Source organism: Streptomyces sp. NPDC048636, assembly GCF_040650655.1.
In the GTDB taxonomy this organism is placed as follows: domain Bacteria; phylum Actinomycetota; class Actinomycetes; order Streptomycetales; family Streptomycetaceae; genus Streptomyces.
The window spans coordinates 255,601-313,271 of the sequence record NZ_JBEZHR010000008.1 but is presented as its reverse complement, the minus strand read 5'-3'; the positions used below and the strand labels follow the sequence as shown (position 1 = coordinate 313,271).

The 57,671-nt window shown below is 71.1% G+C and carries 44 protein-coding genes, 1 tRNA gene, 2 pseudogenes and 2 riboswitches (1 of these 49 running past the window's edge); of the genes and pseudogenes, 28 read left to right on the top strand and 19 right to left on the bottom strand.

The genetic code is table 11. The annotated features are described in order from the left end of the window. The 4 genes from AB0C66_RS23525 to AB0C66_RS23510 all read left to right on the top strand — a co-directional run. Window positions 1–1,515 carry the 3' end of an SDR family NAD(P)-dependent oxidoreductase gene (locus tag AB0C66_RS23525; RefSeq protein ID WP_362441819.1) on the top strand. It extends 10,488 nt beyond the left edge of the window, so 1,515 of the gene's 12,003 nt are visible here — the last part of the coding sequence; the start codon falls outside the window, past its left edge; its stop codon occupies window positions 1,513–1,515. A gap of 54 nt (window positions 1,516–1,569) precedes the next feature. Continuing rightward, window positions 1,570–5,631 carry a beta-ketoacyl synthase N-terminal-like domain-containing protein gene (locus tag AB0C66_RS23520; RefSeq protein ID WP_362441816.1) on the top strand — a complete coding sequence of 1,354 codons (4,062 nt, stop codon included), beginning with the start codon at window positions 1,570–1,572 and terminating at the stop codon, window positions 5,629–5,631. A 106-nt stretch (window positions 5,632–5,737) separates the two neighbouring features. After that, complete coding sequence (locus tag AB0C66_RS23515) at window positions 5,738–6,568, top strand: methyltransferase domain-containing protein (protein ID WP_362441813.1); 831 nt, start codon at window positions 5,738–5,740, stop codon at window positions 6,566–6,568. A 30-nt stretch (window positions 6,569–6,598) separates the two neighbouring features. Next, window positions 6,599–7,153: an HNH endonuclease family protein gene (locus AB0C66_RS23510; RefSeq protein ID WP_362441810.1), complete on the top strand. Its 555-nt coding sequence runs from the start codon at window positions 6,599–6,601 to the stop codon at window positions 7,151–7,153. Window positions 7,154–7,230: 77 nt separating this feature from the next. Here AB0C66_RS23510 and ribD read toward each other — a convergent pair whose 3' ends face one another. Both ribD and AB0C66_RS23500 read right to left on the bottom strand, forming a co-directional pair. Then, window positions 7,231–7,947 carry a bifunctional diaminohydroxyphosphoribosylaminopyrimidine deaminase/5-amino-6-(5-phosphoribosylamino)uracil reductase RibD gene (gene ribD, locus AB0C66_RS23505; protein WP_362441807.1) on the bottom strand — a complete coding sequence of 239 codons (717 nt, stop codon included), beginning with the start codon at window positions 7,945–7,947 and terminating at the stop codon, window positions 7,231–7,233. 38 nt (window positions 7,948–7,985) lie between these two features. Beyond that, window positions 7,986–9,200: a helix-turn-helix domain-containing protein gene (locus AB0C66_RS23500; RefSeq protein ID WP_362441804.1), complete on the bottom strand. Its 1,215-nt coding sequence runs from the start codon at window positions 9,198–9,200 to the stop codon at window positions 7,986–7,988. Between the two features lie 179 nt (window positions 9,201–9,379). On the opposite strand from AB0C66_RS23500, the gene AB0C66_RS23495 reads away from it, so the two are divergent. From AB0C66_RS23495 to AB0C66_RS23480, 4 genes are all read left to right on the top strand, one after another. Then, entirely contained in the window at window positions 9,380–9,982 is a 603-nt protein-coding gene (locus AB0C66_RS23495; protein WP_362441801.1) for a hypothetical protein, read from the top strand. Then, complete coding sequence (locus tag AB0C66_RS23490; protein WP_362441798.1) at window positions 9,979–10,155, top strand: hypothetical protein; 177 nt, start codon at window positions 9,979–9,981, stop codon at window positions 10,153–10,155. The genes AB0C66_RS23495 and AB0C66_RS23490 overlap by 4 nt, the downstream gene beginning before the upstream one ends. Next, window positions 10,152–10,298, top strand: coding sequence for a hypothetical protein (locus AB0C66_RS23485; RefSeq protein ID WP_362441795.1), 147 nt, complete (start codon window positions 10,152–10,154; stop codon window positions 10,296–10,298). Before AB0C66_RS23490 ends, AB0C66_RS23485 begins: the two co-directional genes overlap by 4 nt. 268 nt (window positions 10,299–10,566) lie before the next feature. Further along, window positions 10,567–11,412 carry a phosphotransferase gene (locus AB0C66_RS23480; RefSeq protein ID WP_362441792.1) on the top strand — a complete coding sequence of 282 codons (846 nt, stop codon included), beginning with the start codon at window positions 10,567–10,569 and terminating at the stop codon, window positions 11,410–11,412. On the opposite strand, the pseudogene AB0C66_RS23475 reads toward AB0C66_RS23480, so the two are convergent. From AB0C66_RS23475 to AB0C66_RS23450, 6 genes and pseudogenes are all read right to left on the bottom strand, one after another. Beyond that, window positions 11,412–12,371: pseudogene (locus AB0C66_RS23475) on the bottom strand (IS481 family transposase); the annotation flags it as partial. The gene AB0C66_RS23480 and the pseudogene AB0C66_RS23475 overlap by 1 nt on opposite strands. Window positions 12,372–13,003: 632 nt before the next feature. Further along, window positions 13,004–13,837, bottom strand: coding sequence for an ECF transporter S component (locus AB0C66_RS23470; RefSeq protein WP_362441789.1), 834 nt, complete (start codon window positions 13,835–13,837; stop codon window positions 13,004–13,006). Next, complete coding sequence (locus AB0C66_RS23465; RefSeq protein ID WP_362441786.1) at window positions 13,834–15,507, bottom strand: ATP-binding cassette domain-containing protein; 1,674 nt, start codon at window positions 15,505–15,507, stop codon at window positions 13,834–13,836. The genes AB0C66_RS23470 and AB0C66_RS23465 overlap by 4 nt, the downstream gene beginning before the upstream one ends. Beyond that, a complete protein-coding gene (locus AB0C66_RS23460) occupies window positions 15,504–16,694 on the bottom strand; it encodes an energy-coupling factor transporter transmembrane component T (protein WP_362441783.1) in 1,191 nt (396 codons plus the stop codon). Before AB0C66_RS23460 ends, AB0C66_RS23465 begins: the two co-directional genes overlap by 4 nt. Next, window positions 16,691–17,623, bottom strand: coding sequence for a hypothetical protein (locus AB0C66_RS23455; protein ID WP_362441780.1), 933 nt, complete (start codon window positions 17,621–17,623; stop codon window positions 16,691–16,693). Before AB0C66_RS23455 ends, AB0C66_RS23460 begins: the two co-directional genes overlap by 4 nt. Beyond that, entirely contained in the window at window positions 17,620–20,352 is a 2,733-nt protein-coding gene (locus AB0C66_RS23450) for a prenyltransferase/squalene oxidase repeat-containing protein (RefSeq protein ID WP_362441777.1), read from the bottom strand. Before AB0C66_RS23450 ends, AB0C66_RS23455 begins: the two co-directional genes overlap by 4 nt. 186 nt (window positions 20,353–20,538) lie before the next feature. Then, window positions 20,539–20,679: riboswitch (cobalamin riboswitch) on the bottom strand. 91 nt (window positions 20,680–20,770) lie between these two features. Beyond that, a riboswitch (cobalamin riboswitch) is annotated at window positions 20,771–20,845 on the top strand. 129 nt (window positions 20,846–20,974) lie between these two features. On the opposite strand from AB0C66_RS23450, the gene AB0C66_RS23445 reads away from it, so the two are divergent. Then, window positions 20,975–22,387, top strand: coding sequence for a prenyltransferase/squalene oxidase repeat-containing protein (locus tag AB0C66_RS23445; RefSeq protein WP_362441774.1), 1,413 nt, complete (start codon window positions 20,975–20,977; stop codon window positions 22,385–22,387). A gap of 147 nt (window positions 22,388–22,534) precedes the next feature. Here the strand turns inward: AB0C66_RS23445 and AB0C66_RS23440 are convergent, their stop codons facing one another. Both AB0C66_RS23440 and AB0C66_RS23435 read right to left on the bottom strand, forming a co-directional pair. Next, window positions 22,535–23,005, bottom strand: coding sequence for a GNAT family N-acetyltransferase (locus AB0C66_RS23440; RefSeq protein WP_362441880.1), 471 nt, complete (start codon window positions 23,003–23,005; stop codon window positions 22,535–22,537). Window positions 23,006–23,209: 204 nt separating this feature from the next. Next, the gene (locus AB0C66_RS23435) at window positions 23,210–24,721 is read right to left on the bottom strand and encodes an alpha/beta hydrolase (protein ID WP_362441771.1); all 1,512 of its coding nucleotides are present in this window, start codon (window positions 24,719–24,721) and stop codon (window positions 23,210–23,212) included. Between the two features lie 100 nt (window positions 24,722–24,821). On the opposite strand from AB0C66_RS23435, the gene AB0C66_RS23430 reads away from it, so the two are divergent. The 11 genes from AB0C66_RS23430 to AB0C66_RS23380 all read left to right on the top strand — a co-directional run bounded on the left by AB0C66_RS23430 (window position 24,822) and on the right by AB0C66_RS23380 (window position 37,311). Beyond that, window positions 24,822–26,078, top strand: a complete 1,257-nt coding sequence (locus AB0C66_RS23430) for an ATP-grasp domain-containing protein (RefSeq protein WP_362441768.1) — start codon at window positions 24,822–24,824, stop codon at window positions 26,076–26,078. Further along, the gene (locus AB0C66_RS23425; protein WP_362441765.1) at window positions 26,075–26,965 is read left to right on the top strand and encodes a DUF364 domain-containing protein; all 891 of its coding nucleotides are present in this window, start codon (window positions 26,075–26,077) and stop codon (window positions 26,963–26,965) included. Before AB0C66_RS23430 ends, AB0C66_RS23425 begins: the two co-directional genes overlap by 4 nt. Further along, window positions 26,962–28,089, top strand: coding sequence for a PLP-dependent cysteine synthase family protein (locus tag AB0C66_RS23420; protein WP_362441762.1), 1,128 nt, complete (start codon window positions 26,962–26,964; stop codon window positions 28,087–28,089). The genes AB0C66_RS23425 and AB0C66_RS23420 overlap by 4 nt, the downstream gene beginning before the upstream one ends. Beyond that, window positions 28,086–29,147 (top strand): dipeptide epimerase, encoded by a 1,062-nt coding sequence (locus tag AB0C66_RS23415; RefSeq protein ID WP_362441759.1) that lies wholly within the window; start codon window positions 28,086–28,088, stop codon window positions 29,145–29,147. Before AB0C66_RS23420 ends, AB0C66_RS23415 begins: the two co-directional genes overlap by 4 nt. Continuing rightward, a complete protein-coding gene (locus tag AB0C66_RS23410; protein ID WP_362441756.1) occupies window positions 29,131–30,441 on the top strand; it encodes an MFS transporter in 1,311 nt (436 codons plus the stop codon). The genes AB0C66_RS23415 and AB0C66_RS23410 overlap by 17 nt, the downstream gene beginning before the upstream one ends. After that, window positions 30,438–31,262, top strand: coding sequence for a class I SAM-dependent methyltransferase (locus AB0C66_RS23405; RefSeq protein WP_362441753.1), 825 nt, complete (start codon window positions 30,438–30,440; stop codon window positions 31,260–31,262). Before AB0C66_RS23410 ends, AB0C66_RS23405 begins: the two co-directional genes overlap by 4 nt. 49 nt (window positions 31,263–31,311) lie before the next feature. Further along, entirely contained in the window at window positions 31,312–32,925 is a 1,614-nt protein-coding gene (locus AB0C66_RS23400) for an ABC transporter substrate-binding protein (RefSeq protein ID WP_362441750.1), read from the top strand. After that, entirely contained in the window at window positions 32,922–33,875 is a 954-nt protein-coding gene (locus AB0C66_RS23395; protein ID WP_362441747.1) for an ABC transporter permease, read from the top strand. Before AB0C66_RS23400 ends, AB0C66_RS23395 begins: the two co-directional genes overlap by 4 nt. 65 nt (window positions 33,876–33,940) lie before the next feature. Next, window positions 33,941–34,816, top strand: a complete 876-nt coding sequence (locus tag AB0C66_RS23390; RefSeq protein ID WP_362441744.1) for an ABC transporter permease subunit — start codon at window positions 33,941–33,943, stop codon at window positions 34,814–34,816. Window positions 34,817–34,872: 56 nt separating this feature from the next. Beyond that, window positions 34,873–36,444, top strand: coding sequence for an ATP-binding cassette domain-containing protein (locus tag AB0C66_RS23385; RefSeq protein ID WP_362441877.1), 1,572 nt, complete (start codon window positions 34,873–34,875; stop codon window positions 36,442–36,444). Window positions 36,445–37,050: 606 nt separating this feature from the next. Then, the gene (locus AB0C66_RS23380) at window positions 37,051–37,311 is read left to right on the top strand and encodes a hypothetical protein (RefSeq protein ID WP_362441741.1); all 261 of its coding nucleotides are present in this window, start codon (window positions 37,051–37,053) and stop codon (window positions 37,309–37,311) included. A gap of 439 nt (window positions 37,312–37,750) precedes the next feature. Here the strand turns inward: AB0C66_RS23380 and AB0C66_RS23375 are convergent. The 3 genes and pseudogenes from AB0C66_RS23375 to soxR all read right to left on the bottom strand — a co-directional run bounded on the left by AB0C66_RS23375 (window position 37,751) and on the right by soxR (window position 39,512). Next, window positions 37,751–38,250, bottom strand: a pseudogene (locus AB0C66_RS23375) (aminoglycoside phosphotransferase family protein). A 553-nt stretch (window positions 38,251–38,803) separates the two neighbouring features. Then, window positions 38,804–38,880, bottom strand: a tRNA-Pro gene (locus AB0C66_RS23370). 158 nt (window positions 38,881–39,038) lie between these two features. Then, window positions 39,039–39,512, bottom strand: coding sequence for a redox-sensitive transcriptional activator SoxR (gene soxR, locus AB0C66_RS23365; RefSeq protein ID WP_362441738.1), 474 nt, complete (start codon window positions 39,510–39,512; stop codon window positions 39,039–39,041). Between the two features lie 222 nt (window positions 39,513–39,734). On the opposite strand from soxR, the gene AB0C66_RS23360 reads away from it, so the two are divergent. After that, window positions 39,735–40,436, top strand: a complete 702-nt coding sequence (locus AB0C66_RS23360; protein ID WP_362441735.1) for a transketolase — start codon at window positions 39,735–39,737, stop codon at window positions 40,434–40,436. A gap of 42 nt (window positions 40,437–40,478) precedes the next feature. Continuing rightward, entirely contained in the window at window positions 40,479–41,381 is a 903-nt protein-coding gene (locus tag AB0C66_RS23355) for a transketolase (RefSeq protein WP_362441732.1), read from the top strand. Window positions 41,382–41,408: 27 nt separating this feature from the next. Here the strand turns inward: AB0C66_RS23355 and AB0C66_RS23350 are convergent, their stop codons facing one another. Further along, entirely contained in the window at window positions 41,409–42,350 is a 942-nt protein-coding gene (locus AB0C66_RS23350; RefSeq protein WP_362441729.1) for an alpha/beta hydrolase, read from the bottom strand. A 428-nt stretch (window positions 42,351–42,778) separates the two neighbouring features. Here AB0C66_RS23350 and AB0C66_RS23345 point away from each other — a divergent pair, with 428 nt between their 5' ends. After that, window positions 42,779–45,988: an amidohydrolase family protein gene (locus AB0C66_RS23345; protein ID WP_362441874.1), complete on the top strand. Its 3,210-nt coding sequence runs from the start codon at window positions 42,779–42,781 to the stop codon at window positions 45,986–45,988. A 73-nt stretch (window positions 45,989–46,061) separates the two neighbouring features. Here AB0C66_RS23345 and AB0C66_RS23340 read toward each other — a convergent pair whose 3' ends face one another. Both AB0C66_RS23340 and AB0C66_RS23335 read right to left on the bottom strand, forming a co-directional pair. Further along, on the bottom strand, window positions 46,062–46,487 hold the full coding sequence (locus AB0C66_RS23340; RefSeq protein ID WP_362441726.1) for a VOC family protein: 426 nt from the start codon (window positions 46,485–46,487) through the stop codon (window positions 46,062–46,064). A gap of 43 nt (window positions 46,488–46,530) precedes the next feature. Then, the gene (locus AB0C66_RS23335) at window positions 46,531–47,547 is read right to left on the bottom strand and encodes a LysR family transcriptional regulator (RefSeq protein ID WP_362441723.1); all 1,017 of its coding nucleotides are present in this window, start codon (window positions 47,545–47,547) and stop codon (window positions 46,531–46,533) included. Window positions 47,548–47,617: 70 nt separating this feature from the next. On the opposite strand from AB0C66_RS23335, the gene AB0C66_RS23330 reads away from it, so the two are divergent. After that, entirely contained in the window at window positions 47,618–48,760 is a 1,143-nt protein-coding gene (locus AB0C66_RS23330; RefSeq protein WP_362441720.1) for a TDT family transporter, read from the top strand. A 68-nt stretch (window positions 48,761–48,828) separates the two neighbouring features. Here AB0C66_RS23330 and AB0C66_RS23325 read toward each other — a convergent pair whose 3' ends face one another. From AB0C66_RS23325 to AB0C66_RS23315, 3 genes are all read right to left on the bottom strand, one after another. Then, window positions 48,829–49,566, bottom strand: coding sequence for a helical backbone metal receptor (locus tag AB0C66_RS23325; RefSeq protein ID WP_362441717.1), 738 nt, complete (start codon window positions 49,564–49,566; stop codon window positions 48,829–48,831). A 172-nt stretch (window positions 49,567–49,738) separates the two neighbouring features. After that, a complete protein-coding gene (locus tag AB0C66_RS23320) occupies window positions 49,739–52,360 on the bottom strand; it encodes an ABC transporter permease/substrate binding protein (RefSeq protein WP_362441714.1) in 2,622 nt (873 codons plus the stop codon). Continuing rightward, complete coding sequence (locus tag AB0C66_RS23315) at window positions 52,353–53,501, bottom strand: glycine betaine/L-proline ABC transporter ATP-binding protein (RefSeq protein ID WP_362441711.1); 1,149 nt, start codon at window positions 53,499–53,501, stop codon at window positions 52,353–52,355. The genes AB0C66_RS23320 and AB0C66_RS23315 overlap by 8 nt, the downstream gene beginning before the upstream one ends. A gap of 210 nt (window positions 53,502–53,711) precedes the next feature. Between AB0C66_RS23315 and AB0C66_RS23310 the strand changes: the two genes are divergently transcribed. The 4 genes from AB0C66_RS23310 to AB0C66_RS23295 all read left to right on the top strand — a co-directional run. Next, on the top strand, window positions 53,712–54,647 hold the full coding sequence (locus AB0C66_RS23310; RefSeq protein WP_362441708.1) for a 5'-3' exonuclease: 936 nt from the start codon (window positions 53,712–53,714) through the stop codon (window positions 54,645–54,647). A gap of 47 nt (window positions 54,648–54,694) precedes the next feature. Next, window positions 54,695–55,576, top strand: coding sequence for a siderophore-interacting protein (locus AB0C66_RS23305; protein WP_362441705.1), 882 nt, complete (start codon window positions 54,695–54,697; stop codon window positions 55,574–55,576). A gap of 536 nt (window positions 55,577–56,112) precedes the next feature. Beyond that, window positions 56,113–56,910: an IPT/TIG domain-containing protein gene (locus AB0C66_RS23300; RefSeq protein WP_362441702.1), complete on the top strand. Its 798-nt coding sequence runs from the start codon at window positions 56,113–56,115 to the stop codon at window positions 56,908–56,910. 158 nt (window positions 56,911–57,068) lie between these two features. Beyond that, the coding region (locus AB0C66_RS23295) for an IPT/TIG domain-containing protein (RefSeq protein WP_362441699.1) at window positions 57,069–57,671 on the top strand (603 nt) is incomplete at its 3' end.

Below are 57,671 nucleotides of genomic sequence, written 5' to 3'. Positions count from 1 at the left end.
GAACACCCGCGGCTCTGGGGCGGCCTGATCGATCTGCCGGAGACGGTGGACGACCACGCGGTAGCCGAACTGGCCGGTGTGCTCGCGGGCAACGGCGAGAACGAGGTCGCCGTACGATCCCAGGCCGTCCTGGCCCGCCGTCTGGTCAGGGCGACAGTGCCCGAGCAGGAGCCGCCCGAGTGGCGGCCGCGCGGTACCGTGCTCGTGACGGGTGGCACGGGTGGCCTTGGTGCCGAAGTGGCCCGCTGGCTGGCCGACCGCGGTGCCGAACATCTGGTGCTCGCCAGCCGCAGCGGCGCCGATGCTGCCGGGGCCCAGCGCCTGGTCGAGGAACTGGCCGCCAAGGGCGTCTCGGTCTCGGTGAGGGCCTGCGATGTCGCAGACCGGGCCGCCGTGATCGAATTGCTGGCCTCCGTTCCCGCCGAGCGCCCGCTGACCGCGGTCGTGCATGCCGCGGGCAGCCTCGATGGCGGGCCGATCGCCGACACGACGTTGACCGAGTTCGGCGACATCTTGGCGGCCAAGGTGCTCGGTGCGGCGCACCTCGACGAGCTGCTCGACCACGACAGCATCCGGACGGTGCTGCTGTTCGGCTCCATCTCGGCGACCTGGGGCGTCAGCAACCAGTCCGCGTATTCGGCTGCCAACGCGTACCTCGATGCCCTGGCTCGGGAGCGGCACGACCGCGGCGGCCACACCATTTCGGTGGCGTGGGGCCCGTGGGAGGCCGGAATGCTGACCGAGGACGAGGAGATGGCCGACTCGCTGCGCCGCGGAGGTCTGCCCCTGCTGCCGGTGGACTCCGGACTGGCGACCCTGGACCGAATCGTCACCGAGGACGAACCGTGCCCGGTCGTCGCACGAGTCGAATGGGCCCGGTTCCATTCCCGCTTCACCTCGCTGCGGCCCAGCCCGCTGCTGGCCGACCTGCCGGATGTTCGCCAGCTGCCGACGGCGGAGTCCCAGACCTCGGTCGAACGCGGCGCGGCCCTGATCGAGAAGCTCACCGCGCTGCCCGAGGAGGATCGGGAACCGGCCGTGCTCGACCTGGTCTGCTCGCACGTCGCGGCCGTGCTCGGCCACGACTCTCCGGAGGAGGTCGATCGCAAGCGGGCTTTCAAGGACGTCGGCTTCGACTCGATGATCGCTGTCCAGCTGCGCAACCGGCTCAATGCGGCAACCGGGTTGCGGCTGCCGGTGACGCTGGTCTTCGACTACCCGAATCCGACGAGCCTGGCCTCGTTCCTGCGCTCCGAGGTGGCCGCGAGTGTGCCGTCGCCGACGGACGTGGCACTGGCCGAGTTCGACCGGCTGGAGGCGTCGCTCTCCGCGCTGCCGACCGAGGAGACGGAAGTGCGCGACGTCCTCGTCAGCCGGGCGCGAGAACTGCTCGGCCGGCTCTCGGGCCCGACGCGGGCCGCGAGCGCCGAGGGCGACGTGGCGTCGCTGACGGCGGCCTCCGACGACGAACTGTTCAGCTTCATCAACACGCAGCTCAGCCGCCAGGACGAGTAGTCCGTGTACACACGTGGGACTTGCCGCGGCGTCGGATGAGAGGTTGAGGAGCAGATGGACGACAACGAGCACAAACTGCGGCGCTACCTGACTCTGGTCACGGCAGACCTCGTGCGGGCCCGCGAGCGGTCGGAGGAGCTTGAGCGGCGGGTCGGCGAGCCGATCGCGATCGTCGGCATGGCCTGCCGCTATCCGGGCGGCGTGCGCTCACCGGAAGATCTGTGGGAGCTGGCGATCACCGGGCGGGACGCGATCACCCCGTTTCCCCGCGATCGGGGCTGGGACCTCGACTCGCTCTACGACCCCGACCAGAATCGCCCGGGCACCAGCTACACCCAGCAGGGCGGCTTCCTGACCGACGTCGCGGACTTCGACGCGCAGTTCTGGGGCATCTCGCCCCGTGAGGCCACCGCGATGGATCCACAGCAGCGACTGCTGTTGGAGACATCGTGGCAGGCCCTCGAAAGGGCTCGGATCGATCCGCACTCGCTGCACGGCAGCGAGACCGGGGTGTTCGTGGGCCCGAGTGTGACCGACTACGCGGCCCTGTTGGCGCGCTACCCGACCGGTTTCGAAGGGCTCCTGCTCGGCGGCCTGGCGGGAGCCATCATCTCAGGCAGAATCTCCTACCTTCTGGGGCTGGAGGGTCCGGCAGTGACCCTCGACACCGGCTGTTCCTCGTCACTCACCGCCTTGCACCTCGCGGCGGGAGCGCTGCGCGCCGGAGACTGCTCACTCGCCCTGGTCGGTGGCGTTTCCGTGTTGGCCACGCCGGGCTCTTTCGTCGAGTTCAGCACCCAACGCGGGCTCGCTCCTGACGGCCGGTGCAAGTCCTTCGGCGATGCCGCGGACGGTACGTCCTGGGCCGAGGGCGTCGGCATGGTCGTGGTCGAGCGGCTTTCCGACGCCCGCCGCCACCGGCACCCGGTCCTGGCGGTGCTGCGCGGCTCGGCCATCAACCAGGACGGGGCGTCGAACGGGCTGACCGCACCGAGTGGCCCGTCCCAGCAGCGGGTGATCCGGCGTGCGCTGGCTGCGGCCGGGCTCAAGTCCTCCGACATCGACGCCGTCGAGGCACACGGCACCGGCACGACACTGGGCGACCCGATCGAGGCCCAGGCGCTGCTGGCCACGTACGGGCGTGACAGGCAGCCCGGTCGTCCGCTGTTCCTGGGGTCGCTCAAGTCCAACCTGGGCCACAGCCAGTCCGCCGCTGGAGTGGGCGGTCTGATCAAGACGGTGATGTCGCTTCGGCACGGCGTGTTGGCACCGACGCTGCACGCCGACCCACCGTCCAGCGAGGTCGACTGGACGGCCGGCGACGTCGAACTCCTCCAGGAGTCGCGGTCGTGGCCGGAGACGGAGGACCGGCCACGGCGTGCGGCGGTTTCCGCCTTCGGCATCGGCGGCACCAACGCGCACGTCATTCTCGAGGCGGTGCCCGAAGAGGACGCCGGACGGGAGGGCGGCGTCGTCGCGCACCGCACGCTCGCGGCCGTTCCCTGGTTGGTCTCCGGCCGCACCGTGGCCGCGATGCGCGCCCAGGCCGCGCGGCTGGCCACCTTCCTGACGCATCGGGCTGCGTCGGCCGACCTCACCGACGTCGGATACTCACTGGCCACCACGCGCGCCGCCCTGAACAACCGCGGCGTCGTCGTGGCCGCCGATCGAGACGACCTGCTCGCCGGGCTCAGCGCACTCGCCGGGGGCACACCGCATGCCGCGGTCACGACGGGCAGCACAGCGCGCGGACGGCTGGCCTTCCTGTTCACCGGCCAGGGGGCGCAGAAGCTGGGCATGGGCCGCGAGTTGTACGCGGAGCACCCCGTCTTCGCCGAGGCGTTCGATGCTGTCTGCGCGCACCTGGACGGTCCGCTCGGCCGTTCGCTGCGTGACCTGACCTTCGCCGAGGACGACCCGCAGGGCCTGCTCGACCGCACCGGATTCGCCCAGCCGGCCCTCTTCGCCGTCGAGACCGCTCTGTTCCGGCTCGTCGAGTCGTGGGGTGTACGCCCGGACTTCGTCGCGGGGCATTCCATCGGCGAGGTCACCGCCGCGCACGTGGCCGGGATACTGTCACTCGAGGACGCTTGCGCGTTGGTCGCCGCCCGGGCGCGCCTCATGCAGAGCATGGCACCCGGCGGCGCGATGGTCGCTGTCCGTGCGGCCGAAGAAGACATCCTGCCGATGCTGGATCAGCTGACCGGCCTCGTGTCCGTCGCCGCCGTGAACGGCCCCACCTCGGTGGTGCTCTCCGGCGATGAGAAGACGCTCACCACTCTGATGGCGACACTCACCGACAAGGGCCTCCACCCGCGCGAACTGCGGGTGAGCCACGCTTTCCACTCACCGCGGATCGAACCGATCCTGGCCGACTTCCGATCGGCGATCGAGAGCATCTCGTACGCCGCGCCGCGCATCCCGATCGTGCCGCTCGCTCCGGGCGAAGCGGACCGGGGCGAGCGGATGCGTTCGGCGGACTACTGGGTCGCCCAGGCCCGTGCAGCGGTGCGGTTCCACGACGGTGTCGTGCGCCTGAGCGAGGCCGGTGTCACCACCTACCTGGAGCTCGGGCCGGGCGGGGTCCTCGCCGCACTCGGCCAGGACTGCCTGCCGCCGGCCGGTCCGGGCGTACCGGAGCGGGCCTTCGTGCCGACACTGCGTCAGGGCCGGGCCGAGCCGGCCGCGCTGCTGGACGCGATGGCCGCCCTCTTCGTCCGCGGTGTGCCGGTCGACTGGCGCGCGGTCTACGCGGGCACCGGCGCCGCCCAGCTCGACCTGCCCACATACGCCTTCCAGCGCCGCCGCTACTGGCTGGTCGATCACCTGCCGGCGGGGGCGAGCCTGCTGCCCGACCAGGGCGTCGGCGGCGGGACGGGCGCCACGCTGCCGGACGCGGTGACGGCCGAGACGGTCACCGGGATTCCCTCCGTACGCGGCAAGATGGCCGATCGCCCGCGCCAGGAGTGGGCGGGGATCCTGCTCGCCGAAGTGCGTGAACAAGTGGCGCGGCTGATGGGCTACGACGCGCTCGAAGACGTGAACCCCCAACGGGGCTTCGCCGAGCTGGGCTTCGACTCGCTGACCGCAGCCTGGCTGTTCGAGCGCCTGAGGGCCGCCACCGGTCTGGAGCTGTCCCGCACACTGGTCATCGACCGGCCGACGCCGCACGCCGTCGCCACACATCTGGCCGACCGCTTCGCCGCGCTCGAGGACCTCGAAGCACCACCGGCCGCCCCCGCCGCCGCACCGGCGCGTCCGACGCCGGCGGGCGCGGACCGGGCGACGCCACCGACGACCGATCCGCTGCCGGTCCTCTTCGCCCAGGCCTGCGCGCAGAACCAGGTGAAGGACGGGTTGGAGCTGTTGGCCGTCGCCGCCCGGATGCGGGTGGGTACCGGCTCGCCGAAGATGCGGGAACCAGTCGGTTTCTCCCAGGGGTTCGCGGGCCCGACCCTGGTCTGCATCCCGTCCGTGATGGCTCCCTCCAATGTCTACCAATACGCTCGGATGGCCGACACGCTGCGCACGACGCACAACATGGCAGTACTGCCGTTGACGGGCTACGCCGACCACGAGTCCCTTCCCCCGACCCGAACCGATCTGGTGGCCGCGGTCGCTGAGACGGTGCTCAACAACGTGACCGGCCCCTACGTCCTCGTCGGGTACTCCTCCGGCGGCTGGATCGCACACGCGGCAGCCGCCCGGCTCAAGGATCTCGACACCGCACCGGAGTCACTCGTGCTGCTGGACAGCCACCTGCCCGGCAGTACGGGTTTGGCCGAGATCCAGATCGACCTGCTCGGCGACGCGTACGCCGAATGGACCGCGACGCAGCCGCTGCGCGGCGCCGAACTGACCGCGATGGCACACCACCTACAGATGTTCGACGACTGGGCACCGACCGACATCGGCGGCGTATCGACACTGCTCCTGCGCGCCACCGAACGGATGGGCGGTCAGCCCCGCACAGGTGAGCACTGGCAGGCCCACTGGGGTCCCGACCACGACGCCATCGACGTGCCCGGCACCCACCTGAGCATGATCGACGAACACGCCGCGAGCACCGCCTCAGCAATCAGCGGCTGGCTGGCTCGACGGCCCGCCCATCCCTGACACACCGACTCGATCACGCAAGAAACCCCGTGATCGAAGCACGCCAGTTGAACCGCCCCCCGTCCGTGTCGACTGATCACGCCATAGAGAAGTAGAGAAGAAGGACATGACTGACAAAATGGACACCCAGCCAGGGTTAGTATCGGACTTCTACGACGTGTTCACCCATATGTTCCTGCGTTTCTGGGGTGAGAATTTCCACTACGGATACTGGCTTTCCGACGAGGACGACAGTTCCGTGGACGTCGCTACAGATCGGCTCACCGACCTGCTCATCGAGCATCTGGGGCTGCGGCCCGGCCAGCGGATGCTCGATGTCGGCTGCGGTATCGGCACGCCCGCGCTCCGCCTGGCCGGTACGGTCGAGGCGGACATCACCGGCGTCACGATCAACTCGGGACAGGCACAGGGGGCCAATGCCCGCGCCGCGGTGGCGGGCCTGTCCCATCGCGTCCGGTTCGATCATGCCGACGCGATGGCGCTGCCCTATCCGGACGCCTCGTTCGACGTGGCCTGGGCGTTCGAATCGCTCCTGCACATGGAGCGTTCCCGCGCGCTGGCGGAGATGCGGCGTGTGCTGCGCCCCGGCGGCCGCCTGGTGATCGCGGACACGTGCCAACGTGAACCGATCAGGCCGGAGTACCAGGACATGCTCGACGACGCGAAGGCGAAGTTCGCCATCGTCGAACTTCCCGGCATCGACGACTACCGGGCCCTGATCACCGGCGCGGGCCTGGAGTTGGACGGGCTGCTGGACGTCAGTGAGCACACCAGACGAACGCTGCGGATCATGGCCGATGGCGCGAGCGAGCACCGTAGCTCCCTGGAGGAGCAGTTCGGTGACGCGGCCCGACAGTTGATCGAGGTCCTGGTACATCCGATGTCCACGCTGCCGGAGTTCGGCTACCTGGTGGCCACGGCGCGCAAGATGCCGTAAGCGCGTTGCTGGCCGGCGCCGCGACCACCGATGACGCCGGCGTCCGACACTGCTCGTGGTCGGCGCCGCTGCTGCGGCCCTCGCCCTTCCGGCCGCGCCCGCGACGGCCGCGCCCGGCGACCAGGTGACCACCACGCTCACGTAGGCGATCGCGGACCTACCCGTGGCAGCGCCGACAGTGGGTGCACGGTGCGCCATCAGTGGTGGCCGGTGGCACAGCTACTACGACGACGCGGACCAGATGGCGGCCCGCGCGCTGGACATCGACCATATGGTCCCCTGGCGGGGAGCTGGGATTCGGGCGCTTCGGCCTGGTCTCCGGCAGAGCGGCAGGCGTACGCCAACGACCTCGGCGACCAGAGGACCTTGGCAGCGGTGACCGCGCGGGAGAACCGCAGCAAGGCCGACCAGGACCCGGCGGAGTGGCTGCCGTCCGATGCCGGGGCGGTGTGCAGGTACGTGACCGAGTGGACCGCGGTGAAGGCCCGTTGGGGGCTGTCGGCGGACCGGGCGGAGGTCGATGCGCTGGAGCAGCTGGCCGACGGCTGCCCGGATACGGAGATCACCGTCGTGCTCGCTCGCTGATGCCCCGACGTCTCGCCCCCTCGTCTGGCCTCCGGGCCGGGCGAGGGGGCTTTCGCCATGTCCTCGGTAGCTGCCGATCACCTTCGCGGGCGTGCAACCAACCTGACATCTGGGCCGGACCGCGCTACGTCCAACAACTCACATCGAAGGATGTCGCCCATCGTCTCGATGGTGCCGCCCTCAAGTCCGCTCTTACCTCGGCCAAGGAGCGCGGGGGCGACGTAGGCGACGATGCGGTCCACCAGGCCAGCCGATACGAACGACGCGGCGAGAGTAGGGCCGCCCTCGAGGAACATCCCACGCACGCCGCGCTGGTGCAGTTCACGGAGGAGTGCCTCCACGTCCACGCCCACCTGTGCTCGGGGCAGCCGTACGACGGTGGCCATGTCGTCCAGGTGGGATGCGTCAGCATCATCTGCGACGGCGATCATGGTGGGTGCGGCATCATCGAGGACTCGGGCATCTGCCGGGGTCCGGGCGTTGGTGTCGACGATCACGCGCCATGGCTGCTCATCAACCGGGACGGCCACCTTCAGCTTGGGGTCGTCCTTCATCGAACGCACCGCGAGGTGGGGGTTATCGGCCTGCTGGGTGCCGGAACCGACGACCGTTGCTTGGCAGGCTGCGCGTAGCGCGTGGACTTCTGCACGGGACTCTGCGCTAGTGATCCACTGGCTGGTGCTGTCCGCCGCGGCGATCCGGCCGTCCAGTGTGGCCGCGTATTTGTAGACGACGAACGGCCGTCCATCGGCTGTGTGCCACTCGTCCGTGCCGACCAGCTCGCTGATGTGCATGGGCTCCTCCAGACAGATCTTGATTCCGGGCAGCCTAGTCACACTGCTGCGACTGCCTCGGACAGTTCCCGCACCATCGCGACACGGCGCCACGGCGCCAGGCCGGTGACGACTCGGCGAAGCTCTGCCGTGGTGCGGCGAGACTCCGTCTCCCGGCTGATCTCCAGCGCTTCCATGGCGGTGGCGCAGGCTGCGTCCGGGGCACGGTCGGCGGCATGCGCGGTAGCGAGCCGGGCCAGATGAAGGCCCCGCTCGCGCCGGTAAGTGGCTGGCCAGTGGTCGATGGCTTGCCGGTATGTGGTCACAGCGTCCGTCGGCTTGCCGAGCCTGAGGTAGCACGTTGCCCGCTGAGCGTGGACGTAAGCGTGGTTGCAGTACCCGCCAAGCTGATCGTTTACCGTCTCGTCTCCTTCTACAAGGGTCTGGGCAGCGTCGAGCGCTCGTAGGGCTGGCAGTTCGCCTCCAATGAGGGCATGGCCATGTGCTGCCTGGAGGTGGGCAGAAGCACGGATACGTGCGGGCACATCGCCGCGTACTCTCAGGGCGGCCGACGCCAGGCCGACTGCCCGCTGCTGCTGTCCGAGCCCGACGGACTGCTGTGCCTTGCGCATCAGAATGAAGGCTTGCCGTACGGGGTCGTCGGCTTCCTGCACCCATTCCATCGCCCGGTCAGACCACCATAGGGCCTGCTCGGAGCGTCCGAGATCCTCGTAAAGCCAACCGGTGAACTCGGCCCACTCCGCGCCGGTTTGGAGGATCTCCCGGCGGAGGGGACCACGTGCCGCAGGAAGCAGCTGCTGCTCGATGACCGCGAGGTGGTCGTGGACAGCGCTGATCGCGGCGTGTGGTCCGTAAAGCCCGTCTGATTGGACCAGCGTGGCGCGGAGCTGCTTAAGGTGGCCGACAACGGCTGGATTGACCGGGCGACGGGCCGCGGCACTGGCCGGGGTGGGGAGGATGGTAAGGCTGGCTGCTGCTGCGGTTGTTGTGCCCAGGAAGTCGCGACGATTCACGTCAGCATTGTGTGGTGCGTCCCCGGCCAGTCCGACTTCGGAGGCGGCCATACCGAGCCGGTCGGCGACGAGCGCGAGAACATCGACGTCGCGTGCTGACTGGCGACCGCGTTCCAGACGACTGATGGTGCTTTGGCTGTACCCGCATATATCGGCCAACTGCTGCTGAGTCCACCCACGTGCGCGGCGAGCGGCCGAGATGGCTTCACCTGCGCTGTAGTGCTGTGCTAACTGCCCCATACACGGTCCCGGTCTGCGGTGGCGTGGCTCAATAAGGAGATACCCACAGTAGCGGTCCAGTCGCATGCGTATGCAGGTTCTGCATAGGCGCAGCGTGTGATGCATGCGGTGGGGACGGCAGCGTGGTGCGCGCGTTTGTCTGGATGCAAGAGGCGAGACGCACTGTCGGAGGCATCCCTATGAAGGCCGCGGATCTGCTGTGGACACCCCCGTCCTCCGGGGACGTCGAGGCGTTACCCGTAGGGAAGTGGTGGGACGCCGTACGCGTCTCGCCCCCCGTCGGGGAACGCGCCTTGGGCCTGCTCGGCGACGACACCGGGGCCGTCATCCAGGACAGCTGCGGCACCCTCTACTGGCTCGTCGCCATCGGCTCCGCCGCCAGCTGGCACCTCCGCGGAACCCGTGTCTTGTGCGAACTGGCCGACGAGGCCACGTACCTCGGTGTGCCCCCGGCCGACTGGACCGAGCCCACGCGCAGGAGCCGCGTCCACTGGCGCGTGCCGCTCGGCCCCGACCGGTACCTGACCGACACCCGGCTCCTGCGGGAGGCCCTGGCCGCCGCCGACCACGCCGAGTTCGGCCCGCGCGTCGACGGCCGACGGCTCTGCCACAGCTGCCAACTGCCCACCGAAGAACCGGTCCTCGTGGGCGAGGAGCACGGTGGCAGCCTCGGCGGCGGCATCATCTACGCCTGTCCCCGGCACGCCCCGGAGTACCAGCGGACCGACGCGGTGGCGCTGATGGTCGCGCTGCGCCACGGCCGCAAGGGGGCCGGGGCATGACGGCCACCCAGCCCATCGCACTCTGCGCCGAGGAGGCGTGGTGCGCGGCCATGCTTCACGCCGCGGGCTGCCTCACCTGCCGGACCTCTGGCGCCGTGTGCGAGCGGGGTGAGGCCCTTCTCGCCGCATACGCCGAGGCCGTGCGGCAGGCCCGGTCAGGAGATGACTGGTGAGGCACCGCCGCCATACGACTGCCGTGCGCGCCGGGCTGTACGCAGTCCGGGTCGCCCGCGCAGGTCTGATCCTCGGCGCGATGCTCGGCGTCCTGGCCGCCGCCGTCGCCCTGTGCATCGCCGGAGACCCAGCCACCCCATAGACCGGGTGGGCCGCTGATGGTCCGGGCCCCGTACCGGACAGACGGCCCCAGCGGTCCACCCTCCAGACCCCCGCCCGGCCGGGCGGCCGGGCGGGGCGCACGTACAGGAACCGACCTGAGGAGGACCAATGATCCTGAGCAACTGCGACCACGAATGGACACAGTGGAGCGGCAAGCAGCGCTGTCGCAAGTGCGGCGCCACCCAGTAGGAAGACCGGAAGGGGTGCCGGGCAACCGGCACCCCGACCCCGCACCCAAGGGAGAAAGCGTGATCGAGCGCGTCGAGTGGGACGACCTTCCGGTGGAGTTCCGCACCGCGGTGGAGGCCCGCACCGGGCCGGTGGTCGCAGCGGAATCGGTGGCGGAAGGCCTGAACTGCTCTGCTGCCCTGATCCTCACAACTGAACGCAGCGGCACCCACTTCCTCAAGGGCGTTCGCCACACTGACGGGCCCGGCATCGAGGCGCTCCGGTGCGAGGAGCGGATCAACGAGACGGTCGGCGGCATCAGCCCCACCATCCGACACCGGGTCGACGCCGGAGGCTGGCTGGCGCTGGCATTCGTCTATGTCCCCGGAAGCCACGCCGACCTCGGCCCCGGGTCCAAGGACTTGGACGCGGTCGCGGCCGCGCTTGAGCGCATGCAGCACCTGCGGCCTCCTGTCGATGTTCCGGTCCCGCCGCTCGTGGACAGATTCAAAGGGTTCCTTGAGCCCGGCGAGGCCGAGCGCCTGGCAGGGGACTGCCTGCTGCACACCGATACGAACCCGCACAACCTCCTGATCGACCATGGGGGTGAGGCGTACGTGGTGGACTGGGCCATGCCCGCGATCGGCCCTGCCTGGGTGGACGCGGCCTACACCGCGGTGCGGCTCATGGAGTGCGAGCAGTCGCCGACCGATGCGCTGGCATGGCTGGACGGGATCACGAGCTGGCGCCAGGCGGACGAACGGGCGGTGGAGGCATTCGTGACGGCTACCTGCCGGCACTGGGCGGCGGCAGTCGGGGAGAAGGATGCGGAGCCGAGCAATCGTCGGGTCCGGTACCTGCTGAAGTACGACTGGCCTACCGCGGCCCGGCAGCCCGGTCGACGGAGGGTGCGGCAGGCTCTGTAGATGTATTGACCCGCAGCATTGTTGATTCGACTGATGGGCGGGTGGCCGCCGAGTGCAGTGTGGTAGCGGTGATGGTTGTAGGTGTGGAGGAACTCCACGAGAGCTGCGGTGCGCTCGGCGTTGCTGGAGTACGGGCGCACGTACGCCCATTCGTCGAGCAGCGTGCGGTTCAGGCGTTCGACCTTGCCGTTCGTCTGCGGGCGGTACGGTCGGGTGCGTTTGTGGACGATGCCAGCGACGCTCAAGGTCTGGCCGAACAGCTTGGATCGGCAACAGGAGCCGTTGTCGGTTGGGACGCGTTCGACGGTGATGCCGTGTTCGGAGAAGAAGGCGTTCGCGCGTCGCCAGAACGCGGCTGCGGTCTCCTTGCGCTCGTTGGCCAGGACCTCGCTGTAGGCGAGCCGGGAGTGGTCGTCGATGGCTGTGTGGACGAAGCTGTATCCGATGACGGGGCTGCCGCCCTTGCGCGCGTCGGTCGTCGCCTGTCTGTTGGCACCGGCCTGCTGCCGGGGCATGATGCGGTGCCCGCCGCCGTCGGGGATGTTGCCGAGCTTCTTGATATCGACGTGGATCAGCTCGCCGGGGCGTGCGCGTTCGTACTGGCGAATTACCTGGCCGGTGGGCCGGTCCATCCAGCGCAGTCGGTTCAGTCCGTGGCGGGTGAGCGCGCGATGGACTGTGGAGGGGGGTATGCCCAGGATCGGACCGATCCGTGCGGGGCCGAGCTTTCGCTCGCGCCGCGGCGCGCAGACCTGTTTCTCGACGTCTGAGGCAGTGCGGTGCGGGGTAGTCCGGGGCCGACTCGTGCGGTCGAACAGGCCGGTGTCGCCCTCGGTGTGCCAGCGACGTACCCACTTGTAGGCCGTGGCGCGGGAGATGCCCATTTCGTCGGCCACGTGCGCGATGGGGCGACGGGCTCGGACCCGGTCGATCGGAAGTCGTCTGCCGTAGACGGTCAGTCAACAACGCTCGTGGGCAATACATGTAGATCAGACCGGCGTCTCTGCGTGCTGGTGCGCGGCCACGACGCCCTGGGCTCGCGTGCGCGTCGCCCTGGTGGGGTGTGGGCGGGGCCGAGCCGGTGGCGCTGATCGCGTACACGTTGCCAGCCGCCGAGCCGTGCCGCGAGTAACGCGGCGGCCTACTGAAGCGCTGATCAGTACGGACCTCATGGAACAGCGCAACGATCTCAACGCGGAGCGAGCGGGCGATCAACGCGAGGTGGTCGCCCGCTCGTCCCGTACTGGCCCAACTCCGCGCGGTAGATCGTGTGACGGCTGCCCGGTCATCTCGGCCAACTGCTCCTGACTCAGCCCCCGCTCCTCTCGGTGCGCCCGAACACGATGCCTCTGCCTCAAATTTGCAGCAATACGAAGAGCCCCCGGCCGGAGCGTCCGGCGCAGGAAGACATGCCGCCTGAACAGCCAGAGCGCCGGGTGGCCCTTGAGAGCGGCGCCAGCGCGGTGCAGAGCACCTCGTCGGAGGTCGCTCGAACCCGTGCCCTCGCCTGGTTGTGGATCGTCGCGGGATGATGGTCGACGGTGTTGCTGCGACTGGGCTACCTGGCTTCCTGCGACGGTATACGGGAGTGTCAGCCCTGCTCTGGGCCACTTCGACGTAGTCGTTCGGGCGTGGCGAAGCGTACCGGCGCGCGGAAGCGGGCTCGGCGGGCGGCGCGGCGGAAGGTGGTGAGTACCGCGGGGCCGGCCAGCAGGATGCAGATGAAGTTGGTGACCGCGCGGCCGGTGTCCCAGCCCAGGGAGGTGGCGATGTCGAAGGCGATGTATCGCTGCCACTGTTCGGTGAAAGGCAGTCCGGGCAGGTAGGCGATGGAGCTGTTCGGGTCCAGGGCGAAGGGCCAGAAGGAGAGGTTGAGCAGGAAGCCGAAGAGATAGCCGGAGAGCGATCCGTAGACGGCCAGCAGCAGCACTTCGCGCCGTCCCGTGGCATGGGGGAGGAAACCGGCGAGCATCCCGACGAACGCGCAGCCGAACATCTGGTACGGCATCCACGGGCCGACTCCCCCGGTGATGAGCGCGGAGGCGAACAGCGAGGTGCAGCCGAGGGTGAAGCCGAAGCCCGGGCCGTAGACCCGTCCCGCCAGGACCAGGACGAAGAAGACGGTCTCGATGCCCGCTGTTCCGGCGCCGAGGGGGCGCAGGGCGGCGTTGACGGCAGACAGGACACCCAGCATGGCGAGGGCCTTCGAGTCGATACCGCCTTCGGCGATCTCGGAGAGCACCACGCACAGGACGAGGATCAGCAGCACCCCGAAGATCAGCGGGGGCGCGTAGTGGGAGCCGAACTTCCCTGGGGCGACGACGAACGGCCAGAAGAACGCCACCACTCCGAGGAAGGCCGCGAGCACCATGACCACGCCGACCCGCGGGGTCAGCCGGATGGCGGTGGTGGTCCGTGCGGTCATCGGTGCCGCCCTTCCTCGACCTCGGCGGCGAGCGCCGCGGTCACCTGGCTGACCGTGAGGAAGGGCAGCGGGGCGAGGATCTTCGCCGTCTGCGGCGCGAACACCGGTGACGAGACGATGACCTCTGTTGTGGGACCGCTGGCGACGATGTCGCCTTCCGCCATGACGACCACGCGGTCGGCAGCGAGGGCGGCGAACTCGACGTCGTGAGTGGAGATGACGACCGCGTGGCCCTCGGTCGCGAGGGAGTCGACGATGCCGATCAGTGCCGCCTTGGCGCGGTAGTCCAGACCGCGGGTCGGTTCGTCCAGGAGGATGACCGGAGGTGCCGCGGAGAGCTGGATGGCGAGGACCAAGGCGAGCTTCTGCCCCTCCGACAGGTCGCGCGGATGGGTGGTGTCGTCGATGCCGGGGGCAAGCCGGTCCAGGACGGCGCGGGCCCGGAGCGCGGTGCCCGAGTCGGTGTCTGCCTGGTCGAGTTCCTGTTTGACGCTCTCCAGATAGAGCAGATCGGCCGGGGTCTGCGGGACCAGGCCGACGAGCCGCCGGGCCTGCGCCGCGGGCAGGGAGTGCGGGTCCGCGCCGCGAGTTGCGGAGGGCGCCGAGCCCGTTCCGTCTCTGCCGCCGGTCACCTTCACGGTCCCGGCGCGGCGCGGGCCAGAGCCCTGGAGGGCCCACAGCAGGGAGGACTTGCCCGAGCCGTTGCGGCCCATCAGCGCCGTGACCTCGCCCGCGCGGAGGTCAAGGTCGGCTTCCCGGACGGCGGGTGTGTCCTGGTAACTGACGGTTACGCCGCGGGCTGTCAGCAGCCGTTGCCGGTCGCGATCCGGCGCCGACCGGACGGGGGCGGGCGGATGTGCGGCGAGGCGGGAGCGCAGGGTGAGGGCGGCGCGGCGGGCGTCGCGGATGGACAGCGGCAGCGGGGACCAGCCCGCGGCGCGCCCCAGTTCGACGATCGGCGGCGCGATCACCGAGGTGCGGAGGATGTCGGCGGGTGGGCCGATGCGGGCGCGGCCGTCGCCAGGGAGGTGGATGACGCGGTCGGCGTACTGGACGACGCGTTCCAGGCGGTGCTCGGCCATGAGGACGGTGACGCCGAGGTCGTGGACGAGCCGGGTGACGGCGGCAAGTACCTCTTCGGCCGCGGTCGGATCGAGGGCAGAGGTGGGTTCGTCGAGGACCAGTACCCGGGGGTGGGCGGCGAGGACGGAGCCGATGGCGACGCGCTGCTGCTGGCCGCCGGAGAGCTCGTACAGGGCGCGGTGGCGCAGGTCGGCCAGGCTGAGCAGATCGAGGGTCTCCTCCACCCGTTTGCGCATGGTCGCCGCCGGGATGGCCAACTGTTCCATGGCGTAGGCGAGTTCCTCCTCGACGGTGTCCGTGACGAAGCCGTCGATCGGGTCCTGGCCGACCACACCGACGACATCGGCGAGTTCGCGGGGCGGATGGTGGGCGGTGTCGCGGCCGTCGACGGTGACGCGGCCGTAGAGGGTGCCGCCGGTGAAGTGGGGAACGTGGCCGTTCACGGTGCCGAGCAGGGTGGACTTGCCGACACCTGTGTGGCCGATGACGAGGCAGAGCTCGCCCTCCTCCACCGTGAAGTCGACATCGCGCAGGGCGGGTTCGGCCGTGTCGTCGTAGTCGACGGTGACCTGGTCGAAGGTGATCACGAGACGTCGGCCTTCTCCGTGCGCTGAGGTAGCGGATGCCGGCGCGGGGCCGGGCGGGGTGCGAGGATTCCTGCCGTTCCGGCGAGCAGGATGGCGGCCGTCGGCACCGGGGGCAGCGTCGGCCAGGTCAGGGGGTAGAACGATGGGTTGAGTTCGGCGGGGTTGTAGCCGAGGTTGCTGAACAGCAGGACGGCGGAGAGCAGACCGCTCCCGGCCACGGCCCACTCCGGCAGGCGCCAGGGGTCGGGCCGGTAGGTGGTACGGGTGACGCGCCGCCCGCCCAGGCGCAGGCCCGCCAGGCACAGGACGGATCCGGCGGCCATCGCGGGCAGGCCGAGGAAGGTGGGGGCGGTGGCGTCGAGGAGTCCGTAGGCCCCGGCGCATAGTCCGCACATGCCCAGCAGCATCAGGGCGCCCGTCACGCGCCGGGACCGGCGGGTGGCCGAGCCCGCACGGCCGTAGCCGCGTGAGTCCATGGCGGCGGCCAGGCGCAGGGAGCGTTCGAGCGCGTCCTCCAGGACGGGGACCACGATGCCGCGCAGCGCCGTGAACCCCTTGGTGCGTCCGGCCCGCAGTTTGCGGGCTCGCGCCACGCGCTGCACGCTCTGGACGAGTTGCGGCGCCACGCTGATCGCGACGGTGACGGCGACTCCGAGTTCGTACAGGGCGCCGGGCAATACACGCAGGGCGCGTTTGGGGTTGGCCAGGGTGTTGGCGGCGCCGATGCAGCACAGCATGCATGCCAGCCGCAGTCCGTCGGTCGCTGAGGAGAGCACGGCTTCCAGGGAGACCGGGCCGCCGATCTGGATCCCCGCGTACCAGTCGGGGGTGGGGATGTGCGGCAGGGAGAAGAGGAAGTGGTCGCGGGGGGTGATACCGGTGGCGAACACGGCACGGAAGACGACGCGGATCGCCACCACGGTGAGCGCGAGACAGAGGTAGTACCCGAAGCCGCGGGCCCAGGGCGCCTCGGTGCGCCGCGCGGTGACGACGTAGCCCAGGACCGCGAGGACGAGGAACAGCAGAAGCGGGTTGTTGGTACGGCTCACGGCGGTGGCCAGGGCGAGCGCCCACACCCACCAGGCCACGGGGTGCAGCGTACGGGGCAGCCTGCGGCCGCCCCGGTCCGGCGCGGGGCCGGACCGAGGCGGGGCAGCCTCGGCGGTGGTGCGGGACACAGCGGTCACTCGGTGCGGCGGCGCCGCCGTGCCGCGAACACCGCCGCCCCGGCGACGAGGATGACCAGGGAGACGCCGGTGACCACCGGCACGATGGAGCCCGGGTCGTGCCCGGCGTCGGCTGCGGGCGCGGCGTCGACCACCTTGGCGCTGGGGCTCGGCGCCGCGGCGACCCTTCCGCTCTCGCCGGCGCTCGCCGACGGGCCGGCGCTCGGGGACGCCGAGGGGGACTTCGTCGGCTTGGGCTTCTTGGACTTCTCGGGCTTGGCTGGGGCGGACTCACGGCGTTCGGTCTTCGGCCGCTCGGGTACGGGACCGGTGTCGACGCCCGGAGGCATTGTGGGCGCGTGCGCGGTGGACGCGGGCCTGCCCGCGTCGCCCCGCGGCCGTGTGTTGTGGGCGCGCAGCTGGTCGGGGGTAACGGTGGGCCGGCCCTCGGTGCCCTCGATGTTCGTACCGCCGAAGATCCATAGGTCGACGCTGCCGGGCTTGGGCTTGTAGAGCATCGCGCCGAGCTGGCTGTACTGCCAGGTGTCGGACCCCGGGTTGGCGTGCCAGTACGACCAGTACGCGGTGGCCGGAGGGGTGAGGATGCAGTCGTCCTCCCGGGCGGTTGGGTACTGCTTGCCGTTCTTGTAACCGCTGTAGCCGATGCGGCAGACGAACGCCGGTCCGTCGTGTCCGGTGCCGGTGGTCCGCCAGCCGCCCTGGTTCAGCAGTTCGTACCCGGTGGTGGGGGTGGTGCCGCAGGAGCGGAAGACGGGGCCGCCCCAGCGGCTGAAGTCCACCGCGAGCACTGCCCCGGAGTTGGTGGTACAGCGCCCCATGGGCTGGGGGGCCGCGGTGGCGGGCGTGGCGGTGGCGCCGAGCGTCGCGGCGGCCAGGCCGAACGCGGCCACCGCGTGGACGGCCACCCGTGTGAGGCGGGCGAGGATCATCGCTCGCCTCCGGTGTCCGCGCGGCGACGGGTGACGGTCACGGCGCGCCAGCCGACGAGCACGAGGAGGGCAGCGACGGCCGCGAGCGCGCCGATCCGCACACCGGTGGAGGCGAGGGCGCCACCGTCACCGTCGGTTCCGGTGGCGGAACTCCCGCCACCCCCGGCCGTATCACCGTTGCCGCCCGTCTCTCCGGGGGTGACGATGTCGGGCTCACCGGTCGGGCCGGGGGCGGGCCGCTGCGGCGCGGTGCCAGTCAGGCTGCGCTTCAGCGCACCGAACGACACGCCCGTGGCACCGCCGACCGCCTGAGTGGACGCGCGCAGATCGGAGCCGCGCTGACCGCCCTTGGACACGTTGAATCCACCGTCGCCGTTCTGCTGCGAGGCGAGGAACTTCCGTGCCTTGGCGATCTCGGCCCGGTAGGTGCCGCTGTCCAGCGACAGGCCCTGGACCGCCAGGGCGGCCGAGTTGACGGAGTTGCCCGCGGCGCCGGGGAATCCGCCGTCGGAGAGCTGCCGTGAAGCGATCCAGGCGAGCGCCTTGTCCACGGCCTTCTCGGCCCTGTCGCCACCTGCCAGGTCCAGGGCCATGGCGGCGATGGCGGTGGAGTCGACATCGGAGTCGCCTGCGGACGGGATCAGACTCGGCCACGCGCCGCTGCCGTGTTGCAGACTCTCCAGGTAGGCGAGCGGCCGCTCGGCCGCGGTCTTCTGGTCGGCGCGCAACTGCGCCATGATCGCCAGGGACTGGCCGAAGACAGAGGGGGCGTAGCTGTAGGCGCCCTTGGCCGCGCAGGACCGGTCCGGTGCGGGGCTCGGCTTGGCACAGACAGCCTTACCCAGGGCGGCGATCAGGTCCTTGCCGCCGAAGTCGCGCGGGTCTCGGCCCACGGCCTCGGCGAGGAGGGCCGTCTTCCCCAGGGAGCCACCGGCGGCGTAACGGGTCCCGGCACCGGTCCAGTCGTGGACGGTACGGCCTTCGCCGTCCTTGCCCCCGTGGTCGAGGAAGTCGACGACGCCCCGGAGCCTGGCGTTGTTCAGGCCGGTGGCGGCCAGCGCGTAGGCGCCGTCGATGGTCAGGCCGAAGTCGGCGCGGGAGGATCCGGGTCCGGCCGGGTAGTACTGGCCCTGTTTGAGGTTGGCGGCGCGGGTGAGGAAGGCGACGCCCTTCTTCAAGTCCGGGCCGTCTCCCACTCCCGGTGTGCCGGGGTCGTCGGTCGGGGGTTCGGTGGTGGGCGGCTGGGTCGGCTCCGTCTTCTTGGTGGAGAGTGTGCCGAGGCTGGTCCTGGCACCGGCGAGGACGGCTGCCGGAGTCGCATAGAGGGTGGGCTCGGTGGCGTCCGCCTCGAATCCGAAGCCTCCGCTGTCGAGTTGCTGCCGGGCGAGCCAGCCGACCGCGGAATCGGCGCGCTCGGTGTCGCCGAGGGCGCGCAGGGCCTGGGCGGCGTAGGCGGTGGCGATGACGCTGCCGTCGGTGGCGCCGGTGTAGCCGGGGAACGAACCGTCCTCGCGCTGCGCCTTCTTCAGGTAAGTACGCGCCTGCTGTACGGCCTTGTCCTGCCCGTCCGCCATGTGCAGGACCAGGGCGACCAATGCGGTGCTGGCGGCGTCCCCGTCGCAGTTCTCGCCGGGGCGGATCAGTACGCTGGTGACACCGCCGTCCTTGCACTGGACCTGTGTCAGCCGGGCGATGGCCTCCGCCGGAGGCGCCACCTTCGCGCGCAGCAGGGCGAGCGCGGACAGGGCCTGGCCGTCGGTGTGGGTGGCATGCTGGAAGTCGCCCTTGGCGGTGCAGCCGGGCAGGGCATCTCCGGACTCCGGTCCCGAGGTGCACACGTTCTTCTTCAGGTCACCGATCAGGTCGTGGCCACCGACCCGGCGGGGGTCGGCGTCGGTGATCTCGGCGAGGAGGGCCAGACGGGCGGCGGCGGTGGCGTCGGGTGCCTTGTCCTTGCGGTCGGGGTAGGCATAGTCGTCGGTGTGTGCCGTCAGGAAGGCGACGATCTTGTCGAGGGTCGCGCTGTTCCCGCCGGCCGCGGCCAGTGCGTAGGCCGTCTCGGTGGTCAGCGGGTACTGAGGTGTGTCGGCGCCGTCGTCGACGATGCGTTCGCCGTCTGTCAGCCTGCCGGTGAGCCACTTCGCGGCGGCGGGCAGATCGACCGCCCCGGCCCCGCCGGTAGGGGTACCGCCGGGATCGGGGGTGGTCCCGCCGCCACCCGCGCGGACCTCCTCCGGACTGAACGAGGGCTTGCCCGTGCTGCCCCCGACGTCGGTACCGCCGTACACCCAGGCGTCGACGTCGCCGTTGTTCGGCTTGCGGTCCATGGCGCCGTACTGGCTGTAGGTCCACTCGTCCTGTCCGCGCGATGCGGTCCAGTACGACCAGTAGGCGGTGGCGGGCGGGGTGAGGACACAGGCTTCCCGGTCCGGTGTCGGGTAATGCCGACCGGAGTTGAAGGAGCCGAAACCGATGCGGCAGATGAAACCGGGCCCATCGTGCTCAGTGCCGGTGGTACCGAATCCGGCCTCGTGGAGAAGGTCGTACCCGGTGGTCGGGGTGGTGTCGCAACCGCGCTCTACCTTGCCGCCGAACGGTTTGAAGTCCACGGCGACGATCGCGCCCTTGGCCGCGGTGCATTCTCCGAGGGGATCCGCGGTGGCCGGTGTGACCGCGACGAAGGTCACCGCCGTGCCCACCAGCAGGAGCAGCGCCGATATCAGCGCCACCAGGGATACGGTCGGTCTGGTGACCGCCCGCGCGAATCTTCGTTCGTCCGTCCCCACCACGGCCCCGGCCCCTCTTTTGTGTGCCCGGCGCGGGACAGAACGTGGCCGAGGGCCTTCACCACACCGCGGGAGGAACCCCGCCGTGGGAAAGCCGGCCGAACCACGCCGCAGTCCGCGACGGCGTATGTCTGTGAAGGAACACGCTCCAGGCATTCCGGCTCGCCCGGCGGGACCGGGCCTACGGTTGCGGGTCAGCGCCGGAATTCGACCGGCTTCCCCTGGAACTGATTGCGTATCAGCCGGATTGGAGCACGGATTCGCCGGGAGCGTCAAGGCTCATGTCAGGCTATCCGTCACCGTCCGGGGACGGGTCTGGCGGAAGCGGGATGTGTCGGGTACCGTCCTGCGCTGCCGAGTGGGGGAACCCGGTGTGAATCCGGGGCTGACGCGCAGCGGTGTCGGACGGCGGGGGCCGTCCCGAGCCCGAATGCCCATGCGGTGACATCTCTTTGGAAGCTGGTCCACGCGTTCCGGACGGCGGCCATACCCGCTGCTCCCACCGCTGATCGCGAGGGTCGCGCGCGGGGTCCCGGCCGGTGTCCCTCACCCTCAGGAGCAGGCCATGTCCCGTCCCGTGTCCTTCCGTCGCCCCGTGCTCACCGCCGCCGCGGCGGTGGGCGCCTTCGCCCTCACCGCGCTGCCCGCCGCGGCCACCTCCACTCCGGCGCAGATCGCCGCGTCGAAGACGAACGGCGTTGCCTACCTCAAGTCCCTCCAGGGGGCTGATGGTTCATACGCCGGGGCGGGGCTGTCCAACGAGTGGGCGTTCAGCGCGTTCGCCGCGGCCGGAACCGCGGCGGTGGACGTCACCCCCGGTGGTGACACGAGCAAGAACGCGAGATCCGTCTACCGCACCCTGCTGTCCAGCAGTACCTGGCCGTCCTCCTCCCCCGTGGTCACCGACTACGAACGGGCCACGCTGAACGCCTACGCCGCGGGCATCGACCCCAGCCGGGTCTCGGCCTCCCGCAATCTGATCGCCGACATCTACGGCTACTGGCAGACAGCCGAGACCGGGTACTTCGGCCCGTCGGCCAACTTCAACGGCACCGTCTTCGCCGCCCTCGCCCTGGGCGGCGCCAAGACCCAGTCCGGTCACACACGGGTCCCGCAGTCGCTGCGCGATGCGATGGTCACCCGCCTGCGCGCCAACCAGCACAACGACGGCGGCTGGAACTACAGCAAGGCCGAAGGCGATCCGGGCCAGCTTGCCGCGCCCAGCGACATCGACATGACCGGCGCGGCGATGGCGGCCCTGTGCACGTCCGGCGTGCCCCGTACGGACTCCGACATCGTGCAGGCCAAGGCATTCCTCAAGAGCAAGCTGGTGGCGAACAGCGGATCCTTCAACGCCATGTTCGGCGTCAACACCGACTCCAACGGCTGGGCCGTCTCCGGCCTGAACGCCTGCGGAATCAACCCGCAGACCGGCGACTTCCTCACCTCCATGGGCAAGACACCGGTCGACTTCCTCATCGCGCAGCAGTTCAAGCCCGGCGGCGGCTTCAAATACCTGCCCAGCGACACCAGCCCGTCGCCGTACGCGTCGATCGACGGCCTGCGGGCGGTCGCCGGGGGTGGCTTCACCTCCGCCCCGCCCGTCCCGACCACCGCGGGCGCACCGCAGTGGGTGAGCCAGAGCTCCTTCACCTCCGGCACGACGACGAAGCTGGCACTGACGGTGGACGACGGCACCGGCCATCTCAAGGTGTGCTCCGTCGCCCTCACCCCGACCGGCCCGACGACCACACTCGGCGCCGTGCTAGACGCCGCGACGGGCGCCGCCACCCCGTCAGGCTGTGTGACCTCCGTGACCCCGTCCTCCGGTACGGGCACCATCACCGCGATCAACACCAAGGCCAACAGCGGCTCCAACACCTGGAAGGTCAGCGTCGACGGCTCCGCCTTCACCGCCGCCACACGTGGCAAGGCGGTGGGTGTCGGCGACACGATCGCCGTGCGCTGGGGCGCCTGACCACGTCAGGGCGGTGAGCAGGGGACCCACGATTCGGTGGCACGCACCGACCGCTTCCGCTCCGGGAGCAGCACGTTGAGCGGAGAACCGAGCGCGTCGACAAGTGAGTGCAGCGTGGCCTCCGATCGCCGCCGCTACCCGGGGTCGTTACATCGGGATCTCGAAGTGCACCGTGGCGACGCCCGGGCCCTGTTCGCCGGTGGTGCGGGCGTCGAACACCTCCTTGGCCAGGCTTCGCCAGAAACCTTCCGCGCCGTCGATGTTGACGTTCGTGTGGAGGTAGACGCGGTCATAGCCAGGGGTGTCCGCGATGAAGTCACAGGCCGCGTCGACCAGGGTGCCGGCGAGTCCGCGACGTCGGTGCTCAGGATGCACATAGACACGGACCAGTTGTGCGGTGGTGTCCTTCGGGTAGCGCTCGGCGAGCCGGCGGGGGTGCGGCGGGTGGGCGGGGCCGCCGGACCGTACGCCGGTCGTGGCGACCACCTCGCCCTGGTGGACGGCCACGAGCAGCAGATGCCGCGGGTCGTCGAGATACGTGCCCTTGATGTCCACCGTGTCACGGTGCCACTGGGGTACGTATCCGTAGCCGAACTCCCGGTAGAAGGTGTCGAGCATGACCCGGCGCGCGCCGTCGACGTCGTCCGGTGTCGCGGGGCGCACGGTGTACTCCTGGTGCGCGGTGTGTGTCACTGAGGGTTCCTCCCTGTCCGGCCTGGGCCGAGCGTGCGGCAGCGCGGGCGGCGGGATCCGGTGCCCGCGCCGCCCGGACGCCGCCACACTAGTCAAATGAAAACGCTTTTCAAAAACGCTGGGCGTGTCTCACGGCACCGAGGGCAGACCGGGCCCCGCACAGCGCACATCCGCCCTCGGCTCCGCCCCGTCGACGAGGTACGTGGCCACGGCGTCGTCGACGCAGGCGTTGCCCCGGCTGGCGAACACGCCGTGGGAGTAGTCGTTGTCGAGGGCGACCAGGCGTGAACCCGGCAGGTGATGGCGCATTCGGCGCGCCCCCTCGATGGGCGTGACGGGGTCGTGGGCGGAGGCCACCAGCAGAGCGGGCGGCGCGTCGGGGCCGCCGAGCGGGGTGCGGCGGGCGGGGTGGTGGTGCCAGTAGGCGCAGGTGGACGCCTCCATGCCGGTGAGGACCGGCTGGGGGTCGAGGCGTCGGGTGCGGCGGATGTCGGCCACGATCCGCCGGGGCGTGGGGCCGGGGCCGTCGGCGCACTTGACGATGCGATTGGCGGCTTCGTAGTTGCGTGAGTCCGGGCCGGTGAAGTCCTCGTCGGGACGGAGTCCGTCGGGAGTACCGTCGCGCAGATAGGCTCGCAGGCCGTCCGCGAGGTCCGCCCAGCGTTCGGTGCGGCCCAGGGCGCGGTACACGGCCCGGTCGAACTCCGCGGGACCGAAGCCGTCCACGGGGCCCGCGGTGAGTCCATCGCGTACGCGCAGGTAGGCCCGGCGCACGGCCACCGCGCTGCCGCCCAGGCGGAAGAGGTCCGCGTGGGCGGCGGTCCAGGCGAAGAAGGTGTCACGCTGCCGCAGCAGCGCCCGGCTCTGGATCACATCGAAGTCGTACCAGTTCCAGGGCCCCACGACGCTGTCCAGGACCATGCGGCCCGTGCGGTGCGGGAAGGCGGCGGCGTAGGCCGCGCCGAGGTAGGTGCCGTAGGAGACGCCGAGGAAGTTCGTCCGCCGTTCGCCGAGCGCGGCGCGTATCGCGTCCATGTCCCGTGCGGTCTGCTCCGTCGACAGGTAACGCAGTGCGTCGCCGGCGCCCGCCGCGCAGTCGTCGGCCAGGTTGCGCAATGACGCCAGGTGGGCCCGCTCTGCCGTCGGACCGACGGGCACGGGGTCCGCGCCCGGGGCGGCGAAGAGACCGCCCATCGGGCCGCAGTCGACGGGCGCGCTCCGCCCGACGCCGCGCGGGTCGAAGCCGATGACGTCGTATGAACGGCGCACGCTCACAGGGAGTTTGGCCCGCTTGGTGACCGCGTAGGGGAGCCCGGAGCCGCCCGGCCCACCGGGGTTGACCAGCAGAATGCCGCGCCGCTCGGCAGGGGTGCCAGAGGCCCGGACGCGCGAGACGGCGATCTCGGTGCGCGGCCCGCGGGGGCGGTTCCCGTCAAGCGGCACGCTCAGCCGACCGCATTCGACGCGCTCCGGTGCGGGCGGATCGGGCACGGATTCGGGGCAGGCGCCGAAGCGGAGTGCGGATGCCGAACCGGCGGAGGGGACACGGGCGGCGGACTGGGCGGGTGCGGCGGGGACGACGGTCGCGGCGATGGCCGCCAGGACGCACAGCAGGGCCGTGCGGTGCGTGGGTGGGGTCACAACGATTTCTTCCTCGGTGTGCATGGAGTCAGATGACAATGAAAACTATTATCGATAGCGTGGCCGCCACGTTATCCCACACGACTGGAAAAGGGGAGCTGTGGCTCATCTGTTGGTGGTAGAGAGCTGGGTCGGATCAATGAGCAGACTGCTGCCACGGGCGATACGCGAGAGTGGGCACGAGTTCACCTTCCTCACCCGCAACCTGCACCACTACCTGCGCTCCGCCCCCGAGGGCACGGCGCACCCGCTGCTCGGGGCGCGCAACGTGCTCACTGCCGACACCAATGACACCGAGGCGCTGCTGCCGGAGGCCGAGCGGCTGCACGCGGTGTTCGGCTTCGACGGGGTGCTCACGTCCTGCGACTACTACCTGCCGACGGTCGCGCGGATAGCCGGACACCTCGGCCTGCCCGGCCCTGCCCCCGAGGCGGTCCGCGACGCCTGCCGCAAGGACGCCACACGCCGCGTCCTCGCCGAGTCCGGGGTGCCCGGGCCCCGCTTCGCCGTGCACGAGGAGTGGGCCGACATCGCCCGGTCCGCACGCGAGATCGGCTACCCACTGGTCGTCAAGCCCGTCGACCTGTGTGCGGGCATGTACGTGCGGCGTGTGGACGACGAGGCGCAACTCTCCGTCGCCTGCCGTGCGTTGGCCGACTTCCCGGTCAACGCGCGCGGCCAGCGACGCACGCCCGCGGTCCTGCTCGAAGAGTTGCTGGACGGTCCCGAGGTGAGCGTCGAGACGGTCTCGCACGGGGGCGCGGTCCATGTGGTGGGCGTGACCGACAAGAGCGTCGGCGGGGCGCCCGCGTTCATCGAGACCGGGCATATGTTCCCCGCCGCGCTGACGGTCGGCGACACGGAGTCCGCCGAGCAGACCGCGCTGGCTGCGCTCAAGGCGCTCGGGCTGACCGACGGCGTGGTGGCGCACACCGAGATCAAGCTGACCTCCGCCGGGCCGCGCGTGGTCGAGGTCAACCCGCGGCCGGCCGGGAACCGCATCACCGAACTCGTCCGCCACGTCACCGGCATCGACCTCGCCGCCGCCTGCGTGGACGTGGCCCTGGGGCGCGCCCCCGATCTGCGGCGCACGGACACCGGGCTGCGCAGCGCCGCCATCGGCTTCCTCGTGCCGGAGCGCACGGGCACGCTCGGCTCGCTGGACGGCGCGGGGCTCCGGGACGCTCCCGGCGTGCTGGAGGTCCAGCTCGCGGAGCCCGGCAGGCAGATGAAGGCGGCGGGCAGCAACAACGAGTACCTCGGGCATGTGATGGCCGGGGACCCGGAGGGGGCCGGAGCCCGGGGCCGGGTCGAGGCGCTGCTCGCCGAGGTGCGGTCCGGACTGGTGATCCGATGACTGCCGCCGCCTCCGACACCTCCGGCATATCCGCCGTCGACTCCGCCCCGGCCCTTTCCGCTCCCCGTGTGAGGACGTACGACGATCTCGTGACGCGTGTCCGGGCCGGCGAACTCGGGCCCGACCCGCGCACCCGGCGGATCGCCGTGGCGTTCACCACCCGGCAGGCCGTACGGCACGACGGACGCGGCACCGGCTACCGCAACGAGGTGCTCAGCCTGCGGCTCGCCGGAGCCGTCGGCTCGTGCGCGGTCGAGCCCGGCGCCCTGTCCGACAGCGCCGTGGAGGAATGTGTCGGCGCCGATGTGGCCACGCTGCTGGACCATCCGCTGCTCCCGGTGCGCGTGGCCGCACTCGACGCCTACCTGATGCATGTCACCCCGCATCTCCCGGAGCACGGGGCCCGTCCGGTCGCCCTCCCCGCCGGGACGTCGCTGGAGAAGTCCCGGGCGCGGGCGGAGGCCGTCGTCGGGCTGCTCGACCTGCCGCCGGGGGCGACGGTGCTCGTGGTCGGCGTCGTCAACTCCCTTCTCGAGGCGCTCCGTTCGCACGGAATCGGCTATGTGCCGTGCGACCTCAAGGGCGGGGTGACGGAGTGGGACGAGCCGGTCGTCACCGACGCGCTCGCCGCGGCCGCCCGCTGCGACGCGCTGCTCGTCTCCGGAATGACCCTGGGCAACGGGACCTTCGAGCCGCTGCGGGAGCACGCGCTGCGACACGGCAAGCGGCTGGTGCTGTTCGCGCAGACCGGCAGCGCCGTACTGCCCCGGCTGCTGGGGCACGGGGTGAGCGCGGTGTGCGCCGAACCGTACCCCTTCTTCTGGCTGGACGGCGGCCCCGGCACCGTCCACCGCTACCGCGCCGACCGCCCCGGAGGTGCCCGATGACCACGACAGCCGTCCGATCCACCGCCCGCCGGGAGTTGCTCGCCCTGCTCGGCCGCACCCCCGTGGTCCGCATCGCCTCCGACCTGCCGGGGCCACACCCCGGCTTCTGGGCCAAGCTCGAAGGAATGGCGGCGGGCGGCATGAAGGCGCGGGCCGCCGTGTCGATGTTGCTGGGCGCCCGCGAGCGCGGGGAGCTGCGGCCCGGCGCACCGGTGGTGGAGTCCACCTCCGGCACGCTCGGCATCGGGCTCGCCTTCGCCGGGCAGGCGCTCGGCCACCCCGTCGTGCTGGTCGGCGACAGCGAACTGGAGCCGTCCATGCGGCAGTTGCTGCGCACCCACGGAGTGCGGCTGGAGCTGGTGGACCGTCCGGCGCAGAGGGGCGGCTGGCAGGCCGCCCGCCTCGCCCGGCTGCGGGAGCTGCTCGCCGAACTTCCCGGCGCGTACTGGCCCGACCAGTACAACAACCCCGACAACACCGCCGGTTACGCCTCGCTCGCCGCCGAACTCGCCGTCCAGCTCGACCACCTGGACATCCTGGTGTGCAGCGTGGGCACGGGCGGCCACAGCGCGGGAATCATCGGTCCGCTGCGGCGGCACTGGCCCGCGCTACGGCTGTTCGGCGTCGACGCCGTCGGCTCCACGATCTTCGGCCAGCCCGCGCGGCCCCGGCTGATGCGCGGCCTGGGCAGCAGCATCCACCCGCGCAACGTCGCCTATGACGCCTTCGACGAGATCCACTGGGTCGGTCCGGCGGAGGCCGTGGACAGCTGCCGGCGGCTCGCCCGGGGGAGTTTCGTCAGCGGCGGCTGGAGCACTGGTGCGGTCGCGCTGGTCGCCGCCTGGGCCGCCCGTGTCCACCCCGGAGCGGTCGTCGCCACCGTCTTCCCCGACGGCCCGCACCGCTACCTCGGCAGCGTCTACGACGACGACTTCGCCGCCGCCCACGGGCTCGACCCGGCCACGGCGGCCACCCGGCCCGTGGAGATCCCGCATCCCGGCGCGGCCGAGGCCACCGGCTGGACGCGATGTACGAGGGTCACCGACCCCTTGCGTGCCGACCTGCTGGGGCCCGCCCCACTGGAGGCCGTCCCCGCCCACCACCATCTGGAAGAAAACCTGTGAAGGCCAGTCAGCGCACCATCCATCTGCGACTCGCCGAGCCGTTGCGCATCTCCCGCTCGACGATGGCCGCCCGCGACGCGGTATGGCTGAGCGTCGAACACGACGGGGTCAGCGGCCACGGCGAGGCCGTCACCAGCGTCTACTACGGTCTCGACGCCGCCACCCTGCGACGCCTCCTCGCGGCCGTCGGCACGGATCTCGTGCGCCACCGCGACCCCGAGAGCGCCCTGGAGGCCCTGCGGGCGGGCGAGTTGGCCGGTACGGACACTCCCCCGGCCGTGACCGCCGCCCTGGACGCGGCGCTCCTCGACCTCGTCGGCAAGCGGGCGGGCACCCCCGTGCACCGCCTCCTCGGCGCTCCGGAACCTCCCGTCGCCGCCACCGCCCGCACCATCGGCATCACCTCGCCGCGCCGTGCCGCGGCCGAGTCCCGCCGCCTGGCCGCAAGCGGCTTCGAGCTCCTCAAGGTCAAGGCGGGAACTCCCGATCCCGAGGACGACGTGGAACGCGTACGCGTCATCCGCGACGCGGCACCCGGTGTCCGGCTGCTCCTGGACCCCAACGGCGCCTGGACCGTGGCGCAGGCCATGGCCCTGCTGCCGCGGTTCGCCGAACTCGGCGTCGAGGCCGTCGAACAGCCCCTCGCGCCCGGCCACCCGGACGCGCTGGGGGCCCTCGCCGAGCGCTCCCCCGTACCGGTCATCGCCGACGAGGACGCCGTGGACCTGGAGGACGTACGCCGTCTGGCCGGACGGGTCCAGGGCGTCAATGTCAAGCTCGCCAAGTGCGGCGGGGCGCACGCCGCCCTGCGCATCGCCGAGGCGATCGAGGGCAGCGGCACCGCGCTGATGCTCGGCTGTCTGACCGCCAGCAGCCTCGGCCTGGCACCCGCCGTCCACCTCGCCGACCGCGCCCACTGGGCCGACCTCGACGGACACCTGCTGCTGGCCGACGACCCGTGGTCGGGCATCGGCGGCACCGATGGTTTCGTACGCGCGAACACCCTTCCCGGACTCGGAGTCCAGCCCCGGGAGGTGAGCCGTGCAGACGTGGCATGAAATGCGCCGCTTCCCGCTCGCGATCCAGCTGCTGCTGGTCAACCAGCTCGGCGTCAATACCGGCTTCTACCTGCTCATCCCCTATCTCGCCACCCACCTCGGTGAGAACCTGGGCATGTCCGCCGCCGTCGTCGGCATCGTCCTCGGCGTGCGCAACCTGAGCCAGCAGGGCCTGTTCATCATCGGCGGCTCGGCCGCCGACCGGCTCGGCGCACGTGGCGTCATCATCGCCGGATGCGCCCTGCGCACGGTCGGATTCGGGCTGTTCGCGCTCGGCGACAGCCTCTCCGTCCTGATCGCCGCCTCCGTGCTCAGCGGGTTCGCCGGAGCGCTGTTCAACCCGGCCGTGCGCGCCTACCTCGCTCAGGAGGCGGGAGAGCGCAAGGCCGAGGCGTTCGCCCTGTTCAACGTTTTCGCCACGACGGGGGCGTTGATCGGTCCACTGCTCGGCAGCGCGCTGCTCCTGGTGGACTTCCGCACCTCGGCCCTCACCGCCGCCGGAATCTTCGCGGTCCTCACCGTGGCGCAAGCCCTGGTGCTGCCCGCGCGCGAGGTGGAGCCGAGCAAGGGCACCGTGCTCGAGGACTGGCGCGAGGTGCTCGGTCACCGCGCCTTCCTGGCATTCGCCCTCGCCATGGTCGGCATGTTCACCCTGGAGAACCAGCTCTATCTGCTGCTGCCCGACGGAGTGCGCCGGGCCACCGGCTGGGACGGCGCAGCCGGGCTCGTCTTCCTCGTCGGCACCCTCGCCAATCTCGCGCTCCAGCTGCGCATCACCAGCACCCTGAAGGTGAGCGGTGCACGGGCGCGCTGGATCGCCGCGGGGCTCGGTCTGATGGCGCTGGCGTTCCTGCCGCCCGCACTGGTCGCGGGCGGCTCCGGCGGCCCCGACGGCACTGCCGACGCGGCACTGCGCGCCCTGCCCGTGCTGATCGGCGCCCTGCTGCTCTACCTCGGGGTGATGGTCGCCCAGCCGTTTGTGATGGAACTCGTCCCCGGTTTCGGCCGGCCCGAACTGACGGGCACCTACTTCGGCATCTTCTACGTGGTCTCGGGCATCGCCGCCGCCCTCGGCAACACCGTCGTCGGCTGGGCCATGGACGCCGGCGAGCGGAGCGACGCCAACTGGCTGCCCTGGGTGTGCTGCGCGCTGTTCGGGCTCGCCTCCGCAGTCGGCGTGGCCTGGCTGCACCGGCTGGGCTCGCTGCCGACGACGCACGGGCCCGGCACACCGGCCACGGCATCCGGCCACACCGGACGCGGCATGACAAGGGAGACGAGAGAGACGACATGACGACCACCACGGCGGGCGCGGACGCGCACAATCTGCTCACCGACAACCCCGAGCTGTACGAGGCCAGGTTTCCCAACCCCGAGCGGCTCGCCGGCCGATGGACGGAGGACTGCCTGCGCCGGTACGACGCCGGAAGGCGTGTCCTGGATCTGGGCTGCGGCACCGGCCGCGACGCCGCCCACCTCCACGGCGCGGGCCGCGAGGTGACCGGGGCCGACCTCTCCGAGGCGATGCTCGCGCACGCCCGCGGACACCACCCCGGCCCAGAGTACGTCCGCGCCGACCTGCACGCGTTCGACCTGGGCCGGGGCGTGTCCGACGCCGTGGTGTGCCTGGACAGCGCGCTGCTGTACTGCCACACCAACGCCCAGCTCGACGGCTTCCTGTCGTCCTGCCGGCGCGCCCTGGTCCCGGGCGGACTGCTCGTCGCGGAGATGCGCAACGGCGCCTACTTCCTCGGCCGTACGGACCTGCTCGACGCACCCACGGTCGCGAAGTTCACCTGGCAGGGCACCGCCTACCGATCCACCACCACGCTCACGGTGGACCGCACGGCCCAGCTCCTGCGCCGTACCCGCGTATGGACCACGGACGACGGATCCCCGCCCGTGGAACAGCGCTCCGCGTGGCGGCTGCTCTTCCCGCAGGAGCTGCGCCACCTCCTGGCCACCCACGGCTTCGACGTCCTGGAGCTGCACGACGGACCGGGTCCGCGCACCGAGCCGCCCTGGCGCGAGGGTCGCTCCCCCGGCCGTACGACCGACGCCGACCGGCTCCATGTGGTCGCACGCGTCACCGGGCCCGCCCCCTCGGCTTCCTGAGGGCCGCCCCCGCGTCTTGTCGCCACTTCTCACACCCCGAGGAATCCCTATGCATGACGAACCCGCCCGCCACCTTCCCCCCTTGGGCGATCACGCGGACGAGCACCACTTCCCCGGTCTGCGCCGCCGCGGCTTCCTCGCCGCCGGCGCCGCATCGCTCGGCGCCTTCGCGCTCACCGGATGCGGCGGCACCGACGACACCCCGGGAGGGGACGGAAGCGCCGGCACCCCCCGGCGCGGCGGACGGCTGCGCGCCGCGTTCGCCGGCGGCGGCGCGAGCGAGACCCTCGATCCGCACCTGACCAGCCTCTTCGCCGACGCCGCCCGCGCGAAGGCCCTCTACGACAAACTCGCCGACTACGACGCCGACCTGTCCGCCCAGCCCCGCCTCGCCGAGAAGTGGGAGGCGAACAAGACCCTGGACCGGTGGCAGGTCACCCTCCGCAGGGCCACCTTCCACGACGGTCGGCCAGTCACCGCCAAGGACGTGCTCCACAGCTACCGCCGGATCGCCGATCCCAAGAAGGCGTTCCGCGCCAAGGCGTCCCTGGAACCCATCGACCTCGACGCGAGCCGCGCCACCGGCGAACGGGGCATCGAATTCGTCCTCAAGCGGCCCACCGCCGAATTCCCCAACATCCTGGCCGCGTTCGGCGCGTACATCGTGCCGGAAGGCGCCACCGACTTCGGCAAGAAGCCGATCGGCTCCGGCCCGTTCCGCTTCGTGTCCTTCTCTCCCGGCCGATCGGCCGTCTTCCGCCGCAACGAGGACTACTGGGACGGCGCCCCGCACCTCGACGAGCTCGAATTCGTCATCGCCAACGAGGAGTCCGCCCGGGTCAGCGCACTCGGCGGACAGGTCGAGTACGCCCACGAACTCCACCCCACCACCGCCCGCGCCCACGAGGGCAAGGGGCAGATCACCATCGTCCGGCTCCGGGGCAGCGACATGCAGGGGTTCGCGATGAAGACCGACCGGACCCCCTTCGACGACAAGCGGGTGCGCCAGGCGTTCTTCCTGATCGCCGACCGCAAGGAACTGATCGACGGCGCCCTGTCGGGCGCGGGAGTGATCGGCAACGACCTGTTCGGCAAGGGCTACGAGTACTACGCCGACAGCCTCCCGCAGCGCGAACAGGACCTCGACCGGGCCCGCGCCCTGCTGAAGGCGGCCGGCGCCGAGAAGCTGAAGGTCACCCTCGACACCTCGGCGGTGGCCACCGGGTTCACCGAAGCCGCGAGCATCTTCCGCGACCAAGCCGCGAAGGCGGGCGTCACGATCAAGGTGAAGACGGGCAGCAAGGACTCGTACTGGAGCGACATCCTGGACAGCGGCACGCTGTGCTCCTACCGCTCCGGTGCCATGCCCATCGAGGCCCACATCTCCCAGCGGCTGCTCACCGACTCCACCACGAACGCCACCAAGTGGCACCACAAGGACTTCGACGCGCTCTACCAGCGGGCCCAGTCCACCAAGGACAAGGCCGAGCGCACGGGCGTCTACGAGCGCATGCAGCGCCGCCTGTACTCCGAAGGCGGCTTCCTGGTCTGGGGCTTCGCCGACTGGATCCTCGGAACGGCGCGCAACGTCAGGGGAGTTGAGTCCAAGGCGCCCGCCAACACCCTCGACTGGGCACGCTTCGACAAGGTGTGGCTCGCGTGAGCGGACTACGCTCCTTCGTCGCCCGGCGGCTGCTGCTCGGCGTCGCGCAGACCGTGGCCGTGGTGGTGCTGGTCTTCGCGCTCACCGAGGCGCTGCCGGGCGATGCCGCGGTCGCGCTGGCCGGCGACCAGCCCGACCCCGCGCGCATCGCGGCCATCCGTGAGGCCCTCCACCTGGACCGGCCCGCCCACGAGCGGCTGGTCGACTGGGCCGTTGGCCTGCTCCACGGCGACCTCGGCACCTCGCTCACCTCCGGCCGCCCGGTCAGTACGTACATCGCCGACGGCTTCGGGCCGACCCTGCTGCTGGCCGCGCTCACCGTGGCGCTGCTCGTCCCGGTCGGCTTCGGCCTCGGGGTGCTGGCCGCACGGTACGAAGGCCGGCTGGTCGACCGACTGGTCAGCTCGGTGACGCTGGCCGTGTACGCGGTGCCCGAGTTCGCCCTCGGAGTGCTGCTGGTGACCGTCCTCGCGCTCCGGCTGGAATGGCTGCCGCCGACCGCCGTGGGCTACGGCACCGACCTGCTCGGCCACCCGGCCGCGCTCGTGGTGCCCGTGCTCGTCCTGCTCTCCCGGCCGGTGTGCTCGCTGTCCCGGTTGGTGCGCGCCGGCATGGTCGACGCGCTCGCCTCCCCGTACGTGGCGCAGGCCCGGCGCTACGGCGTCTCCGGCGCCACGATCCGTTACGCCCACGCCCTGCCTGCCGCCCTCGCCCCCGCCACCCAGCAGTTGGCCCGCACCATCGACTGGCTGCTGTGCGGCGTCGTCGTCGTGGAGGCCCTGTATGTGATCCCGGGCCTCGGGACCGTGCTGCTGAACGCCGTCGCCGAGCGGGACGTGCCCGTCGTCCAGGGCCTCACCGTCGTCTTCGGCATCCTGACCGTCCTCCTCAACCTGGGCGCGGACCTGGTGGCCCATCGGCTGACGCCCCGGGCGGGGGTGGCCGCGTGAGCCTTCCTCCCGTCGCGGGCCCCCCGCGGAGGCCGTCGCGCACCCGGGGCGCAAGTGTCCGCCCGATGCCGCTGCCCGGCCGTGCGGCGAAGGGGCGTTCGGGCCGCTTCGCGCTCGGCGTCGCCGTCGTCTCCGTACCCCTCGTGCTCGCTCTTCTCGGGCCGGTGTTCGCGGGGGCCCCGGGCCCGCGGGCCGCGTCCTTCACCCTCGGGGGCGGCCACTGGCTCGGCACCGACTTCGTGGGGCGGGACGTGTGGCGACAGGTGCTGCACGGCGGGCGTCCGGTCGTGCTGACCGCGCTCGCCGCCACCGCGCTGTCCTATCTCGTCGCCCTCCCGGTGGGCCTGGTCTGCGCGCTCACCCACCGCCGCTGGCTTGAGGAGCTGCTGATCCGGCCCCTGGACGTCCTGCTCGCCGTGCCGTCGCTGCTGCTGATCCTGCTCGTCGCCTCGGTGTTCTCCCCCGGCGCCGTCGGCCTCGCCCTGCTGGTCGCGCTGGTCAACGTGCCCGACGCGGTCCGTATCGTGCGAGCCACCGCCGCCGAGGCCGCCGCCCGCCCGGCGGTCGAGGCGCTGCGCATGCAGGGCGAGACCTGGTGGCGCATGGCCGTCGGCTACGTTGCGCGCTCCATCCTGCGCACCCTGGCCGCCGACGCCGGCACCCGCCTGACCGGCGTGCTCTATCTGGTTGCCACGGCCGCGTTCCTCGGCGTCGGGATCGCGCCGGACGCCGCCGACTGGGCGGTCATGGTCGACCGCAACCGCACCGGTCTGTTCGTCCAGCCATGGGCCGTGGTCGTCCCGGCCGTACTGATCGTCGCCCTGACGATGGGCACCAACCTCCTCTTCGACGCCGCGCTCGCGGGCAGCCGACGGCCCGCACGCGGCCGGGGCGCGAGGAGCAGGATCACCCGGAACCGGGCAGGAGAGCCACGTCCGTGAACCACGAGAAGCACACCACAGCCCCCGCCGTGCCCCTCGGCCCCGACGCCTGGGCCATGGGCCCCGACGCCGCGCCCGTCGCCGAGATCCGCGACCTTCGCGTGCAGCTCGACGGCAGGGCGATCGTCGACGGCGTGAACCTCAAGGCCCTGCCGGGCAAGGTCATCGCCCTGGTGGGCGCTTCCGGCAGCGGCAAGACCACCACCGGCCTGGCCCTGCTCGGTGAGTATCCGCCCGGCGCGCGGATCGGCGGCGACGTCCGCGTAGCCGCCGAGGGCCTGGTCGGCTACATCCCCCAGCACCCGGCGGCCGTCCTCAACCCCGCCCGCCGCGTCTCCGCCCTCCTGACCGACATCGCCCGCCCCCGGATGCGCCACCTGCCCCGCGGCCGACGCCGGGCAGCGGCCCGCGAACATGTCCTCCGCGCACTGGCGGATGCCCAGCTCCCCGACGGCGAGGCCCTGCTGCGGCGCTACCCGCACCAGCTCTCCGGAGGCCAGCAGCAGCGCGTCGTCCTCGCCCAGGCGCTCCTGCTCGGCGCCCGCGTCATCGTCGCCGACGAACCAACCACCGGCCAGGACGCCCTGACCAAGAGCCATATCGTCGACCAACTGACGGCCGTCGCCGAACGAGGCATCGCCGTCGTGCTGCTCAGCCACGACCTGAACGTGGTGCGCGCCCTCGCCGACGACGTCCTGGTCATGCGCGCCGGAAGGATCGTGGAATCGGGCCCCGCCGAACGGCTGTGGAGCACACCCCGCCACCCGTGGACCCGCGAACTGCTCACCGCTCACGCGGAGTTCACACCACCGACCCCATCAGCCGGCCCCGGGGAGCCGGAGCCGGTCCTGCGGATACACGACCTCACCGCCCGCCACCGCGAGGGAGGCACCCGCGGCCGCCCGACCACGGTGCTGCGTGTCCCCGAACTCACCCTGTACCCCGGCACATGCCTGGCCGTCGTCGGCCGCTCGGGCAGCGGCAAGACCACGCTCGCCCGCTGCCTGGCCGGACTCCACCGGGACCACGAAGGGGAGATCACCCTGGACGGCACCACCCTGCCCCGCACGTTGCGCACCCGCGACCGCGCACAACTGGCGGCCGTGCAGTACATCTTCCAGGACTCGCGCGCCGCCTTCGACGAGCACCGTCCCGTCCTGCACCAGGTCGCCCGCACCGCGATACGCCTGCGCGGCACCGACAAGAACACGGCACGGCAGGAGGCCCTGACCACCCTGACCCGCCTCGGCCTACCGGAGGAACTGGCCGACAGGCGTCCCGGTCAGCTCTCCGGCGGCGAACTCCAGCGCGCCGCCCTCGCCCGCGCCCTGCTCGCCCGGCCTCGCGTCCTCATCTGCGACGAGGTCACCTCCGGCCTCGACACCATCAGCCGCCGCGGCCTCCTGGAACTCCTCGCCCAGTTGCTGCGTGAAGGCGACGACCTTTCTCTGGTCCTCATCACCCATGATCTGGACATCGCGGCCCTCGCCCACCGCATAGCGGTCCTCGACGCCGGAGAGCTCGTCGAGCAGGGGGCGGCCCCACGCGTACTGACCACACCGGAGCATCCCTTCACCGTCTCCCTCATGGAGACCACGGCACGCCTGGGGGTGGGAACGGGGCGGTGAACGGGTGCACGCCGCCGAGGGCATGCGTGGGCAGGAGTCTGGGTGCGTCGAGGGCTTCGCCGACAGTTGGGTCGTGCCGACGGATGGAGAAGTCGCGCCGTTCTCGTTGCAGATCAACGAGTGGCTGTGACCTGGACATTCGGAACACGCCCTGGGCGGCAGCCGATGCGCCGACTCGTCAAGACCTGTGGGTCAGCCACCCCGCTGTCGGCCATGGTGGCGTCCACAACGCGCAGCACGGCGACCAGCAGGGTGGCTTCGTTCGCTCCGGGTGGTGATCTTCCATTGCCGGTGGGTATCGTCGTGGCGGACGTGCAGCCCGAAGGACTCCGATAAGTCTCTGTTTGAGGATGGCGCAGACCTCGCGGAGTTGGCCACGGGGAGCGCCGGGCACATCGGTCATTATCAAGCCGTCACGGGAAACATTCGGTTCTTCATTACCGCCCGAGAGATAGTGGGGACCGACCGTCACGGTCTCCCGACGAAGACCTAGACAATCATTCGTGATGGCATAGATGGAGAATTGATCACCATGCATCCAGGACTCCCTCGTGACTTGGACCCCTGATGATTAGGGTCGACGTAAGGTCCGGCAAAGGGGATCTCGTGACATCCGTTGCCGCAGACCCAGAATTCGATCCAGTTCTCAGTGGTGTGGATCGTAAAAGATATCCGATGCTGGGACACTTGGATCCGTATGGGGATACGGTGCTGAACCGGCTCCAAGTGAAATCCTTGCTGGAAGAGCTTTCCGAAGTGAGGGTCAATCCGGAAATCGTGTCGGAGGAGTTTGCAGACACGCTAGTGATGCTGTGTCACGAGTGCCTGCTGCGAGCCCATCGATTTCTGCGGTTTGCAGGAGAGTAAGATTCAGAGATTGACGTGCCGCAGCCCTGCCGGGATTCGCTTGGCGGGGCTACTGTGGTGCTTGACAGCCACGTCAATTAGAGAGCAAGGGCGAACACCACGTCATGGCCCTGACCCGGTGGGCAAGAAGGTCTACGATAAGCAGCTGCCCAAACACCGAACCGATGCCATGTGAGGTGTTCATCAAGCTCCAGGTCAAGCGCAGCACCGTCGGGTGGTGGCCGACCAGCCCTGAAGGGTGTCAATACTCCTGTATTTGGTGACTTGACCTTGACGCCGAGCTGCGCCTGCTCGCTCTTGATACCCCCGCTCTACCAAAGAACACGACCGACTTGTCCTGCCTCACCGAAGGGTGAAGAGTCTCATCGAAGGCTGAGCGATGGGTGTTTCGTCCCCAGCGGAGCGCGGGGTATGAGGCGCCCGGGAGTAGCGGGTGTCCTTAGCGGGTCAACGCGAGTAGTTCATCGATCACCGGTTCCTCACCACCGTCACCGAGGTGGGCGATGGCTGCGAACGCCGCGATCACCTGGCTCCAGGCGTGGAGCCGGTCGCCATCGAGCCCGCACGCTGCCGCCACGCGCGCGCAGCGGGCCTCGACCCCTCCAGCCCGGCGCCGGCTACCACGCAATCCACGGCGTCGAAGCACGGATAACCGACGCAGGCTTTCGGATCGATGGCCATGAACCCGCGCTCCGCGCCGCCGTCGAGCACGTTGCCCAGGTGCAGGTCACCGTGGAGCAACACGGTGGTCGCTTCCGTGTCCAACAGCCGCTCGCACCGCCGGATGGCCCTGTCCCAAGCGGTGGCGTCCAGTCGTTTCACACGGGTCAGTGTGCCGCTCAGCCGATCATTGTCTACCGCTTTCCCACCGCTCGCCGTGAACGCGAGCCGACGAGCAAACCGGACCAGAGCAGTCGCCCAACCTACGGTGAGAATCACTCAGCCTTCGCTTAGACGAATCACGACTCCACAGCGCCGCAAGCGAGCTGCAGCCACGCGATCGCAGCTCTTAACCGACGACCGCTTGGCACACTATTTCTGGAGAGCTGCCCTCACTCGCTGTCTCACAACGGCGTCCCAGAACCCGACACGGCGCTCACGCCCTGGGAGTGCCCCGTATGCCGCCCACAGCCAAGGGGCTTTGCGCTGCCATGACGTGGCATGCACCCACCGTCCCGTCGCACGGGGAGCAAAGAATGGTGCTCCCACCTCGGAACGGGGTCGGGAGCGGCCAAGGGGCTCTTACGCCTCTCGATGGCGAGGGCATCCATGCCAGCGGGGTGACCTCGGCGACCTACGGTTGACGGCAGCGCGCAGCTGCGCGGTACCGCGCACTAGGTCGACCAGATCGACTGACAGACAAACCGGACGGGATTGACCCGTCTGCGAGTTGGGAGCACGGCGGCTCCCAGATGACTCCCAGAGCCCACTCCGGGAACGGCAAAGGCCGTCCCCGCTATTCGCGGAAACGGCCTCCGACCTGCGAAAACGCTGGTCGGGACGACAGGATTTGAACCTGCGACCCCTTGACCCCCAGTCAAGTGCGCTACCAAGCTGCGCCACGTCCCGGTGCTTGCTCGGCCTGGGCTCTCGCCCTTGCCGACCGCGCACGAGAACAATACCGCACTTCAGGGGGTGGCCGCTGCCACCCCGGGGGCGCGATGGATCTCCACCCGGGCGGGCCGTGGGGCGGTGGGATGGCGGAGGACGGGCGCACCCAGCAGGGGTCACGCTGGGTGGTCGGGTGGTGGCGGTTCGTCGCCGAGGAGGTAGCGGGCGCCTGAGCCGCGGGTGGAGGCGGCGTCGGAGGGGTTGTAGAGGGAGCACTTGCGCAGGGACAGGCAGCCGCAGCCGATACAGCCGGTGAGCTTGCGCTTCAGGCGTTCCAGGTCGGCGATCTGCTCGTCGATGCGGTGGGACCAGGTGCGGGCGACCGCGTTCCACTGGGTGGCGTTGGGGGCGCGGTCGGCCGGGAGGCGGTCCAGGGCGGTACGGGTTTCGTCGAGGGAGAGGCCGACCTGCTGGGCGGCGCGGATGAAGGCGACGCGACGGAGTGTGGAGCGGGCGAAGCGGCGCTGGCGGCCGGCGGTGCGCTGGGAGTGGATCAGGCCGAGTTCCTCGTAGTAGCGCAGGGCCGAGGTGGCCAGCCCGCTGCGGGTGGCCAGCTCCCCGATGGTGAGGAGGTCGGAGGTCGACGTCATGGCGGTCGATCCTAGGGCGGGTCGAGGGAGGTCCCGGGGCGCGTTCGGGGATGGGGATGGGGATCCGGGGCGGGCCCCGGGGTCGGGGCGTCGGGGGGCGGGGGGTCGGGGCGTCGAGGCGTCGGCGGGGCGCGCCGACCGCGGTGCGTGGCGCAGCAGCCCGCGCCCACACGGGCGTCGGACGCTTGACTTCAAGTCCGCTTGAAGTTGCACGCTCTTCTCATGACCTCCACCGCAGTTCACAGCGCATACGGATACGACGATCTGCCCCGGCTCATGGGTCTGATGACCGGCGACGAGAAGCACGGTCCGGCCGCCACCTCCACGCTGGACGCGCTCTGGGTGCTCTACGAGCGGGTGCTGCGGGTGTCGCCGGAGCGGGTGGACGACCCCGAGCGGGACCGGTTTCTGCTCTCCAAGGGGCACGGGCCGATGGCGTACTACGCGGTGCTCGCCGCCAAGGGGTTCCTCGGCGAAGCGCTGCTGCCGGGGTTCGGGTCCTACGACTCTCCGCTCGGGCACCATCCGGACCGGCTGCTGGTGCCCGGTGCGGAGATCAGCAGCGGGTCGCTCGGGCACGGGCTGCCGCTGGCCGTGGGGACGGCGCTCGGGCTGCGGGCCCAGGGGCGGACCGGGCCCGCGGTGTGGGTGCTGATCGGCGACGCGGAGCTGGACGAGGGCAGCAACCACGAGGCGATCGCGTACGCCGGGGCGGTCGGGCTGGAGCGGCTGCACACGCTCGTGATCGACAACGCCTCCGCCACCCATGGCTGGCCCGGCGGCATCGCCTCCCGCTTCGCGGCCGAGGGGTGGTCCACGGCCACCGTGGACGGGCGTGATCACCAGGCCCTGTACGAGGCGTACGGCGCACCGCATCCGGGGCGGCCGCATGCCGTCGTCGCCCGGGTCGAGCCCAAGAACTGAACTCCGTCCCACTCGAGATTTCCGTGAAAGGACCTTCGCGCCATGGACACCATGCGTGAGCGCTTCGCCTCCACCGTCTCCCGTCTGCTCGACGACGATCCCCGGCTGGCCGTTGTGCTCGCCGAGATCGGCATGGCCAACTTCACCGACGCCCAGCGCGCCCATCCCGACCGAGTGATCAACGTCGGGATCCGTGAGCAGCTGCTGGTCGGGGTGGGCGGCGGGCTGGCGCTGACCGGGATGCGGCCGATCCTGCACACGTTCGCCAGCTTCCTGGTCGAGCGGCCCTTCGAGCAGCTCAAGCTGGACTTCGGGCACCAGGGCACGGGTGGGGTGCTGGTGAGCGCGGCCGGTTCCTACGACTGGCCCGCGGGCGGTTTCACCCATATGTCGCCCGGGGACATCGCCCTGCTGGACACCCTCGACGGCTGGACGGTGCATGTGCCCGGCCACCCCGACGAGGCCGAGGCCCTGCTGCGGCACGCCGCCGCGGCCGACGACGACCCCGTCTACGTACGGCTCTCGGCACACACCAACGCCGCGCCGCGTGCCCTCGCACCCGGCCGTTTCCTGACCGTGCGGGAGGGGCGCGGCGGGGTGGTGATCGCGGTCGGGCCGATGCTCGATTCCGTGCTCACCGCCGTCGAGGGGTTGGACGTCACCGTGCTGTACGCCACGACCGTCCGCCCCTTCGACGAGCGCGCGCTGCGCGCCGCCGTCCACACGAACGCGCGGGCGGACGTCGTGCTCGTCGAGCCGTATCTCGCGGGCACCTCGACGGCCGCGGTCAACGACGCCCTCCCCGATCTGCCGCACCGGGTGCTCGGGCTCGGCATCGGACGGCGTGAACTGCGCCGCTACGGCGGTATCGAGGAGCACCTCGCCGGTCAGGGGCTGGACCCCGGCTCGCTCCGGCAGCGCGTCTCCGGTTTCCTGGGCCGGTGAGGAGTACGCGCTCCCCGACCCGCCCCCTCAGATGTGTTTGTCCAGCCAGGCCAGCAGGTCCGTCTGTACCTCGTCCCGATTGGTCTCGTTGAGGATCTCGTGCCGGGCTCCCTGGTATCCCCGCCAGCTCAGCTCCCGCGTACCGATGTAACGGAAGTCCTCGAGCAGTTCGTAGACCAGGGTCATCCGCTGGTTGCAGGGGTCCTCGGTGCCCACCGCCAGGTGCACCGGCAGGGCGGCCGGGATCCTGGCCTGCTGCCGCGGGTCGTTGATCTTGCGCACGGCGTGTACCCAGTCCAGGGCCAGACCGGCGCTGAAGGGGAAGCCGCAGCGGTCGTCCGCGGCGTAGGCCGCCACCTCCGCCGTGTCCCGGGAGAGCCATTCGAAGCCGGTGCCGAACTCGTACGGGTCGTTGAACGACGCGAAGAGGGAGGGGGTGAAGGTGGACAGCGTGGTACGGCCGCCGACCGTGATCTCCTGCCCGATCCGCGCCGTCGCGTCCTCGATCTCGGTGCCGGGGAGGGTGCGGAAGGTCCCCGAGAGGATCAGTCCGGCCAGCTCCTCGCCGTATTCCTGGGCGCAGTCGCGGGCCAGCATCGAGCCCAGGCTGTGGCCGAGGAGCACCAGGGGAAGCCCGGGGTGTTCGGCGCGGGCGCGGTCGCCGACCGCGCGCAGATCGGCGACGATCGCCCGCCAGCTGTCGCCTTCCTCACCGACCATCCCGAGGCCGCCCGTGGACGCCGCGGTGGCTCCGTGGCCGCGGTGGTCCGAGGCCACCACCGCATAGCCGTGTCCGCTCAGGAAGCGGGCGAACCGGTCGTAGCGCTGGGCGTGTTCGGCGGCGCCATGGGCGATCTGGACGATCGCGCGCGGCGCACCGCCCTCCGGCAGCCAGGTGTACGTCGCGACGCGCACACCGTCCGGGGTGGGCAGCTGGTCGGTGCGGTAGGTGATGCCGCCTGCTGGCATACGGTCTCGTCTCCCGGGGTCGGGGTCGGAGCCCTGCTGGAGGGCTCGGTGGGCTGAAGGTCTCTGTTGGGCTGAAGGTCTCTGGAGGGGTCATGGAGGCCGGGTGGAGGGAGCCTCGAACGCGGGAAGGAACGGAAGCCCACTCTCCCCTTACCTGGGGCGCAAGCCAAGGCTGTTGGCAGCAAGGTGTTGACCGCGAACCCGTGGGGTGTGCAACGATCAACCGCTCTGTCTGCTGATTGTGAACTCCTGACCCGTACAACTCCCGTGCTCCAGGAGGACCGTTGGACGCTCCAGATGCCCCAGGCACCGTAGACGCTCTCGTCACCTCCGGCGCTCCAGAAGCCCCGGACACCTCGGGCGCCCCGGGCGCGCCGGACAGCCGTGACGCACCGGACACCCCGGGCGCGCCGGACGCCCCGGATACCCTGCTCTCCGCCCTCTCCCGGCGGCGCTTCCTCCAGGCCGCCGCCGCGGGCACCGCCACCGCCGCCGTCACCACGCTGCCCGCCGAGGCCGCCGCCGTCGGGGCGCGGGCCGCGGCCCAGCAGCCGCGGCGCGCCTCGCTCTCCTTCACCGCCGCCACCAACGGCGCCGCCACCCTCGCCCCCTCCGGCCAACGCCTCGTCGCCGAGGTGCAGAACGTCCTGTGGTCCATGCCCCACGACGGCGGCGACGCCACCCCGCTCACCCCGCCGGAGCTCGAACCCACCCGCCCCGTCTTCTCCCCCGACGGTGAACAGCTGGCCGTCTGCGCCTACAAGGGCGGCGGGTTCCACATCTGGACGCTGCGCCCCGACGGGACGGATGTGCGCCAGCGAACGGACGGTCCCTGGGACGACCGCGGTCCGGCCTGGTCGCCCGACGGCACCCGGATCGCCTTCGCCTCCGAGCGCGGCGGCGACCCGGTGGCGGGCAGCCCGTACCGGGTGTGGGTGCTGGACCTGTCGAGCGGTGAACTCACCCGGCTCACCGGTCTTTCCGGCCAGGAGGGACCGCTCCAGGACGGCGCCTGGGAGGACTTCGACCCGACGTGGTCCGCGGACGGCGAGCGGGTGCTGTTCGTCCGCGGAGTGCCCGGCGGGGTGCCCGTGGGCAGTGTGCTGGACGCCCGTACGGTGGCCTCCGTACGAGCCGACGGCACCGGTCCGGTGCGGGTGGAGCACACCGAGACGGCCACCGGCGCCCAGGTGATGACGCCCGCGCTCTCGGCAGGCGGACGCCTCGCCTATCTGCGGACCACCCCCGCGCCGAGCGCCTCCTGCACCCTGGTCGTGGACGGGAAGCCGGTCGCCCTGGAGGGCGAGCCGCAGCCCGTGCCGCCACGCTGGACCGCCGAGGACGAACTCCTGCTGACCGTGGACGGACGGTTCCAACTGGTGCGCCCCGGTGGGTCGGACGGCGGCCGGAGTCCGTCCCGGGAGATACCCTTCCGCGCCACCCTCACCATCGACCGGCCCCGCTACCGCGTCAAGAACTACGACTTCGACGGCGGCGGGGCGCGGCCGGTGCGCGGGATCCATCTGCCCGCGCTGTCCCCGGACGGCCGCCGGGTGGCCTTCGCCGCGCTCAACTCCCTCTGGGTCGCGGACGTCTCCGGCGGCCGGTCTCCCAAGCGGATCGTCAAGGCCCCGCCCACCCGCTATCTGCTGGCGCCCACCTGGACCTCCGACGGGCGTGCGCTGGTCTTCGCCGACGACCGCGACGGGCTGCTCGCCGTACGCCGCCGGGATCTCGCCACCGGCGAGGAGACGGTGCTCGCCTCGGGCGGCCGGGTGCACCCCGCGCTGTCCCCCGACGGCAGACGGCTCGCCTGTGTCGACATGTCGGGAAACCTGGTCCTGCGCGATCTCGACGCCGCTACGGAGCGGGTGCTGGCCGCGCCGCTGGGCGCGGGCGGGCTGCCGGGGCGGCCAAGTTGGTCACCCGACGGCCGGTACGTCGCGCTGTGCGACCGCAACCGGCTGAACCAGCGCTTCCGCGAGGGCTACAACCTGATCCGGGTCGTGGACACCACCAGCGGGGCGGCGAAGCTCCACGCGGTGGCGGCACACACCTCGCTCTCGGACCGCTATGACTCCGGGCCCGTCTGGTCCCCCGACGGCCGCCATATGGCGTTCATCGCCGAATCCGCGCTGTGGCTGCTGCCGGTGCGGCCGGACGGCACCCCCGACGGGAAGCCGCGGCAGCTCACCGACGAGGCCGCCGACCACCCGTCCTGGTCCCGGGACTCACGGCGGCTGCTGTATCTGTCGGCGGGGCGGCTGCGGCTGCTGGACGTCGACTCGGGAGAGGCCCGTACCGTCCGGGTGCCGCTGGACCGGCGGCGGCCGCGGCCGGCCGACACCGTGGTGCACGCCGGACGGTTCTGGGACGGCACCGGCGGTGACCGCACGGTCCGCGAGGACGTGGACATCGTGGTGCGCGGCGGGCGCGTGGCCGCCGTGGAGCCGCACCGCGGCGGGCGGGTGGCCAAGCGCCGGGTCGACGCCTCGTCCCGCACCGTGCTGCCGGGCCTGTGGGACGCGCACACCCATCCCTGGCAATACACCTACGGCGGCCGTCAGACCGCACTCCAGCTGGCCTACGGCATCACCACGGCGGTCTCCCTGGGCGGCTTCGCGTACGAACAGGCGCGGCTGCGGGAGGCGGTGGCGGCGGGCGCGCTGGCCGGGCCGCGGCTGCTGGCCACGGGTGAGCTGCTGGACGGGCCGCGGGTGGCGTACAGCATGGGCCGGGCGCATCGCACCCGTGCCGGGCTGCGGCGCTCGCTGGAGCGCGCCGCCGCGCTCGACTGGGACTTCGTCAAGACCTATGTCCGGGCGCCGGGTTGGGTGATGGAGGAGGCGGCGCGGTTCGCGCACGAGCGGCTCGGAGTGCGCACCGGAAGCCATCTGTGCACCCCCGGCATCCAGCTCGGCCAGGACCTGACGACCCATCTCCAGGCCACCCAGCGGCTGGAGTACGGGCACGCCACGACCGCGACCGGACGGGCGTACCAGGACCTGGCCGAGGTCTACACGGCCACCTCGGACTTCCGGCTCATCGCCACCCCGTTCACGGCCTCGCCACTGGTCGGCGCGGATCCGTCGCTGGCGGAGGACGAGCGGGTCACCCGGCTGATGCCGCCGTGGGACTCCGCGCTGGTGCGGCAGCTCGCCGGGACCCCGCCGACCGACGCCCAACTCGCCACCCTGCGCACGGAGATCGGCGTCTACCGGAGGATCCTGGAAGCGGGCGGCGTGGTCGCGCTGGGCACGGACCAGCCGCTGGTGCCGGTGGGGCTCCATCTGCACCTCGCACTACGGGCGCTGCACCGGTACGGGCTCTCGCCCGCGGAGGCGCTGCGGACGGCGACGGTGCTGCCCGCGCGGACCTTCGGTGCCGAACGCGATCTGGGCACCCTGGAAGTCGGGAAGCTGGCGGATCTGACGGTCGTGGACGGCGATCCCTTCACCGACTTCGACTCCCTGGTGCGGACGGTGGCGGTGCTGCGCGGCGGAATGCCGTTCCGGAGCCGGGAACTGGTCGAGTCCTTCCCGGCCACCGGGCAGACGCCGCACGGCAAGACGGCCGACCACTGGCTGGAGGTGGGACGGCAACTGCGCCGGGACAGCTGCTGCGAGCTGCACGGCTGAGCGGGGTTCGCTGAGCGGCGCCGGGCTTTCGTTCACCGGGCCCGGTGCCGCTCCGGCCGCGCCACCCGTCCGCTCAGAACACCGGCTGGCCGATGCCCATCAGATTTCCCTCGCTGTCCCGGAACCACGCGGCACGTTCCCCCCGGGCGCCCTTGCTCGGGTAGTTCCCCTCGATCTCGGCGATCCCGTCCTTCGTACGGAACCCGGGGGCGTCGACCTCCTCGAACACCACACCGCGCCCGCTGAGCTCGGCCACGGCCGCCTCGAGGTCCTCGACCTCCCAGCCCATCTGGGTGAAGGTGCCGGACGAGGCCCCCGTCGACTGGAACACCGCGAAATCCGTGCCTCCGCAGCGGTACAGCAGCCCGCCGGGGCGTACGTCGACGGGTTCCAGGCCGAGCTTCTCCGCGTAGAAGCGCCGGGCCCGTTCCAGGTCCTGGGCGGGCAGCCGGGTGGCCACACGGCCCCGGCCCAGGGCGCCGCTGTTGTCTGCGTTCATGGATCCACTGTGCCCGGGGCGGGCCCGCTCGGCCCGCCGCCGTTCAGCCATTCGTGCCATGCGGCCGTTCCCCCGCCGCCGGCAGCGGGGCACCGCTCGGCCGGGTCAGGCCGAGGAGGTCACGGGCCGGGCCCGTGGGGCGGTGGCCGGCGGGCCAGACCGCGCGCAGGTCGCGGCGCAGCCGTACGTCCGCCACCGCGACCTCCACCAGCCGCCGGGCGGCCAGCTCCTCGTGCACGGCCAGTCGGCTGAGCACGGCCGGTCCGGCGCCGCTGACCGCCGCCGCCTTGACCGCCGTGGTGGAGGCGAGCTCCAGCAGCGGGGCGGCCAGACCGCCGTGGTCGGCGAGGGCGGCGTCCAGGACCTGACGGGTGCCGGAGCCGCGCTCGCGCAGGATGAGCGGCGTGGCGGCGAGCTCCGCCGGGCTGATCGGGGCGCGGCGGCGCGCCCACGGGTGGGCCGGGGCGGTGACGACGGCCAGCCGGTCCTGGCCGATGACCACGCCGTCCAGCCCACCGGGCACATCGAGACCCTCGACGAAGCCGATGTCCGCCTCCTCGCCCAGCAGCCGCCCGGCGACGGCCGCCGTGTTCCCGGCGAGCAGGGAGACGGCGGTGTCCGGGCGCAGCGTGCGCAGCGCTATCAGCCAGCCGGGCAGCAGGTACTCGGCGATGGTCATGCTGGCGGCCACCCGCAGCCGGGAGTCCCGGCGGTCGCGCAGGGCGTGGACGCCCGCGTCGAACGCCTCGGCGGCCTCCACCACCCGCCGGGCCCAGTCGGTGACCAGCGCCCCGGCCTCGGTGAGCCGGGAGCCGCGCGGTGAGCGGTCGACGACGGCGACGCCCAACTGCCGTTCCATGGCCCGGATCCGGCTGCTGGCGGCGGGCTGGGTGATGCCGAGCTCGCGGGCGGCGCGGCCGAGGCTGCCGAGCCGGGCGACGGCGAGGAGCAGCTCCAGCGCGCCGAGGTCGGGGACGCGGTGGGAGACGGGCGCGCCGTGATCCCCGTCGTGCCCCCTGGGCGGTACCGGTACCGCGCCACCGTTGTGTCCGTCGCTCATAAGTTCAGTTTATGCCCTCATAGAGAGGCGGTGTCTGGTGGCCGCCGGGCGGGCGCGCGAGGCTGCGGTCATGGTCACTGTCGCGCCTGCCCGCCCCCTCCCCGCCACCGTGGGCGGACGCCCCCGGGCGTCCGTACGCCACCTGGGCCCCAACTGGTACGCCACGGTGATGGGCACCGCGATCGTGGCCGGCGCGGGCGCCGGTCTGCCGGTGGACGTTCCGTGGCTGCGGGACCTGTGCCGCCCGGTGTGGGCGCTGTCGGTGCTGATGCTGGCCGCCGTGCTGGTGGCCCGTACGGCGCACTGGGCCCGCCACCGCGACCGGGCCCGCGCCCAGCTGCTCGACCCGGCGGTCGCGCCGTTCTACGGCTGCCTGGCGATGGCGCTGCTCGCGGTCGGCGGCGGCACGCTGACGGTCGGATCGGATGTCATCGGCGTCGGCGCGGCGGTCGCGCTGGACGCGGCGCTGTGGACGGCGGGGACGCTGCTGGGCCTGGTCGTCGCGGCCGGGATCCCGTATCTGATGGTGACCCGCCACCGGATCGGCGCCTCGGACGCCTCTCCGGTGTGGCTGCTGCCCGTGGTGGCGCCGATGGTGTCGGCGGCGCTCGGCCCGCCCCTGGTGCCGCATCTGCCCGCCGGGCAGTGGCGGGAGGCGATGCTGCTGGGGTGCGCGGCGCTGATGGGGGCGAGCCTGCTGGCGACGCTGCTCATGCTGCCGCTGGTCTTCGCCCGCCTGATGCGCCACGGGCCGCTTCCGTTGGCGCAGACGCCCGCGCTCCTCCTGGTCCTCGGTCCGCTCGGACAGTCCACGACGGCCGCTGGCGCACTGGCCGACGCCACGCGGTCGGCGGGATACACCGGGGTTCCGGAGGCCGCCGCGCGGTTCGCCTCGGTGGTGTACGGGGTGCCGGTGATGGGGTTCGCGCTGCTGTGGCTGGCGCTGGCCGGGGCGCTGGTGGTGCGGGCGGTACGGCGCGGTATGCCGTTCGCGATGACGTGGTGGGGGTTCACCTTCCCGGTCGGCACCTGTGTCACGGGCGCGGCGGCGCTGTCCCGCCACACCGGACTGCACGCGTTCGGCTGGCTGTCGGTGGGGCTGTACGGCTTCCTGGTGGCGGCGTGGGCCCTGGTCGGGGTGCGCACACTGGCCGGTCTGACACGCGGCACCCTCCTCGCCCCTCCCCCGTCCGCCACACCCACCGGCGTCTGACGCGCGCGAGGGGCGGCACCCGCCCGGCGGCTCCGGCGGGCAGGGCGCGGACAGCGGGCGTCAGCGGCTCACTTCGCCGATGACAGCGCGGCGTTGAGCACCGCGGGGGCCTCGGTGAGAGAGGGGCCGTACCAGGTGAGGTGGCGGCCGCTGACCAGGGCCGCGGGCACGCCGGGGAACGCCTCGGGGCCGTCGTCGGCCGTGAAGCGGTACGGCTCGTCCGGCAGCACCACCAGATCAGCGTCCCGCGCCGTCAACTCCTCGATGGGGACGCGGGGATAGCGTTCCTGGTGTGCGCCGTAGAGGTGGCGCACGCCCAGCCGGGCGAGGAGGTCCCCGGCGAAGGTGTCCCGGCCCAGCACCATCCACGGCCGCCGCCACACCGGGACGACGGCGCGGCGCGGCGGCCCGTCGGTCCGTACGTCCGCCCAGGCGGCCTCGGCCTCGTCCAGCCAGCCGGGGCGTGGCAGTCCGCAGCCGCGTACCAGGACCCGGTCCAGCTCGCTGAACGCCTGGTCCAGGGTGCGCACTTCGGTGACCATCACCTGGAGACCGGCGGCGCGCAGCGCGTCGAGGTCGGGGGCGCGGTTCTCCTCCTCATTGGCGATGACCAGGTCGGGTGCGAGGGCGGCGATCCGGGCGGTGTCGGGGTTCTTGGTGCCACCGATCCGCTCCGCGCCGAGGCCGGGCGGATGGGTGCACCAGTCGGTCACCCCGGCCAGCAGCTCGGGCGCGGTGGCGGCGACCGCCTCGGTGAGCGAGGGCACGAGGGACACCACGCGCCGTACGGGGGTGCGAGGGTTCATCGCCCCACCGTACGGCGGATGTCCGCCACCGCGCCGCCGAGCCGTCCCCAGTGGGCCTCCTCGGGCCCTCGGCGCCCGACACCGGGCGCTCGGGCGCAAACGCCGCCGCCGCGGCCCGGAGCGTGGGCTCCGGACCGCGGCGGCGGGCGGTCGTGACGGTGACGCGGTGGGGTCAGGAAGTCACCGGCGCCATCTTGTCCACGATGCCGGGGTGAGCGTCCACCCACTTCTGGACGCCCTCCTCCTCATTGCCCTTGCCCGCGTCCTGCACGGCCTGCTCGAGGCTCGCCAGCTCCTTCTCGGTCATATGCCACTTCTTCAGCCAGCCGTTGAACTCCGGGAACTTCTCCGGGAAGGACTTGTTGGCGAGCGTGTGGAGCTGGTTGTTGGCCCCGAACGCCTGCTTCGGGTCGGCGAGCTTGGTGAGCTTGTACTTGCTGTACGCCCAGTGCGGGGTCCACAGGACGACGGCCACCGGTTCCTTCTTGGCGTACGAGCGCTCGAGCTGCGCCAGCATCGCCGGGGAGGAGCCGTCGGAGACCTTGTACTCGTTCTCCAGGCCGTACTCCTTCAGAACCTTGCTCTTGAGGATCTTCATCTCACCGGTGCCCGGTTCGATGCCGATGATCTTGCCCTTGAAGGTGCCGGACTTCCCCTTGAGGTCGGCCAGGGACTTCACGTCCTTGACGTACGACGGCACGGCGATCTCCAGGGAGGTCTTGTCGTACCACGAGCCGACGTCGACGAGATTCTTCTTGTACCTGTCCCAGTACTGTTTCTGCGCGACCGGCAGCCAACCGTCGAACTCGACGTCGATCTGCCCGGAACTCATCCCGGTGAACATCGAGCCGACGTCGTACTGCTTGATCGACGGCTTGTAGCCGCGCCGCTCCAGGACGTTCTTCCACAGGTACGTGGTGGCGATGTCCTCGTCCCACGGGAAGTAGCCGATCTGCGGCGCGGCGCCCGCGTCCTTGCCCTTCTGGTCGGCGCCGCCGGGCACCGGGGCGAGCTTGTTCGCGATGCCCGGGTTCTCCTTCAGCCAGGCGCGCACGCCCTGCTGCTCCTTGCCCTTGCCGGCGTCCTGGATGGCCGCCTCCAGGCTGGTGAGCTGCTTCTCGTTCAGCTTGAAGTGCTTCATCCACTTGGCGATCTGCGGGTTCTTCTTCGCGAAGCCCTTGCGCGCGATCGTGTCGATGTGGTCGCCCTTGCCGAAGGCGCCCTTGGGGTCCTTCAGCTTGGTGAGCTTGTACTTGTCGTACGCCCAGTGCGGGGACCACAGGGTGACCGCGATCGGCTCCTTCTTGGCGTAGGCGCGGTCCAGCTGCGCCAGCATCGCGGCGGTGGAACCCTTGACCAGGGTGAAGTCCTTGTTCAGGCCGTAGCCCGGCATGACCTTGTCCTGCATCAGCTTCATCTCACCGGCGCCGGGCTCAATGCCGATGATCTTCTTCTTGAAGGTGCCGGACTCGGTCTTGAGGTCGTCGAGGGACTTCACTCCCTTGACGTACGAGGGCACCGCGACCTCCAGGGAGGTCTTGTCGTACCAGGAGCCGAGGTTCTCCAGCTTGTCCTTGTACTTCGACCAGTACGTGGCGTGGGTGGCCGGCAGCCAGGCGTCGGTCTGCATGTCGATGTTGCCCGCGGCCATACCGGTCCACAGGGCACCGACGTCGTACGACTGCACCTTGGGCTTGAAGCCGCGCTCTTCCAACAGCTCCTTCCACAGGAAGGTGGAGGCGACGCCCTCGTCCCAGTTGATGTAGCCGAGGTTGACCGACTGTCCCTTGCCGACGTTGGCGGAGACGGTGGGGCCGGTGTCGTTGTCGGCGAACATCTTCATACCGCCGGCGACCAGGGCCAGGACGACGACGCCGACCATGGCGACCGAGGTCGCGGGCCGCCAGTGGAGCACCCGCGTACCCCTGAGCGCCTTGGCCCGCTCCTTGGCCAGGGCGCGGCGGGCGAGCGGCGAGACCCGCTGATTGAGCGCGCTGGTCATCCGGTCCAGGTACATGGCCAGGATGACCACGGCGATACCGCCCTCGAAGCCCATGGCCACGTCGACGGAGCTGATCGCCTGGAAGACGGTAGACCCGAGTCCCTCGGCGCCGACCATACCGGCGATGACGACCATGGACAGGGCCAGCATGATCACCTGGTTGATGCCCGCCATGATGGTGGGCAGCGCGAGCGGCAGCTGGACGCGCAGCAGGGTGCGGCGCGGATGGGTGCCGAAGGCGTCGGCCGCCTCGACCAGCTCGGCGTCGACCTGGCGGATGCCCAGCTCCGTCATGCGGACGCCGGGGGGCATCGAGAAGATGACGGTCGCGACGGCACCGGGGACCACCCCGAGGCCGAAGAAGAAGATGCCGGGGATCAGGTAGACGAAGGCGGGCATCGTCTGCATGAAGTCCAGCACCGGGCGGATGGCCGCGCTCACGGCGCGGTTGCGCGAGGCCCAGATGCCCAGCGGCACCGCGAACACGATGGTGATCACACCGGCGACCAGCACCAGTGCGAGGGTGTTCATCGCCTCGCCCCACAGCTCGATCGAATCGATGAGCGCGAAGCCCGCGAAGGCGAGGACGGCGGGCAGCAGCCCGCGCAGCCACCAGGCGAGCACCGCGAGGATGCCCGCCATCAGCAGCGGCTCGGGGGCGCTGAGCACCGAGTTCACCGCGTCGTACATACCCTGCACGACGGTGGTGATGAAGTCGAAGAGCCAGCTCAGGTTGTCGCGGAGCCAGTTCACGCCGGAGTTGATCCAGTCGCCGAGCGGAATCCTAGGCACCGGAGATCACCTTCTTCACGGACTCGGGCGCGTCCGGTGCGCCGGGTGCCGGTGGTCTCGCGCCGTCGGAACCGGTGTCGCCGTCGCCGAGGACGGCGAGCAGCCGGGCACGGGCGACGACGCCGACCAGGGCACCGTCGCCGTTGGTCACCGCGACCGCGGCACCACTGCGCGAGCAGGGGGTGAACAGCTCGGCGATCGGGGTGTCGGTGCCGACGGTAGCGGGGGCGGCGTCCAGCACGTCCTGCTCGGTGCGCAGCGGTGTGCCGTCGTCGGTGGTGGTGCCCAGCACATCGGCGGGGTCGGACATGATCGCCCCGGCGGTGAGCACCCGGCTGCGGTCGACGTCCTGGGTGAACGAGGCGACGTAGTCGTTGGCAGGGGTGACCAGGATGTCCTCGGCAGTGCCGATCTGGACGATCCGGCCGTCTCGCATGACGGCGATGCGGTCGCCGAGCCGCATGGCCTCGTTGAGGTCGTGGGTGATGAAGACGATGGTCTTCTTGAGCCGCTTCTGGAGCTGGAGCAGCTGGTCCTGCATATCGCGGCGGATCAGTGGGTCGAGCGCGCTGAAGGACTCGTCCATGAGCAGCAGATCGGCATCGGTGGCAAGGGCGCGGGCGAGGCCGACGCGCTGCTGCATACCGCCGGACAGCTCGTCGGGCCAGGACTTCTCCCAGCCGGCCAGGCCGACCATCTCCAGGGCCTCCGTGGCGCGCTTCAGGCGCTTCTCGCGTGGCACGCCCTGGACCTCCAGGCCGTACCCGGCGTTCTCCAGCACGCTGCGGTGCGGGAAGAGAGCGAAGTGCTGGAAGACCATGCTGATCGTGTGGGAGCGCACCTGGCGCAGATCGCGCGGGCTGAGCGCGGTCAGGTCGTGGTCATCGAAGAGGACGCGTCCGGCGGTCGGCTCCAGCAGCCCGTTCAACATGCGCAGCAGCGTGGACTTCCCGGATCCGGACAGACCCATGACGACGAATATCTGGCCCGCCTCCACGTCGAAGGAGGCGTCGATGACCGCCGCCGTCGTACCCTGCGCGCGCAGCTCCTCACGGTCGGTGCCGCCCTCGAGTCTCGCCACCGCCTCTTCAGGTCGTCTGCCGAACACCTTGTACAGGTGTTCAGCTCGCAGCTTGGACACATAGACCTCTCAGGTAGCACCAAAAAACGACCCGCCACCCCCGCCGGCGGGTCGTGGAGCGATGCGATATCCGACCGCATGCCCCTAGCAATAGTTGAATTGTTGAACGGGTTCGCTCCGGGGGCGCGCCTGCCCTGATCCGGTTGGCGTAAACCTTACGGTGGCCCACTTCACACTCCCCATGCGTATGTGTCCGCCGGGTACGGCATCATGCGAGGCGTGACGCGACGCCTGATGCTTCTCGATACCGCCTCTCTCTACTTCCGAGCCTATTTCGGTGTACCGGATTCGGTCAGGGCCCCGGACGGCACTCCTGTGAACGCCGTGCGCGGTCTGCTCGACTTCATCGCCCGGCTGGTGCAGGACCACCGGCCGGACGACCTGGTCGCCTGCATGGACTTCGACTGGCGGCCCGGCTGGCGGGTCGACCTGATCCCCACCTACAAGGCGCACCGGGTGGCCGAGGAGGCCCCCGAGGGCGGCGGGGTGGACGAGGAGGAGGTGCCGGACACCCTCTCCCCCCAGGTCCCGGTGATCGACGCGGTGCTCGACGCGGTGGGCATCGCCCGGGTGGGCGCCGCGGAGTACGAGGCCGACGACGTGATCGGCACCCTCGCGGGCCGGGCCACCGGACCGGTCGACATCGTCACCGGCGACCGCGATCTGTTCCAGCTCGTCGACGACGGGCGGCGGACGCGGGTGCTCTATCCGGTCAAGGGCGTCGGCACCCTCCAGCTGGTGGACGAGGCGCTGCTGCGCGAGAAGTACGGGGTGGACGGCCCGGGCTATGTGGATCTGGCGCTGCTGCGCGGCGACCCGAGCGACGGACTGCCGGGGGTCCCCGGGATCGGCGAGAAGACAGCGGCCAAACTGCTGGCCGCCCATGGCGATCTGGCCGGGATCATGGCCGCCGTGGACGACCCGGCGTCGAAGCTGACCCCCTCACAGCGCAAGCGGCTGGACGAGGCGCGGGCGTATGTCGCGGTGGCCCCGAAGGTGGTGCGGGTGGCCCAGGACGTCCCGCTGCCCGCCTTCGACCCCGCCCTGCCGCGGCGGCCGCGCGATCCCCGGGCGCTGGCCGAGCTGGAGGAGCGCTGGGGCTTGGGAGGATCTTTGCGACGTCTCCTGTCCACTCTTGAGGGCTGAGCTGTTAGCTTAGGCAAGCCTAACTATTGTTGATCAGGGAGACCGTCATGGCAGACCGTCCGGCCCGTAGGAGTCCACGGCCCCATCGGGCCCAGGTGGTCCGCACCGAGCAGCTCACCCCGCATATGGTGCGGGTGGTGCTGGGCGGTGACGGCCTGGCCGCGTTCTCGGCGGGCGAGTGGACCGACCATTACGTCAAGCTGCTCTTTCCTGCCCCGGGCGCCAGCTATCCCGAGCCGTTCGACATCGAGCGGATCCGGGCCGAGTTCCCGCGCGACCAGTGGCCGGTGACCCGTACGTACACGGTGCGCGGCTGGGACCCGGCGGCGCGCGAGCTCGCCCTCGACTTCGTGGTCCATGGCGACGAGGGGCTGGCCGGGCCCTGGGCGCGGCTGGCCGAGCCCGGCCAGGAGATCCATCTGCTGGGGCCGGGCGGTGCGTACGCGCCCCGCGCGGACGCGGACTGGCACCTGCTCGTGGGGGACGAGAGCGCGCTGCCCGCGATCGCCACCGCGCTGGAGCGGCTCGCCGCGCGGCCGGGCGGACCCGGGAACGCGGACCGCGCTCCGGTGCGCGTCTTCCTGGAGGTCGCCGGTCCGGAAGAGGAGCACAAGCTGACCGTGCCGGACGGCGCGGAGGTCGTCTGGCTGCACCGGGGCGCGGCCCCGGTGGGCGAGGCACTGGTGGCCGCCGTGCGCGCGCTGGAGTTCCCCCCGGGCCAGGTGCACGCCTTCGTCCACGGCGAGGCGGGCTTCGTGAAGGAGATCCGCCGCCATCTGCGCCTGGACCGGCAGGTGCCGCGCGAGTGGCTGTCCGTCTCCGGCTACTGGCGCCGCGGCCACGACGAGGACGGCTGGCAGTCGTCCAAGCGGGAGTGGAACCAGCAGGTGGAGGCCGAGCAGGAGGGCGCGGAGCAGGACGCCGCGTAATACGGCCCGGGGGCGCGGTGCACCGCGCCGCCCGCGGAATCGTGCGAGGGCCCCGGCCGGGTGAGGACACCCGGCCGGGGCCCTCGTCATGTGCGGCCGCCGGACGACCACCGCCGGGACGCCCGGTCGAGACCGGGACGAGGGGCGCACTCCCGAGCGAAAATGCCGTGTCAGCTTTTAAGCCTATTTTCGGATGAGTGCCGTAATGCCTCCGATTGCACCTGTCGCACCTATCACCCGATTGCTTTAATCAACTCAGCGAGATTGGCACGCAGCACCTGGTTCTCGGCGCCGACTGGTTGCGCCGGCGCGACGTCAGGCCGCGACGGTCCCCAGCGTGTTCGATCCTCATCGCTTCTGAACCCTCGTCATCACCTCGCACCCGCACCCGGGATGCCTGGCGCGGCTCCGGGCCGCGCATCACAGTGGCCCGCTCACTCCCAGCGCCCGGACGGCCCGGGACACCCCGTGCCCCGGGACCTCGCAAACCCCCGCAACCCCTGGTGGCCGAGCGGCCCCTCAAAGGAGGCAACATCATGGCAACCATCACGTCGCTGGTGGACACCACCACCAGCACCAACCAGGGCAAGGCCGGCGACACGCTCCAGATCAACGGCACCGCCATGCAGACGACCACCAAGGTGAACTTCGGCACGAAGGTCATCACCAGCGGACTGACCGTCACCCCCACCCAGGTCTCCTTGACCATCCCCTCGGGGCTGTGCGCCGGCCAGGTGTCCGTCAGCGTCACCAGCAACACCAATGTCACCAGCAACGCCCTGCCGTTCTTCCTGATCGCCGAACCGGCCACCACCGGTGTGAGCGCCACCTGTGGTCCGGCGGCCGGTGGCACCTCGATCACGGTCTTCGGCAGCAACTTCCTGACCGGGACCGGGGTCACGGTGGGCGGCACCGCGGTCACCCCGACGCCCACCTTCAGCTCCAACTCGCAGGTCACCTTCAACACTCCGGCCCATACGATGGTCAACCCGTGCATCGACACGGTGAACGTCGTCGTGACCACGGCGGGCGGTTCAAGCGCGCCGGTCAGCAACCTGGCCCAGTTCTCGTACTACACCGCCCCGGCCATCACCTCGCTGGCGCCCGCCACGGGCACCGCGGGCGACAGCGTCACGGTCAACGGGACCTGTCTGGTGGACGTGCAATCGGTGGAGTTCGACGACGGAACGACCACCGTCGGCGCCGACTTCACCAGTCTCGGCAACACCCAGCTGGTCACCACGGTGCCCGCGGGTCTCACCCCCGGCGCCGGAACCGTCACCGTCACCACCTGTGGCGGAGCTTCCAACGCCCAGGCGTTCACCATCACCTGATCCGTCGTCGTCCGGCCGCTCCCGGGCGTGCCGGACCCGGTATCACCCACCCGTCCCCCGTCCGCACCACAGGCGCCGGGCGAGCGACGACGCCCCGCGCTCTGGCCGACATCCCGTCGGCCAGAGCGCGGCCGCCTGCCAGGCACGAGAAGGAGAGCATGATGGCCCCCGTAGTGACCAGTGTCAGCCCGAGTCAGGGCACCCCGGCGGGAGGTACCTCCGTCACCATCACCGGCACCGGCTTCCCGGGCGCCACTGTCGTCAGGTTCGGCTCCCAACTGGCCACCAACGTGGTCGTGGTGAGCAATACGCAGATCACCGCCAAGACGCCGCCGGGCACGGGCTCGGTCAAGGTGACGGTCACGGGGCCGAGTGGCACCAGTACCCAGAACGTCTTCTACACCTATACGACGGTGGCGGCACCGGTCCTCACGAGCCTCAGCCCCACCTCAGGACCCACCGCAGGCGGCAACACCGTCACCCTCAACGGCACCAACCTCACCGGGGCGACACAGGTGCTCTTCGGCGCCACACCCGCCACCATCCTCACCAACACCGCCACACAAATCACCGTCACCGCACCCGCCGGAACAGGCACCACCAACGTCACCGTCACCACACCAGGCGGCACCAGCAACGCCCTCCCCTACACCTACACCGCGGCACCCGTCCTCACCAGCCTCAGCCCCACCTCAGGACCCACCGCAGGCGGCAACACCGTCACCCTCAACGGCACCAACCTCACCGGCGCCACACAAGGT

Bases quoted from the DNA above. Each gene is read 5' to 3' on its own strand.
- AB0C66_RS23330 (WP_362441720.1), top strand. From the start codon at position 47,618: ATGGTCACTGTCGCGCCTGCCCGCCCCCTCCCCGCCACCGTGGGCGGA.
- AB0C66_RS23425 (WP_362441765.1), top strand. From the start codon at position 26,075: ATGACTGCCGCCGCCTCCGACACCTCCGGCATATCCGCCGTCGACTCC.
- AB0C66_RS23335 (WP_362441723.1), bottom strand. From the start codon at position 47,547: ATGAGCGACGGACACAACGGTGGCGCGGTACCGGTACCGCCCAGGGGG.
- AB0C66_RS23325 (WP_362441717.1), bottom strand. From the start codon at position 49,566: ATGAACCCTCGCACCCCCGTACGGCGCGTGGTGTCCCTCGTGCCCTCG.
- AB0C66_RS23300 (WP_362441702.1), top strand. From the start codon at position 56,113: ATGGCAACCATCACGTCGCTGGTGGACACCACCACCAGCACCAACCAG.
- AB0C66_RS23445 (WP_362441774.1), top strand. From the start codon at position 20,975: ATGTCCCGTCCCGTGTCCTTCCGTCGCCCCGTGCTCACCGCCGCCGCG.
- AB0C66_RS23520 (WP_362441816.1), top strand. From the start codon at position 1,570: ATGGACGACAACGAGCACAAACTGCGGCGCTACCTGACTCTGGTCACG.
- AB0C66_RS23355 (WP_362441732.1), top strand. From the start codon at position 40,479: ATGGACACCATGCGTGAGCGCTTCGCCTCCACCGTCTCCCGTCTGCTC.
- AB0C66_RS23455 (WP_362441780.1), bottom strand. From the start codon at position 17,623: ATGATCCTCGCCCGCCTCACACGGGTGGCCGTCCACGCGGTGGCCGCG.
- AB0C66_RS23305 (WP_362441705.1), top strand. From the start codon at position 54,695: ATGGCAGACCGTCCGGCCCGTAGGAGTCCACGGCCCCATCGGGCCCAG.
- ribD (WP_362441807.1), bottom strand. From the start codon at position 7,947: ATGCACATCAGCGAGCTGGTCGGCACGGACGAGTGGCACACAGCCGAT.
- AB0C66_RS23440 (WP_362441880.1), bottom strand. From the start codon at position 23,005: ATGCTCGACACCTTCTACCGGGAGTTCGGCTACGGATACGTACCCCAG.
- soxR (WP_362441738.1), bottom strand. From the start codon at position 39,512: ATGACGTCGACCTCCGACCTCCTCACCATCGGGGAGCTGGCCACCCGC.
- AB0C66_RS23470 (WP_362441789.1), bottom strand. From the start codon at position 13,837: ATGACCGCACGGACCACCACCGCCATCCGGCTGACCCCGCGGGTCGGC.
- AB0C66_RS23510 (WP_362441810.1), top strand. From the start codon at position 6,599: ATGACGCCGGCGTCCGACACTGCTCGTGGTCGGCGCCGCTGCTGCGGC.
- AB0C66_RS23390 (WP_362441744.1), top strand. From the start codon at position 33,941: ATGCCGCTGCCCGGCCGTGCGGCGAAGGGGCGTTCGGGCCGCTTCGCG.
- AB0C66_RS23385 (WP_362441877.1), top strand. From the start codon at position 34,873: ATGGGCCCCGACGCCGCGCCCGTCGCCGAGATCCGCGACCTTCGCGTG.
- AB0C66_RS23310 (WP_362441708.1), top strand. From the start codon at position 53,712: ATGCGAGGCGTGACGCGACGCCTGATGCTTCTCGATACCGCCTCTCTC.
- AB0C66_RS23515 (WP_362441813.1), top strand. From the start codon at position 5,738: ATGACTGACAAAATGGACACCCAGCCAGGGTTAGTATCGGACTTCTAC.
- AB0C66_RS23490 (WP_362441798.1), top strand. From the start codon at position 9,979: ATGACGGCCACCCAGCCCATCGCACTCTGCGCCGAGGAGGCGTGGTGC.
- AB0C66_RS23360 (WP_362441735.1), top strand. From the start codon at position 39,735: ATGACCTCCACCGCAGTTCACAGCGCATACGGATACGACGATCTGCCC.
- AB0C66_RS23405 (WP_362441753.1), top strand. From the start codon at position 30,438: ATGACGACCACCACGGCGGGCGCGGACGCGCACAATCTGCTCACCGAC.
- AB0C66_RS23340 (WP_362441726.1), bottom strand. From the start codon at position 46,487: ATGAACGCAGACAACAGCGGCGCCCTGGGCCGGGGCCGTGTGGCCACC.
- AB0C66_RS23350 (WP_362441729.1), bottom strand. From the start codon at position 42,350: ATGCCAGCAGGCGGCATCACCTACCGCACCGACCAGCTGCCCACCCCG.
- AB0C66_RS23500 (WP_362441804.1), bottom strand. From the start codon at position 9,200: ATGGGGCAGTTAGCACAGCACTACAGCGCAGGTGAAGCCATCTCGGCC.
- AB0C66_RS23420 (WP_362441762.1), top strand. From the start codon at position 26,962: ATGACCACGACAGCCGTCCGATCCACCGCCCGCCGGGAGTTGCTCGCC.
- AB0C66_RS23495 (WP_362441801.1), top strand. From the start codon at position 9,380: ATGAAGGCCGCGGATCTGCTGTGGACACCCCCGTCCTCCGGGGACGTC.
- AB0C66_RS23400 (WP_362441750.1), top strand. From the start codon at position 31,312: ATGCATGACGAACCCGCCCGCCACCTTCCCCCCTTGGGCGATCACGCG.